49 protein-coding genes (2 of these 49 cut by a window edge) are annotated in these 57,671 nt (G+C 34.3%); 16 read left to right on the forward strand and 33 right to left on the reverse strand.

The features are described 5' to 3' along the window. The 4 genes from A4F88_RS09625 to A4F88_RS09640 form a co-directional block, all read left to right on the forward strand. Positions 1–1,293, forward strand: the 3' portion of a protein-coding gene (locus A4F88_RS09625; protein ID WP_068842399.1) for a serine hydrolase. The gene continues 27 nt to the left of window position 1, outside the view; only the last 1,293 of its 1,320 coding nucleotides appear in the window; the start codon falls outside the window, past its left edge; its stop codon occupies positions 1,291–1,293. Between the two features lie 30 nt (positions 1,294–1,323). Then, on the forward strand, positions 1,324–2,178 hold the full coding sequence (locus A4F88_RS09630) for a DMT family transporter (RefSeq protein ID WP_068842400.1): 855 nt from the start codon (positions 1,324–1,326) through the stop codon (positions 2,176–2,178). A gap of 465 nt (positions 2,179–2,643) precedes the next feature. Further along, a complete protein-coding gene (locus A4F88_RS09635) occupies positions 2,644–3,930 on the forward strand; it encodes a Glu/Leu/Phe/Val family dehydrogenase (protein ID WP_178368486.1) in 1,287 nt (428 codons plus the stop codon). Between the two features lie 172 nt (positions 3,931–4,102). Beyond that, the gene (locus A4F88_RS09640) at positions 4,103–5,326 is read left to right on the forward strand and encodes a sterol desaturase family protein (protein WP_068842401.1); all 1,224 of its coding nucleotides are present in this window, start codon (positions 4,103–4,105) and stop codon (positions 5,324–5,326) included. Between the two features lie 106 nt (positions 5,327–5,432). Here A4F88_RS09640 and A4F88_RS09645 read toward each other — a convergent pair whose 3' ends face one another. Next, entirely contained in the window at positions 5,433–7,031 is a 1,599-nt protein-coding gene (locus A4F88_RS09645; protein ID WP_068842402.1) for a DUF6377 domain-containing protein, read from the reverse strand. A gap of 485 nt (positions 7,032–7,516) precedes the next feature. On the opposite strand from A4F88_RS09645, the gene A4F88_RS09650 reads away from it, so the two are divergent. The 6 genes from A4F88_RS09650 (at position 7,517) to A4F88_RS09675 (ending at position 17,314) form a co-directional block, all read left to right on the forward strand. Beyond that, the gene (locus A4F88_RS09650) at positions 7,517–8,041 is read left to right on the forward strand and encodes a DUF5004 domain-containing protein (protein WP_068842403.1); all 525 of its coding nucleotides are present in this window, start codon (positions 7,517–7,519) and stop codon (positions 8,039–8,041) included. 8 nt (positions 8,042–8,049) lie between these two features. Continuing rightward, on the forward strand, positions 8,050–9,132 hold the full coding sequence (locus tag A4F88_RS09655) for a hypothetical protein (RefSeq protein WP_068842404.1): 1,083 nt from the start codon (positions 8,050–8,052) through the stop codon (positions 9,130–9,132). Between the two features lie 120 nt (positions 9,133–9,252). Then, on the forward strand, positions 9,253–12,273 hold the full coding sequence (locus tag A4F88_RS09660; RefSeq protein ID WP_082815738.1) for a SusC/RagA family TonB-linked outer membrane protein: 3,021 nt from the start codon (positions 9,253–9,255) through the stop codon (positions 12,271–12,273). A gap of 25 nt (positions 12,274–12,298) precedes the next feature. Beyond that, entirely contained in the window at positions 12,299–13,801 is a 1,503-nt protein-coding gene (locus tag A4F88_RS09665) for a RagB/SusD family nutrient uptake outer membrane protein (RefSeq protein WP_068842405.1), read from the forward strand. Between the two features lie 223 nt (positions 13,802–14,024). Further along, positions 14,025–15,269: a glycoside hydrolase family 99 protein gene (locus A4F88_RS09670; protein ID WP_068842406.1), complete on the forward strand. Its 1,245-nt coding sequence runs from the start codon at positions 14,025–14,027 to the stop codon at positions 15,267–15,269. A gap of 26 nt (positions 15,270–15,295) precedes the next feature. Further along, positions 15,296–17,314, forward strand: a complete 2,019-nt coding sequence (locus tag A4F88_RS09675) for a glycoside hydrolase family 97 protein (RefSeq protein ID WP_082815739.1) — start codon at positions 15,296–15,298, stop codon at positions 17,312–17,314. Positions 17,315–17,498: 184 nt separating this feature from the next. On the opposite strand, the gene A4F88_RS09680 is transcribed toward A4F88_RS09675, so the two are convergent. Next, entirely contained in the window at positions 17,499–18,419 is a 921-nt protein-coding gene (locus A4F88_RS09680; protein WP_068842408.1) for a hypothetical protein, read from the reverse strand. A gap of 161 nt (positions 18,420–18,580) precedes the next feature. Between A4F88_RS09680 and A4F88_RS09685 the strand changes: the two genes are divergently transcribed. The 3 genes from A4F88_RS09685 (at position 18,581) to A4F88_RS09695 (ending at position 22,023) form a co-directional block, all read left to right on the forward strand. Continuing rightward, on the forward strand, positions 18,581–19,045 hold the full coding sequence (locus tag A4F88_RS09685; protein ID WP_068842409.1) for a MarR family winged helix-turn-helix transcriptional regulator: 465 nt from the start codon (positions 18,581–18,583) through the stop codon (positions 19,043–19,045). A gap of 16 nt (positions 19,046–19,061) precedes the next feature. After that, complete coding sequence (locus tag A4F88_RS09690; protein WP_068842410.1) at positions 19,062–20,480, forward strand: MATE family efflux transporter; 1,419 nt, start codon at positions 19,062–19,064, stop codon at positions 20,478–20,480. Between the two features lie 364 nt (positions 20,481–20,844). Then, positions 20,845–22,023, forward strand: coding sequence for a hypothetical protein (locus A4F88_RS09695; protein ID WP_068842411.1), 1,179 nt, complete (start codon positions 20,845–20,847; stop codon positions 22,021–22,023). Between the two features lie 121 nt (positions 22,024–22,144). Here the strand turns inward: A4F88_RS09695 and A4F88_RS09700 are convergent, their stop codons facing one another. Both A4F88_RS09700 and A4F88_RS09705 read right to left on the reverse strand, forming a co-directional pair. Next, positions 22,145–22,579, reverse strand: a complete 435-nt coding sequence (locus tag A4F88_RS09700; protein ID WP_068842412.1) for a DUF6526 family protein — start codon at positions 22,577–22,579, stop codon at positions 22,145–22,147. Between the two features lie 330 nt (positions 22,580–22,909). Beyond that, a complete protein-coding gene (locus tag A4F88_RS09705) occupies positions 22,910–23,392 on the reverse strand; it encodes a DNA-deoxyinosine glycosylase (protein ID WP_068842413.1) in 483 nt (160 codons plus the stop codon). Positions 23,393–23,610: 218 nt separating this feature from the next. Here A4F88_RS09705 and A4F88_RS09710 point away from each other — a divergent pair, with 218 nt between their 5' ends. After that, positions 23,611–24,630: a helix-turn-helix domain-containing protein gene (locus A4F88_RS09710; protein WP_068842414.1), complete on the forward strand. Its 1,020-nt coding sequence runs from the start codon at positions 23,611–23,613 to the stop codon at positions 24,628–24,630. Positions 24,631–24,904: 274 nt separating this feature from the next. Then, a complete protein-coding gene (locus A4F88_RS09715) occupies positions 24,905–25,855 on the forward strand; it encodes a bifunctional helix-turn-helix transcriptional regulator/GNAT family N-acetyltransferase (RefSeq protein ID WP_068842415.1) in 951 nt (316 codons plus the stop codon). Between the two features lie 105 nt (positions 25,856–25,960). Here the strand turns inward: A4F88_RS09715 and A4F88_RS09720 are convergent, their stop codons facing one another. The 10 genes from A4F88_RS09720 to A4F88_RS09765 form a co-directional block, all read right to left on the reverse strand. After that, complete coding sequence (locus A4F88_RS09720) at positions 25,961–27,160, reverse strand: NAD(P)/FAD-dependent oxidoreductase (protein ID WP_068842416.1); 1,200 nt, start codon at positions 27,158–27,160, stop codon at positions 25,961–25,963. After that, positions 27,157–27,645 (reverse strand): low affinity iron permease family protein, encoded by a 489-nt coding sequence (locus tag A4F88_RS09725; protein WP_068842417.1) that lies wholly within the window; start codon positions 27,643–27,645, stop codon positions 27,157–27,159. Before A4F88_RS09725 ends, A4F88_RS09720 begins: the two co-directional genes overlap by 4 nt. An 11-nt stretch (positions 27,646–27,656) precedes the next feature. Then, on the reverse strand, positions 27,657–30,470 hold the full coding sequence (locus A4F88_RS09730; RefSeq protein WP_068842418.1) for an AsmA family protein: 2,814 nt from the start codon (positions 30,468–30,470) through the stop codon (positions 27,657–27,659). An 18-nt stretch (positions 30,471–30,488) separates the two neighbouring features. Further along, a complete protein-coding gene (locus A4F88_RS09735) occupies positions 30,489–31,352 on the reverse strand; it encodes an MlaD family protein (protein WP_068842419.1) in 864 nt (287 codons plus the stop codon). 25 nt (positions 31,353–31,377) lie between these two features. Then, positions 31,378–32,157: an ABC transporter ATP-binding protein gene (locus tag A4F88_RS09740; RefSeq protein ID WP_068842420.1), complete on the reverse strand. Its 780-nt coding sequence runs from the start codon at positions 32,155–32,157 to the stop codon at positions 31,378–31,380. A 1-nt stretch (position 32,158) separates the two neighbouring features. Continuing rightward, on the reverse strand, positions 32,159–32,917 hold the full coding sequence (locus A4F88_RS09745; protein WP_068842421.1) for an MlaE family ABC transporter permease: 759 nt from the start codon (positions 32,915–32,917) through the stop codon (positions 32,159–32,161). Positions 32,918–33,216: 299 nt separating this feature from the next. Next, a complete protein-coding gene (gene fabF, locus A4F88_RS09750; RefSeq protein ID WP_068842422.1) occupies positions 33,217–34,461 on the reverse strand; it encodes a beta-ketoacyl-ACP synthase II in 1,245 nt (414 codons plus the stop codon). Further along, positions 34,458–35,018 (reverse strand): TetR/AcrR family transcriptional regulator, encoded by a 561-nt coding sequence (locus tag A4F88_RS09755; protein WP_082815740.1) that lies wholly within the window; start codon positions 35,016–35,018, stop codon positions 34,458–34,460. Before A4F88_RS09755 ends, fabF begins: the two co-directional genes overlap by 4 nt. Positions 35,019–35,222: 204 nt before the next feature. Continuing rightward, a complete protein-coding gene (locus A4F88_RS09760; RefSeq protein WP_068842424.1) occupies positions 35,223–37,496 on the reverse strand; it encodes a glycosyltransferase in 2,274 nt (757 codons plus the stop codon). After that, positions 37,477–38,556, reverse strand: coding sequence for a glycoside hydrolase family 130 protein (locus A4F88_RS09765; protein WP_068842654.1), 1,080 nt, complete (start codon positions 38,554–38,556; stop codon positions 37,477–37,479). The genes A4F88_RS09760 and A4F88_RS09765 overlap by 20 nt, the downstream gene beginning before the upstream one ends. Before the next feature lie 265 nt (positions 38,557–38,821). Between A4F88_RS09765 and A4F88_RS09770 the strand changes: the two genes are divergently transcribed. Beyond that, the gene (locus A4F88_RS09770; RefSeq protein WP_068842425.1) at positions 38,822–38,983 is read left to right on the forward strand and encodes a DUF1328 family protein; all 162 of its coding nucleotides are present in this window, start codon (positions 38,822–38,824) and stop codon (positions 38,981–38,983) included. A gap of 102 nt (positions 38,984–39,085) precedes the next feature. Here the strand turns inward: A4F88_RS09770 and A4F88_RS09775 are convergent, their stop codons facing one another. From A4F88_RS09775 to A4F88_RS09865, 19 genes are all read right to left on the reverse strand, one after another. Next, positions 39,086–39,553 carry a DUF1440 domain-containing protein gene (locus A4F88_RS09775; RefSeq protein ID WP_068842426.1) on the reverse strand — a complete coding sequence of 156 codons (468 nt, stop codon included), beginning with the start codon at positions 39,551–39,553 and terminating at the stop codon, positions 39,086–39,088. A gap of 3 nt (positions 39,554–39,556) precedes the next feature. Continuing rightward, positions 39,557–40,063, reverse strand: a complete 507-nt coding sequence (locus tag A4F88_RS09780; RefSeq protein ID WP_068842427.1) for a DinB family protein — start codon at positions 40,061–40,063, stop codon at positions 39,557–39,559. Positions 40,064–40,068: 5 nt separating this feature from the next. Further along, positions 40,069–40,464, reverse strand: coding sequence for a VOC family protein (locus A4F88_RS09785; RefSeq protein ID WP_068842428.1), 396 nt, complete (start codon positions 40,462–40,464; stop codon positions 40,069–40,071). A 77-nt stretch (positions 40,465–40,541) separates the two neighbouring features. Continuing rightward, the gene (locus A4F88_RS09790) at positions 40,542–40,751 is read right to left on the reverse strand and encodes a hypothetical protein (RefSeq protein WP_068842429.1); all 210 of its coding nucleotides are present in this window, start codon (positions 40,749–40,751) and stop codon (positions 40,542–40,544) included. Positions 40,752–40,762: 11 nt separating this feature from the next. Then, on the reverse strand, positions 40,763–41,143 hold the full coding sequence (locus A4F88_RS09795; RefSeq protein WP_068842430.1) for a DoxX family protein: 381 nt from the start codon (positions 41,141–41,143) through the stop codon (positions 40,763–40,765). Between the two features lie 596 nt (positions 41,144–41,739). Then, on the reverse strand, positions 41,740–42,477 hold the full coding sequence (locus A4F88_RS09800) for a GNAT family N-acetyltransferase (protein WP_068842431.1): 738 nt from the start codon (positions 42,475–42,477) through the stop codon (positions 41,740–41,742). A gap of 82 nt (positions 42,478–42,559) precedes the next feature. Further along, a complete protein-coding gene (locus A4F88_RS09805; protein ID WP_068842432.1) occupies positions 42,560–43,153 on the reverse strand; it encodes a Crp/Fnr family transcriptional regulator in 594 nt (197 codons plus the stop codon). A gap of 142 nt (positions 43,154–43,295) precedes the next feature. Next, complete coding sequence (locus tag A4F88_RS09810) at positions 43,296–43,751, reverse strand: hypothetical protein (protein ID WP_068842433.1); 456 nt, start codon at positions 43,749–43,751, stop codon at positions 43,296–43,298. A 349-nt stretch (positions 43,752–44,100) separates the two neighbouring features. Next, positions 44,101–45,519, reverse strand: a complete 1,419-nt coding sequence (locus tag A4F88_RS09815) for a TolC family protein (protein WP_068842655.1) — start codon at positions 45,517–45,519, stop codon at positions 44,101–44,103. A gap of 315 nt (positions 45,520–45,834) precedes the next feature. Then, entirely contained in the window at positions 45,835–48,999 is a 3,165-nt protein-coding gene (locus A4F88_RS09820) for an efflux RND transporter permease subunit (RefSeq protein ID WP_068842434.1), read from the reverse strand. Between the two features lie 12 nt (positions 49,000–49,011). Then, positions 49,012–50,229, reverse strand: a complete 1,218-nt coding sequence (locus tag A4F88_RS09825) for an efflux RND transporter periplasmic adaptor subunit (RefSeq protein ID WP_068842435.1) — start codon at positions 50,227–50,229, stop codon at positions 49,012–49,014. Between the two features lie 246 nt (positions 50,230–50,475). Then, entirely contained in the window at positions 50,476–51,069 is a 594-nt protein-coding gene (locus tag A4F88_RS09830; RefSeq protein ID WP_068842436.1) for a TetR/AcrR family transcriptional regulator, read from the reverse strand. A gap of 383 nt (positions 51,070–51,452) precedes the next feature. Then, entirely contained in the window at positions 51,453–52,382 is a 930-nt protein-coding gene (locus tag A4F88_RS09835) for an alpha/beta hydrolase (RefSeq protein ID WP_068842437.1), read from the reverse strand. 32 nt (positions 52,383–52,414) lie between these two features. Next, positions 52,415–52,843 carry a GNAT family N-acetyltransferase gene (locus tag A4F88_RS09840; protein ID WP_068842438.1) on the reverse strand — a complete coding sequence of 143 codons (429 nt, stop codon included), beginning with the start codon at positions 52,841–52,843 and terminating at the stop codon, positions 52,415–52,417. Positions 52,844–53,109: 266 nt separating this feature from the next. Beyond that, complete coding sequence (locus A4F88_RS09845; RefSeq protein WP_068842439.1) at positions 53,110–53,697, reverse strand: hypothetical protein; 588 nt, start codon at positions 53,695–53,697, stop codon at positions 53,110–53,112. A 375-nt stretch (positions 53,698–54,072) separates the two neighbouring features. Then, positions 54,073–54,417 (reverse strand): dimethylsulfonioproprionate lyase family protein, encoded by a 345-nt coding sequence (locus A4F88_RS09850; RefSeq protein ID WP_068842440.1) that lies wholly within the window; start codon positions 54,415–54,417, stop codon positions 54,073–54,075. Between the two features lie 12 nt (positions 54,418–54,429). Continuing rightward, positions 54,430–54,861, reverse strand: coding sequence for a DoxX family protein (locus A4F88_RS09855; RefSeq protein WP_068842441.1), 432 nt, complete (start codon positions 54,859–54,861; stop codon positions 54,430–54,432). A 223-nt stretch (positions 54,862–55,084) separates the two neighbouring features. Further along, positions 55,085–55,879, reverse strand: a complete 795-nt coding sequence (locus A4F88_RS09860; RefSeq protein ID WP_068842442.1) for an AraC family transcriptional regulator — start codon at positions 55,877–55,879, stop codon at positions 55,085–55,087. Between the two features lie 223 nt (positions 55,880–56,102). After that, a protein-coding gene (locus tag A4F88_RS09865; RefSeq protein ID WP_068842443.1) for an efflux RND transporter permease subunit crosses the window boundary here: on the reverse strand, positions 56,103–57,671 show its 3' portion. It continues 1,536 nt past the right edge of the window; 1,569 of the gene's 3,105 nt are visible here — the last part of the coding sequence; the start codon falls outside the window, past its right edge; the stop codon is at positions 56,103–56,105.

A 57,671-nucleotide genomic window follows, 5' to 3' on the forward strand; every position in this document is an offset into this window, starting at 1 on the left:
TTGTTGGTATTTGCTTTTGGATATTCGCAAAAAGAACTGAACAGTAAATTAGAACAATACATGGATGCACAATTTGCCATTAATGATTTTAGTGGTACAGTTTTGATTTCCAAAAATGATTCGATACTGCTCAAAAAAGCATATGGTTTTGCTGATTACGAATGGAAAGTAAAAAACACCATAGATTCAAAATTCAGTTTGGCTTCGGTTTCAAAGCAATTTACTGCTGTTGCTATTTTGCAATTAGCAGAAAACGGAAAGCTTTCATTAGATGATTCTTTAAATAAATACTTTAGTGATTTTCCAAAAGGAGAAAAGATAAGCTTAAAGATGATGCTGTCGCATAATGCCGGACTGCAAATGGATTTTGATGAATTGTATTTGACTAAAACTGATCTCGACAAAGATTCGGTATATGCTTATATAGCTAAAATGCCTTTGTTGTTTGAGCCTGGCACAAATACAGCTTACAGTAATATTGGTTATTATTTACTTGGCAGGATCATAGAAAAAGTATCCGGACAAACTTATTCAGCTTATCTGAAAGAGCATTTATTTGATAAAGCAAAAATGTACAATTCCGGCGTTACGACAAATGATGCAATAGTAGATAAAATGACTAAATTGTATTATGTTGACAATAACAAATTAATGAAAAATCCATATATCAACTGGAATTTTAATTTAGGACACGATGGTATTTATTCGACAGTCGAAGATTTAAATTTATGGAATAAGGCACTTTTCAATAGTCAAATCTTATTGTCGGAAGAATTTAAGAAAAAAATGTTCACATCATATAATGATCAAAATTTTGGTTTTGGAGTTATGATTAATCCGTTCTATAATCAAAATCATGAGTTAATTGCACACGATGGTGGTTTCTTTGGTGCGATGACTTCGTTTAATAAATTTACAAAGGATAATATTTTGATTACAGTTTTGTCGAATAATCAATCAAAATCATACTACATCGCTTATGGACTTGCCGGAATTTGTTTTGGAAAAGCAGTTGAACTTCCGTACAAACACATTCAGATAGCAATAGATCCTAAAATTTACGATCAATACATAGGAGAGTATGAAAATATCCAAATTTTGAAGAAAGACAACAAGTTGTATTACATGGATTATAATATTGAATTGTTGCCAGAATCTCAGGCAAAATTTTTCCGCTCCGACAATAATAATACTACATTGGAATTTATCAAAAATAAAAAAGGAAAAATTATACAGTTAGAAATAAAAAAGGCTGGAATAAAAGAAATAAAAAATAAAACTAAAGGAGTTTAAACACTATTTTTGTGATCAAAATTTAGTCCTATGTTATTTCTTGTTTTAAGTATTTTATGCAGCGTAATTGTGGGTGTTATTTTCAAAATAACCCGTAAATATAATGGCAATCCCACGCAAATAATAGCTTTTAATTACATTATTGCCTTAATACTTTGTTATTTTACTTTTAATCCTGATTTGACCGAAGTAGATGCAAATGCACCCTGGAATATTTATATTGCTATTGGAGTTTTATTGCCGGTTGTTTTTCTGTTCTTAGTCGCTTCGATCAGACATACAGGAATTGTCAAAACTGATGCAGCACAGCGTTTGTCTTTATTTATTCCCATACTTGCCGCATGGTTTATTTTTAAAGAAGAATTTAATTCTTATAAAGTTATAGGGCTTGTAGTTGGGTTTCTGGCACTTTTATTTATTTTAAGAAAAGAATCTGATAACACAGAGAACAAATGGTTTTTTCCGGCTACTGTTTTAATTGGTTTCGGAATCATTGATATTCTTTTTAAGCAAATAGCGCTTTATACTACTTTGCCTTATCCAACTTCTTTATTCGTTGTATTTTGTATTGCATTGGGTATTGCAATCCTGATCTCAGTTTACGAAATCGGAATTAAAAATGTGAAACTCGAACCTAAAAACATCCTTTTTGGAGCTTTGGTTGGGATTTTTAATTTCGGAAATATTCTGTTTTACTTAAAAGCACATAAGGCTTTCGCCGAAAATCCTTCGACCGTTTTTGCCGGAATGAACATGGGAGTTATCATTTTAGGAAGTCTCGTTGGCTTGTTTTTTTTCAGGGAAAAATTATCCAAAATTAATTTTATTGGAATCTTTTTAGCCTTAATTTCGATCGTTTTGATCGTTATTTCTCAATTTAAATAAAATATTTTTATCTCGTAAGTGTTTATTTTACAGTGATTTTTAAATAAAGTTGTATCATATTTAAAATAAACTCTACTAATTCTATAGAATTTATAAATATAATTTATAAATTTGTCTCAACAATGAAAAACTATATCCTATATATCATCACGTTTGTATGCAGCTTCACGATGTGCTGCATGATGAACCATGTGCTGAAATGGCGTTAATAGAGAAAGTACTTGTTAGTTATTTTTTTTTTTTAGCCTTTCATGCACCATGAAAGGCTTTTTTTAGAATTATTAAAAAACAGATAAAATGAGATCAAATCGAAATACCAACATAATGATGCAATGTTGTCGGATTAAAATTCCATGTTGCAGTTGTCAAAACGATTTACAGCAGATAAAAGTTGTCTGTAAATCTTTAAAATAGAATGAATTAAATATAGTAAATCAAATACCCAAATTTAAAAAGATATATATCATGAGTACAGAATTAATAAAACAGAATCCTTTTCAATCAATGATTGATCGCTTTAATATCGCTGCTGATATTCTAAATTTAGAGGAATCGATCAGGCAGAAATTGCAACGACCTGAAAAACAAATTGTCGTAAACTTTTCAATCACCTTAGACAACGGAACAGAACAAAATTTCGAAGGTTACCGTGTCATTCACAATACAGCTTTAGGGCCGTCAAAAGGAGGGATTCGTTATGATAACGCCGTAAATCTGGACGAAGTAAAAGCACTGGCTGCCTGGATGACCTGGAAATCTGCCGTAACTGGAATTCCGTTTGGAGGAGCAAAAGGCGGTATTATTTGTGATCCGGCAACACTTTCGAAAACCGAATTAGAAAAAATTACAAGAGCTTATACCAAAGCATTATCTGATATTTTTGGACCTGAAAAAGATGTTCCTGCACCGGATATGGGAACAGGTCCGGACGAAATGGGCTGGCTGATGGATGAATTTTCATTGGTTCATGGTAAAACCATTCATGCCGTGGTAACCGGAAAACATTTGCATTCCGGAGGTTCATTAGGCAGAGTAGAGGCAACAGGACGCGGTGTGAGCATTATTACCTTACTGGCACTTCAAAAATTAAAATTAAGACCTGCAAGATCAAGTGTGGCTATTCAGGGCTTTGGTAATGTAGGATTACATTCGGCTTTATTTTTATATGAAAAAGGACTAAAAGTAGTTGCCGTTAGCGATGTACATGAAGCTTTTTATAACCCTGAAGGGCTTAATATTCCGGAGCTAATCCTCTATTACAATCTGAATAATAAAAGCATTAAAGGCTATCCAAATTCGGTTGCCATTAAACATGAAGAATTACTATTGCTGGATGTTGATGTATTGATTCCTGCAGCAAAAGAAGATGTTATTACACAAAAGAATGCCAGAGATATTCGTGCTAAAATCATTGTAGAAGGAGCAAACGGCCCGGTTTCGTCTGATGCTGATCAAATATTGCATGACAACAATGTTTTAGTTGTTCCGGATATTTTAGCAAATGCAGGAGGTGTAACCGTTTCGTATTTTGAATGGCTTCAGAATTCACTTTTGGAATCCTGGAGAATTCATCAGATTAATACACGTTTAGAAGATATTCTGGAAAAAGGTTTTGAAACTGTTTTTAGAATTGCAGCCAAACACAATGTTACACCTCGTATTGCAGCTTATATTATCGCCCTGCAAAAAGTTGCCGACACACAATCAGTAAAAGAAGTAGCATTGGCTGAGCCAAAGTTTAAGCAGAATTAAAAGATAGATTTTTAGCATACAAAGACTGTTTTCATTGATTAATATTATTTTCAAAAGAGAAGGTATTAATCGATGAAAATATCTTTGTTTTAAGTTAATAGTAATCTGTTAGAAATAATTACGCTCAACAGATTTAAGTGTTTTTTTATAAATCAAAAAAGTAATTTTTAAAATGAAACATATTAATTTTCTAGCTTTTGCAATGCCTGCTTTTTTCTTGTTCTTGTTTTTAGAATATAAACTGGCACAACGCAAGAAGAGACCGGAAATTTTTAATTACGAAAGCTCAGTGTCTAATATTAGTATTGGTATTGCTGAACGACTGATCAATTTATTTATAGCAGCAAGTTTCTATCAATTGTATTATCTGATTTATGACAATTATAGAATTTTAGATATTCCGAGTAATGTTTTTGTATGGTTTGCCCTTATTTTGGCTACCGATTTTGTTTGGTATTGGTACCACAGACTGGGGCATGAAGTCAATTTTTTCTGGGCTGCACATATTGTACATCATCATAGCGAAGAGTTTAATTTTACGGCTGCGGCCAGAATTACCACTTTTCAGGCTATTATTCGAACAGGATTTTGGTGTGTACTCCCTTTTATAGGTTTCCATCCATCAATGGTAATCACCATGTTAATCGTACACGGAGCTTATTCTTTTTTTACCCATACTCAGCTTATCGGAAGAATAAAATGGCTGGAATATGTTTTTGTAACGCCATCTGTTCATGGCGTTCATCATGCATCTGACGAGAAATATCTGGATAAAAATTACGGAGATATGTTTACTTTTTGGGACCGTCTTTTTGGAACCTTTCAGGAAGAAGAAGAAAAACCAAAATACGGATTAACACATCCATTAAAAAGCTATAGTTTTTTATGGCAGCATTTTCATTACTATTTTGAGATTTACGAATTATGGAAACGATCCAAAGGTTTTAAAGCCAGATGGAAGGCTGTTTTTGGAAGTCCCGCCCATATGGATCAGGATATTCGTCCAACGTTGGAAAAACGTTTTTTGCAGGATAAAGCCAATCCGCATCAGAGATTAAGATTTAAGAATTATCTTTACATTCAATTGGGTTTTTGCACGTTGTTTTTAACCGTTTTTACCTATTATTTTGAATTTTTAAATATTGCTGATAAAGTTTTTGTGCTTTCTGTTATTCTAATCACCTTAATCAACTGCGGTGCTTTGCTTGAACAGCGAAAATGGATGTATTACCTCGAATATGCACGTATTTTTATGGTAACGACTTACTTTTTATATGTAGAAAATTTAATCTCCTTTTTCTTTATTCCGCTTGCCGTTATGATTTTTGCCGAGCAATTATTTTCACTCAGCACACGGTATCAAAATGTGGTACTTCAATTAGAGCCTTCGGAGTAATTTTTTTACCATGGACTAGACAATTTTCACGAATTATTTTTTATTAATTTACAGTATAAAAAATTAGTGAAAATTGTGTAGTTCGTGGCAGATTTTTTAATTCTTTTTAAATCGTTTTTATCGCCATAATCTTCTCTTCAAAAGTATCTTTAAAATCTGATTTACTTTTAATTCTGGTTTTATATGTATAAATCGTAGCCACAGAAAGTTCCAGAAATTCTGCCATTTGATTGCTGTCCTGAATTCCTAATCGGTACAAAGCAAAAATGCGGAGTTCTGTGTTTAAAAGTTCCCCTTTTTTAACCACGCATTTATGATCATTTGGGAATAGATTATTAAAATCAGTTACAAAAGTGGGGAATAATTTCAGGAAGATTTCATCAAACTGATGAAAGAGATTTTCGCGTTCTTCCTTGACATTATAACGTTTTAAACTCGCAATAACTTCATCTGTTTTCTTGGTGATGATTTTATGCAGTGTACTTTTTTGAATATGATCTATTTTATTAATGAAAGCAGATGTTGCCTTAATAAAATACGTAATATATTCTTCTTTAATGGCATTGGCTTCACTTAAACTAATATTCATTTCCTGAAGCTGAGCATAGGACGAAGCCATAATTTTTCGGGCTTTATTTCTCTCTTTTAATTGTTTAAAAATAATAATAGAGAACAAAATAATAATCACAGTAAGAATTGTAAGTAAAATAATGATTCGCTCCAGCTTGTCATTTTTATCTTTTACATTATTCAGTTGCGCTTTTTCTATAATAGGCAAAATCGACGAAATCTCAATTTTACGATGTCTAGCATTATAAAAAGTCGCATCATCCATAGCAATGTTAATATATTCATTTGCCTTGTCTAAATATCCCATTTTAAAGAGTTCGTTGGCTAGATTTCTCAGTGCAACGGTTTCCTTTGTAGCATTTTTAACATCAGCAATAGCAGCAAGTGCCAGATACTGAATTGCCTTTTTGGTGTATCCTCTTTCAGAATAGATATAACCTAAACTCGAGGTAGCAATGCCATAATAATCCGGTGGCAGTTTATAGTTATTGATCCAGTAGCTAAAAGCAAATTCGGCACCACGCCAATCCTGTTGTTTTAATCTTTTCAGACTTTCTGCTGCCCAATATTCATTTGAGTTTGTACCAATAAGTTCTAAAGCTTTCTTTAGAAAATGATTGCCCTGTTGTACATAATGAATATTAAAGCGCTGATCACGGTTATAATCAGCCAGATCATAATAGGCTCGCGCTTTTATAGAATAATACTCGAACTTGTTTTTAAGATCCAGTTTTTTATCATCAATAACATTAAGTGTATCAATGGCTTCTTTAAACAATCCGGACGAAAGCAGCACGAAACCTTCTTTGATCCGGCTTTTGGCTAAGTATTTTGGTTCTTTTAAAACAATTGCCTTGATCTTGGCCTGTTCTAAATAATAATACGCAGAGTCGTATTTGAAGGATTTATACTCTTCAAACAACAACATATAAGTATCGTACAGTTTTTCGTTGTTCTGACTTAAAGTAAACTTGGAGACGTTTTTTTTAAGAATGTCTATTTTACGAAACTTTTGCTTTAAGTAAATATCCTTTTTCAGGAGTACTTTATCTAATTCTTCTAAAACAGGATTTGTCTCTTTCGCAGCTAGAGAAAAACCTGCAATGAAAAAATATAGAAATAATATTCTTCGCATGTTTTTTTGGTTTGGTTTAGGGGTAAAAAAATGTTTTTGGTCTGTTTGAGTTAATTCGTTTTTTAATTCAAAATTAGTTTAAGAGCTGATGATTAGCAACTTTTATAAACAGGAATGCCTTGTTTAATATACAACTAAAAAAAGCAGGATTATAGTGAGAAAGTGGTTTCTGATTGTTAAAAGTAGTCTAATAACTTGCAATTATACAATAAAAACCAATTAAATATATGTATAGTGAAAAAATAATATGTTTTAATTTAGATATTGTCATTTTTACCATATTTTATTTGCGTTTTTAGTCTAAACAACGTCTTGATTTTTGTAAATATAAAATTTATTTAAAATATTGATTTTTAATTAGTTGTGTTTTAAAATGTCTAAAAAATATCTTGATTTTTCAAAGATATTTTTTTTTAGATTTATTTAAGATCTAGTTTCGTGCTGTCCTTTTTAAAGGATGAAAAACTAACAAAAACCAAAATTTTATGAGATGTAAAAGTATTTACTGGTTAGCTGTTTTAATGTGTCTTTTTGCAATTAGTTGCGATAACACAGAAGATGGAAGCTACGTTGAACCAATAACCATTTATGAGAAAGTGAGTGGAAATTGGGGATTAACAAATTTAAAAATGGTCGATGAATTTGCCAAAGCAAATAAGATCGATCCAAACGAACAAAACTTGAGTACTTATTTTAACTACGAGGATTTTAAAATTAAATTCAGTGTAGATGAAAAGAACAATCCAACAAGTTATGAAGTTACCGGCAATGTGCCTCCTTTATTTGCCCCAAAAGGATTTTGGCAGCTAAGCTCAGATTTTCAGCCAACAACTCCGGGCAGTACCATCAAAATTTACTTGTATAGTGATGCACAAAAAACTCAAAAAACAGACGAGCTAAGATTATCATCAATTCCGGGAAAAAGCGGAGAGATGGAAATTCAATTGGCACGTACCTCTGGAGGAACTGATTTTGTGTCTTACGTGTTTAAATTAACTGCTATTAATTAAAAAGTAATATGAAAAAATTTATATATACAATTTTACTTGCCCTTTTGATGGCTCCTAATTTTATGAAGGCACAAGATGCCGCTGGAGCTGTAGGTGCAATGTCATCATTTCCGGTAGTCTACAAATATGATGAACAGGTTACCTGGTTTTTTGATCTTTCAGGAACCACATTTGCAGAGAATGAAGATCTTTATATGTGGATCTGGTCACCATCAGAACCAGATGCCGGGCATTGGGACAACTCATCAGATTTTGCGAAATTAACGCATGTTAAAGATAAAATCTGGAGCTTTACTTTAACTCCAACTCAATATTTTTCTAAAACTCCGGCAGAGATTGCAGCCAGTGCAGGATTTTGGTTTCGTTTGAAAAACAAAACCGGATCAAAACAAACCGAAGTGGCAAACATGCCTTATACCGATTTTACCTCATTTTACACGGCTAATGAGCTGATCAGAGCTTATCCAACCAAACCAACAATTGATAAAGGAGTAAGTATCCTGTTTAATGCCAATTTAGCTCCAGGATTTGCTGGTGCTACAAGTGTACACATGCACAGCGGATTGAACGACTGGGATATTAAGCAGGAATACCAGTCATGGTTGCCGGATATTTCGGCTAAAACAAAATTGAAAGATTTAGGAAATGGCTTTTATAAAATGGATTTAGTTCCAAAAGATTATTATAATGCTCCGGACGGTTATGAGATGAAAAATTTAGTTTTTCTGATGGTAAAAGATGATTGGGCAGGAACAACTCCGGATCAGATTTTATATGCCGGGGCTTATGTACCGCCACCAGCGCCGGTTTTTGCTTTTTTTCCTTTGCAGATCAGTCAGAAAGATTTTCTGGGAATGTCCAGAAAAAATAACGAATCGGGTGTAAACAAATTAATCTATACGATTACTGCCGGAAGCAAAGTGATCTCGGGTGAATTTACCGGAGGAACGGCTGAAATAAAAGGATTTGTCAACTTGGTTTCAGAACTAAATGGTATTCCAAATTTGAATCAGATACATGTTTTGGTAAAAGACAATAAAGACAAAACGATTTCAGATACTACCATTCCTCTTAAAACTTTAGACAAATAATTCACGATCAAATTAAAACATCAATTCTAATGAAATGAGCATACCCCATAAATTGGCAGAACAGCTAATAGTGGATATGCAAATTACATATGACCGATAAAAAACAATAAATAACTACATATGAATAGTAAAAATAAAAAAATAGTCCTGCATCAAATGTGGACTACTAAAAATGTGGTATTCATGATTTTCATGCTTTTTCTTTCGGCAGGAATGTTTGCGCAGGAAAAAAAGCAGGTATCAGGTACCGTTTATGATAATGCAGGAAGTGTATTACCGGGAGCTACGGTAATTGAAGTAGGAACCAGAAATGCAACTACAACAGATTTTGACGGAAAATTTGTATTGACGGTAGCCGTAGGAGGTTCAATTGAAGTATCGTTTATAGGATCAACAACACAAAAAGTACAGATTACAGCAGCAACAAAACCAAACATAGACGTTCGTTTGCAAAATGACGGTTATATGCTTGCCGAAGTTCAGGTGGTTTCTGTTGGATACGGAACACAGAAAAAATCAGATTTAACAGGCGCTATTTCGAGTGTTAAGGCTGATGATCTTGTAAAAGGGACAATCTCTTCTACAGAGCAGGTTTTACAAGGAAAAGTGGCTGGTTTAAATATCATTCGTCCTTCAGGAGATCCTGCAGCAGGCTCTACAATACGTTTACGTGGAGGAACATCTTTAACTGCAAGCAACAGTCCGCTAATTGTAGTAGATGGAATTGCAGGAGTAGACATTAATGTGGTTCAGCCATCAGATATTAAATCAGTAGATGTTTTAAAAGATGCTTCGGCTACAGCCATTTACGGATCAAGAGGAGCAAACGGAGTAATCATTATTACGACAAAATCCGGTACAAAAGGAGTTTCTGTAACTTATAGCGGTTTATCCAGTGTAGGTTATGTAACAGACAATTTAGATCTTTTATCAGCAAACCAATGGAGAAATTATGTTCGTTCTACAGGAAACAAAGATGCTGTTGATTATGGGGGAAACACAAACTGGCAAAAGGCGATTGAGCAAACCGCTATTTCACAATCACATACTTTAAGTATCAATTCCGGTAAAGCCGACAGTGGTTTTAGAACATCACTTTCTTACCTGAATAACGAAGGTGTTATCAAAAAAACAGGTTTAGAAAGATTAAGCGGAAATGTAAGTGCTTATCAATATCTTGGAGATAATAAAGAAGTAAAATTTGATATGGGTTTATTTGCCAATGTTGACAAATGGCATCCTGTAGATTATAGAATTTTTGAACGTGCTTATAATCTAAACCCAACAATTCCGGTATATGATTCTAACGGAAAATTTTCAAATGTAATCAATACATTATACGAAAACCCGGTTGAAATTTTAACAGACAGAACAACAAATAATGAAAGACACAGATTATTAGGATATTTTAAAACCGAAGTAAAGTTTTTAAAAGATTTCCTTGCTGTAGCTAATATTTCGTACGAGCACAATGCTGTTCAGGCAAACATATACAAACCAAGTTATGCTGTTCTGGAAGGTGCAACAGAAGGTGGTTATGCCCAAAAAACATATTCAGAATTTGCGAATGCACAAGGAGAGTTATATGTAAATTACAACAAAGTAATTGGCAAACACACGATTGGTGCTCTTGGAGGATACTCTTATCTTGAAAATATATACGAAGGTTTTGGAGCACAACGTAGTGGTTTTGTAACAGATGCTTTTAGCTACAACAATTTGGGTGCAGGTTACAAATACCGTTTGGGAGATGTTTTTTCTTATAAAGGAAAATCAAACTTAGTTTCGTTTTATGCACGTGCAAATTATTCGTATGACGGAAAATATTTGCTAACCGGTACTGTAAGAAGAGATGGTTCAAGCCGTTTTGGAGAAAACAACAAATGGGGAACATTTCCATCAGCTTCTGCAGCCTGGAAAATTTCAAACGAAGAATTTATGAGCTCAACAAAAGGATGGTTAGACAATCTTAAAGTGAGAGTAGGTTATGGTGTTACAGGAAATCAGGACGGAATTGGAGAGTATAAATCGCTTTCGATCTTAGGAGTTGGAAATGATAGTTATTACGATCCTGTTACAGGAACCTGGAGTTTAGCATATTCTCCGCAACAAAACCCAAATCCTGATTTGAAATGGGAATCAACAAAACAATTAAACATCGGATTAGATTTTAGCCTTTTTAACAGAATCACTGGATCATTCGAGTATTATTCAAAAAATACAAACGACTTATTATATACTTACGAAGTGCCTCAGCCTCCTTATTTAGTAGGAACGATGTTGGCAAACGTAGGAGAAATGTCAAACAAAGGAGTGGAGCTTACTTTGAATGCTGATATCGTAAAAGGGGATAAGTTTACATGGAATGCGAATTTGACTTTAGGACATAACGTTCAAAAAATTGAAAAACTATCAAATCCAACGTATAAAACAGATGTGATTTACAGTGGATCTTTACACGGTTTATCAGGTATGTCTGGACAATATTCTCAAATTATTGCTGAAGGTTATGCAGTTGGAACATTCTGGGGATTTGAAAGTGCAGGACTTGGAGCCGACGGAAAAATGTTATACTATAATGCTGCCGGAGACAAAGTTTTGGGCGATGCTTTGGTAGATGCTGATAAAAAAGCTTTAGGAGATGTTCAGCCAGATCTTACTATGGGACTTGGAATGAATTTTACTTACGGAAATTTTGATCTTGGTATTTCCGGATACGGAATGTTTGGACAAAAAGCATTAAATGCAACCAACATGATGTTAAACGACCCAAACAGATTGCCAACGTTTAATGTTCCTGATGATTTCCTGACCAGCGGTATTACATCGTCTCCAAAATATTCAAGTTATTGGATCGAAGATGCTTCATTCTTCAGACTTCAGACACTTTCTGTTGGATATACTTTGCCTTTAAAATACAAAAGTTCAAAACTTAGAATTTATCTAATGGGTGAAAATCTTGCTGTATTTACAAGTTATAAAGGAGTAGATCCTGAGATTGGTTTAAATGCGCAGGACGGAATTAATCAAACCGGAGTAATGGATCAAACTGGTTTGGCGGCTCCCGGAATTGACAGATATAATAATTATCCCCGACCAACAACGATTTCTGTTGGATTAAACTTTACGCTAAACAATTAAGCGAATTAACTCAAAAATATAGAAAATGAAAATCAAAATAACAGCAGCGTTATTAGTAAGCATGCTTTTTACGATATCATGTACGAATTTAAATGAAGATTTATATGATAAAGTAGAAGACGGAAAGTTTGGAAATACTCCAAAAGAAGTTGATGCATTAGTTGGTGGAGCATATTCTTCTTTAAGAGGTTTTAAAGATGACATATCAAACAATTTTCCAACCAGTGAGTATGTGTTTTTCCTGAATGAAACCGTTTCAGATGAAGCTACTATTCCAACAAGAGGAACAAACTGGTACGATGGAGGACAATATCAGGATGCACAAAAACATACCTGGAAAGCAGACAACCGTATGATTCTTTCGGCCTGGCGTTACAACTATACCGGAATTGCAAAAATCAACGCAATCATTTATCAAATCGATAAATCATCTTTGAGCGATACGGCAAAAGCACCAATTTATGCAGAATTAAAAGCACTAAGAGCATATTACTACTACAATCTTTTAGATTTATTTGGAAATGTGCCTATTGTAGTCAATTTTGAAGATACATCATTACCATCAAATTCTACCAGAAAACAAGTATATGATTTTGTTGAAAAAGAATTACTGGATGCTATTCCGCATTTAACCTCGAATATAGTATACTCTAAATTAACAAAAAACGTAGCTTATTCTATATTGGCAAGATTGTATCTAAACTCTGAAGCTTTTGTTGGTGTGGCACGTTGGCAGGACTGTATTAACATGTGTCAGAAAGTTACAGGATATTCTTTAACGCCTGATTTCTTTGCCAATTTTGCAACACAAAACGAAAAGTCACCAGAAATTATTTTTGCAATTCCTTACGATTCAAAAGCAGGTACAGTAGGAAATTACATGAACTCAATGTCTTGTCACTACCTGCACAAATTAACCATTTCTGCCATAGGAGATTATCCTTGGAGCGCAAACGGAATGTGTGCACAACCAGGAGTTTACTCAGCTTTTGCAGATACTGATAAAAGAAAAAAATGTATGATTGCGGGTGACCAGATTAATCTGGCAACAGGACAGGTTATTGTTATGGATAACGGAGAACCTTTAACCTATACAGAAGAAGTAACGAGTGTTGCCGATGCGAAAGATAATCAGGGAGTTCGTTTAGGAAAATACGAAATGAAAGCCGGTGAACAATGGGAACGCGATCATGACTTTGTTTTGATTCGTTATGCCGAAATCTTAATGATGCAAGCCGAATGTTATGTTCGTTTAGGATCTCCTGATTTAGCAAAACCATTCGTTCAGCAAATTACAACACGTGCCGGAGAAGAAATGCCAACAACAATTGATCTTGCCTTTATTGACAAAGAATTGCTTAAGGAATTTACTTTTGAAGGAAGAAGAAGAACAGATAACATTCGTTTTGGAACATTCTTCCTGCCTTGGTGGGAAAAAGGAGCAACTCCAAAATACAGAGCGATCTTTCCAATTCCAAGTACTGTTTTAACTACAAATAAAAACCTGTTACAAAATCCTGGGTATTAGGTTATGAGATGTCAGTCTTCCATGTTGGTTAGTCGTGGAAGGCTGACATATTTTTAACAGATAGAAACATATTTAAATTAAAAATTGACAATTAAAAATCTGCTGTATTTACGCAAAAAAATGCTCAGAATATCATGATTCCTAAAACATTTTTAATTTTTAATTCTGAATTTTTAATTGTTTTTATCTGTAGCAAAAAAAATAAAACAAACAACACATCAATATGAAAAGATCTATCACATTATTGTTTTTTGGGATCCTGAATATTTTAGTCGCCGCCGGTTGTAGCAGCGATGATAAAAATTCAGATAAACCTACAGAACCAGAAACATTTGAACCTGTTGCGATTGAAAAAACAAATAGCACCAAAATTTATGTTCATTATATGCCTTGGTTTGAAACCAACGAAAGTAGTGCCGATAAAAAATGGGGATATCACTGGACAATGGCCAACAAAAATCCAAACAACATTGGCGCAAACAATCGCAGAGAAATTGCGTCGTATTATTATCCACTAATTGGTCCTTATCATTCCGGCGATAAAAATGTGATCGAAAATCATTTATTATTGATGAAATATTCCGGAATCGATGGAGTCCTGATCGATTGGTATGGCACATTTGATGTAAACGATTACCGAATGGTAAAAGAAAACACAGAACAGCTTATCGCCATGTTAAACAAAGTAGGCTTAGAATATGCGATTGTATATGAAGACAGAGTAACAAAAAACGCAGTTGATGCCGGAAAAGCCATTTCGGTAACCAGTGCAGCAAAAACCGATTTAGCTTACATGCAAACCAATTATTTTGGAGATAAAAACTACATTAAAATAAATGGAAAACCATTGTTGCTTAATTTCGGGCCAATTGTATTGCAAACACCTGCTGAGTGGACAAATGTTTTTAATACTTTAACCACAAAACCTACTTTTTTAACCCTGTGGGATCAATCATTCGAAGCAGGCGATAATGCTTCCGGCGAATATGCCTGGGTATATAAAAACAGCAGTTATCTGACGAATTTTTATACCAATGCAAAACCAAAATTGGGTGTAGCAATAGGAAGTGCTTATCCCGGTTTTAAAGATTTTTATGCCGAAGGTGGCGGCGGAGCAGCTATTGGCTGGACCATTGACCATAATAACGGAGCAACTCTTGACGAAACACTTACGCTGGCTAAAAATGCAAATGTAAATTACCTGCAGCTCATTACCTGGAATGACTTTGGAGAAGGAACAATGTTCGAACCAACAGTAGAATTTGGTTACTCATATATCGAAAAAGTAAAAGCATTTGCGGGTGTAAAAAACACCGAAACTGTTTTTCCTGACATCAGTAAAATGTACAATCTGCGAATAGAAAAGAAAGGCAATGCCGATGCCCAGAAAAAATTAGACCAGGCATTTAATTATTTTGTTTCCATGCAGCCAGCAAAAGCAAAACAAGTAATAAACGAAATTAAATAAGAGTTGTAATTAATACAATCCACATAATGAAAAACATAAACTATAGATACTGTTTAATCGCCTTTGCATCCATATTGCTCTTTGCCTGCAGTACCAAAAAAACATACAAAATAAGTTCTCCGGGAAAAAATACCGAATTAGTTTTTGAATTGACTCCTTCAGGTCAGCCACAATACAGTTTTACCTCAAACGGAAAATCAGTAATAGAACCTTCCTTATTAGGATTTGAGTTTCAGGGAATCCAAAAAATGACCGATGGTTTTGAAGTGGTTTCTACCGAAGAAAAATCAGCAGATGAAACCTGGGAACAACCTTGGGGAGAATTTAAAAAAGTAAGAGATCATCACAACGAATTAATTGTTCATCTAAAAGAATCAAAAGGAGAAGAACGTTTGGTTGATATTATTTTCAGGGTTTTTGATGATGGAGTAGGTTTTCGATATGAATTTCCAAAACAACCTCATTTAGACAAAATAAAAATCTCAAATGAGATTACCCAATTTACTTTTAAATCAGATAATGATGTTTGGTGGATTCCTGTACATCGCGAAAACAGCTATTACGAAAGCACATATCGCAAAACACCTGTGAGTAAAACAGATACCATCAATACTCCGGCGACTTTAGAAACCAAAGAAAAATTATTTGTGGCTATTCACGAAGCCAACTTAACCGATTTTGCCTCAATGACGTTATTAAAAACAAATGATAAACAATACAAAAGCGAATTAGTGCCTTGGGCAGATGGTGTAAAAGTATATGCCGAAACTCCGTTTAAAACGCCTTGGAGAACCATAGTAGTAGGGAAAACTCCCGGCGATGTGGCGACTTCGACAATTATGTTAAATCTAAATGAACCTTCAAAAATTGAAGACCTTTCCTGGATCAGACCTTCAAAATATATTGGAATCTGGTGGGGAATGCATTTAGAAAAATACACCTGGGGACAAGGTCCTAAACATGGGGCGACGACTAAGAATACAAAAGAATATATTGATTTTGCTGCGAAAAACAATTTTGACGGCGTTCTGGTAGAAGGCTGGAACGAGGGCTGGGACGGCGACTGGACTGCTGATGGATCTTCATTTAGTTTTGTAAAAGCCTATCCCGATTTTAATTTAGAAGAAATTACTAAATATGCTGCTATTAAAAATGTTCGTTTAATAGGACATCATGAAACGGCAGGAGCAACCAAACATTACGAAAGCCAGTTAGAAGATGCCTTTAAACTGTATCAGAAAATGGGTGTAAATACCGTAAAAACAGGTTACGTAAATAAATATTTGGATAAAAAAGAATGGCATGACAGCCAGTATGGAGCACGTCATTACAGAAAAGTGATGGAAACGGCAGCGAAATATCATATCATGATCGACAATCACGAACCAATAAAAGGTACAGGGTTACAACGTACCTATCCGAACTTTATGTCACAAGAAGGCGGAAGAGGACAGGAATACAACGCCTGGTCTGTTGATGGCGGAAACACTCCGGAACATTTAACAACTTTGCCGTTTACCAGAATGCTTTCAGGACCTTTTGATTACACACCCGGAAATTTCAATTTTGATTATAAAACACCTTCGGGAGCGAGAGTACAAACCACTTTGGCAAACCAGCTGGCGTTGTATGTGATTATTTTCAGTCCGTTGCAAATGGCTTCAGATTTACCGGAGAATTATGTTGGAAAACCGGAATTTCAGTTTATAAAAGACGTGCCTTGTACCTGGTCAGATACAAAAGTTTTAGATTCAAAAATTGGAGAATACACTACAATTGTCCGTAAAGACTGGGAAGAAAAAAACTGGTATTTGGGCACTATTACCAACAGTAAAAGCAGAGACCTTAAAGTAGACTTATCCTTCCTGGATAAAGGAAAAGAATACGAAGCTGAAATTTATGCAGACGGAGCCGGAGCAAATTATAAAACAAATCCATATCCGGTGACGATTTCAAAACAAACAGTAAACAGTAAAAGTACTTTGGATCTTAAGTTGGCAGCTGGAGGAGGAACAGCTATAAAATTCACCCCAATCGAAAAATAAGTTTGTTTAGTTTATTTTGAGTTAAGTTGAGTTTGAGCAAATAAACCCGATAACTACAAAAGTTATCGGGTTTATTATTTTTGTTTCAGACTTCAAGTAAGAAGTTATGAGTTATAAGTTATAAGTTTTAGAATTAAAAAACTTAGAACCTTAGTACCTCAGTATCTCAGCACCTTTAAAAAAACTAATGTTTATAAAGCTTAACATGATGACCAAAAGCATAAGCCGCTGTAATAGTTGGTCCGTTGTAGCCCCATTTCAGATCTCCGTTTAGTCTTTCTTTTAAGGCATCTACTTTAAAATTCAGTCCGGTATATCCTGCCGTAAGACTAAAGTTTTGATGCACATTATAAGAAATAGCTAAATTATAACTAACAATCCGTCCATCTATATTGTCAATTTTTATGGCAAAATAATTGGCATTTACATACAATCCCCAGCGTTTTGCCAGTACAAATTCACCCCAAACACCAATATCCGGTAACGGAGCAGTAAAATTAAAGCTGTCTCTATACTCCAAACTAGCCTGATTTGCATCTACACGTAAGGCAAGATCTGCAAAAAGTACATGGGTACCAATTAATAAACCTGCTTCGTATTTTGGTTTGGATAAAAAAGCATAGCCATAAGCAATTCTGGCAATCTGAACATCAAAGAGAGCTGTTACCCTCGTGTTTATATTATAAGTATGTTCACCAAAATTAATTTCTTTTTCTAAGGTTTTAGTCGAACTTCTGTCAAGAGCAAAAAATTCAAAACCCAATCTCGATCTTCTCGAAATACGCCAGTCAAAAGTTCCCATAAAAGACGTGCTTGATTTTGAAAATCCTAAATCGTCTTCCAGATCTATTTCTGTACCGTGATTCCCGTTATTGGTACCAACCTGAATCTGAGTATTGTTAACAGGAAAAAATGCGCCTGCTGTAACTTTAAAACGTCGTGCATGCCATGGTAAATCTTCATCATAATTTTGTGGTGAAGAGGGAGCATTTAAATCATTTTGTAAAACCGCTGCTGTATTTTCCAGAGGAATTTCGGCAGTGTTTTGAGCCTGAATTGAAAAGAAGGGAAGAAGAACTATCAAAAAACAAAATAACTTTTTCATGGGATTTATTTTTAGATTTTATTGATATTTTTTTAACATTTAAAGTTAACGAAAAAAATCATTCATTTTTTATTTTTAGCTGTTTATTATTTTGACTATCAGGTTGTTATAGGATTTGTTAAAATTGGTTGACATGTCACTCTTTTTTGTAATTTTGTTTCATGGAAAAAAATAATACAGATTTTGATGCTTTTAAAGAAGAAATTTCGAATAGTTTTTTCTTTCAGATTCACCGTATGAAACGAACCATTTTTCGTCATACCAATGCCCTTATGACCGAAGCCGGAATTTATTTGCAATTGGAGCAGCTTCCGCTAATTATGATTTTGCAGCGCAAAAACTTGTCGCAAAGAGAACTTTCAGACATGACAATGCGGGACAAATCATCTATTTTGAGAAGTATAAATGCATTAGAAAAAAAAGCATTGGTAGAAGTCCAGAAAGATGAAGTTGATAAGCGTAAAAACATAGTAAGCCTTACAGAAGAAGGAATTACGCTGGCTAAAAATATCAGGCTTTTAATGAAAAAGGCAGAAGATGAGGTGATGGCAGTTTTTTCGGCACAAGAGAGGGCACAAGCACTTGAAACGATTAGAGGTTACGCAGATAAATTAGATACACTTTAACAGAACAACAAACAAAATGAACAAAAACGAATTATTAGAAGGTCCTATACTTTCTTCTTTATTAAAATTGGCAGTGCCTATTATGATTGCTAATTTGCTGCAAGCCGCTTACCAGCTGGTAGATGCTTTTTGGGTGGGACGTTTGGGTGGAGATGCTGTTGCAGCTGTATCTGTAAGTACACCCGTAATTTTCCTTACGATTGCTTTAGGAACCGGATTGGCTATTGCAGGTTCTATACTTATTGCACAATATTTTGGCGCAGGACAACAGCAAATGGTCAATCATGTTGCCGCACAAACGTTATTAATGGTGGTTACGGTTTCGATCGTTTTATCTATTATTGGATATTTCCTGAGTCCATATTTTTTGCAGGTGCTAAAAGTTACGCCTACCGTTTATAAAGATGCTTTGGGATTTATGCAGATAGCCTTTATTGGACTCGTTTTCAGTTTTAGTTTTATGATTTTTCAATCGGTGATGCGTGGTGTTGGGCGTGTTACTTTGCCGGTTTATATAGTATTAGGAACTGTAATTCTCAATTTTGCCTTAGATCCGTTGTTTATTTTTGGCTGGAATTTTATTCCGCCATTGGGAGTAAAAGGAGCGGCCCTGGCAACATTATCAACACAAAGTTTGGCGATTATTATTGGTTTTGCCATTTTGTTTAGAGGAAAACACGGAATTCATTTAAAATTAAAGGACTTCAGACCGGATTACAAACACATCAAAAAAGCATTCAAAATTGGTTTTCCGTCTTCGATAGAACAATCCATGCGTGCTATTGGTTTAACAGCGATTACTTTTCTAATAGTACATTTTGGTACAACTACCGTAGCTTCTTATGGAGCTGGTTCTAACCTGATTCAGTTAATTATGATTCCGGCTTTGGGACTTTCAATGGCAATTGCCACTCTTGTTGGACAGAATATTGGTGCGGGAAATATGCTTCGTGCCGGAAAAATTGCAAAACTGGGGGCTTATCTGGGCTTTGGATTATTAACCGTAATTGGATTAATTGCTTTTGCTCTGGCACCCTATTTAATTGCTTTTTTTGTGCCAAACGAGCCTTCGGTTATTGCAGGCGGAACCGTATTTTTGAGAATTACATGCCTTTCCTGGGGATTTTTAGGACTTCAGATGTGTTTGCTGGGTGTTTTTAGAGCGGTTGGTAATACAACACTTCCTATGATTCTGACTTTGGTTTCGCAATGGGTTTTACAATTTCCGCTGGCTTATATTTTATCGCATAATACTTCACTGAAACAAATCGGGATTTGGTGGGCTTTTCCAATTTCGACTGTTATTACCGCTATTATCACGATGCTTATTTATGCCAAAGGCGACTGGAAAAAAGAACGATTAACCGGAAAAACAAATAAACTGATTGACAAAGTAGAGAAGGAAATTGTTAATGAAGGTTTTGAGGTTAAATAAAGTTGCTGAGGTTATAATCTTCTGGAGTTTAGGTTCAGCGTTTCAAAGGTTTTTATACAGACGTACAATGGTTATTGTGCGTCTTTTTTTGTTTTAGAATACTATAATCTTATCATTTTGATCAGGGAGAAATTTGGAGATTTAATAATGGGTTCTTTTGAATATGAGGGTTGCGTGAGGGATAGGAGCAGTCCGCCGCAGCGGAGCGGATAGCCCGACAGCATTTAAAAAAAGGACCAATGAACGCAATATTGTTAGGGCCTTTTTTTAAATGGTGGCACGCCCAATAAATAATTCGATTCAATTTATAATTGTTATTAAAAAATGTATTCTCTATATTTGAAAGTAAATTCTCAATATAATTATGGATAAGAAATTAAAACAATTCTTTGTAAAGTCGTTTATAGTATTGCTGGTGATACATTTAGGGTATTTTTTATATGGCTATTTTAAGTTTGAAGGTGTTGGGAAAATCGATATCTATACTGAATTTTACCGATTTAAATTTTACGACGATGTATCGATCTCGCACTTTTTTGTAAGCGGATTGTTTTTGTTTTTCTTTCTTATTTTCCTGATCAGAAATCATTTTAAACAGCATTTTTCGTTTGGAAATTTGCTGAAAATTGGGGGCTTGTTGCTGTTGATTTCTTTTTTCACTTTCTCGTTTTTTATTAGCTATAGTTTTGGTGTGAATGCTAAACTGAAATCTGAATTGTCTGAAAAGAATTTTAATGAAGACAAAACATTGCTTAATGTTTTAAATCCGTTTTTATACAATTATACCTCTTACAGTTCTCAGAAACTGTTTAATCCGGTTAATATTTTATATCCAAAACCTTATCCGGTTATTGAGGTTGTTGACAGTACTTTAGTTACGGATCAGTATTATAGCGTCGAATATAATTACTATAGTATTGATACTTTGAAAGTTCTTACGGCTGATTTTAATAAGGCCTCAAATATAACAAATACGATTTTAGAGCGCATAGGTTTTGACAAAGAAGAAATAGCTAAAAGAATAATCAAAAAGAATGTTATAAAAGACAGTACACAAATTATCTACAAAGGCAGAGAAGTAAGTCCGCAATACGATAATGATATTTGTATCTTTTTAGAAAACAATACCTTGTTGGTTCCTGTAAAAGATGTTCCGGTTGAAAAGCAACAACTTCAGGCAGCTGTAAGGCGTCATAAATTATTATATAAGTTCAAACAGGATTCGTTGCTTCATGATTTTCAGAAGCTGGATACCTTGCTTAAAAAATACAAGATCGAAACTCATATTGTTCCTAAAGATCTGACCAAAGATGTTTTATTCTATAAAGAACATCATGATGAACCGCTAAATGCTATTAGAAATAATTTTGACAGAAAAGCCCTGGCAGAAAAACTGAATACCTTAAATAAGTTATTTTACCAGCCTAATTATCTGCATCCGTCGATTGTACCTATATTTTTTTCTGTGATTGCTGTAGTATGGTTCATTCTCTTTTTGATATGTGTATTATTTAACTTAAGAAAAAGAAAACACAACACTTAAACCAAATTTAGACAACCATTAATATTTGCAATTGTATTTACATTGATTATTGATATTGCCATTTATATTGATTATTGTCATTGATTTTTGCCATTGCATTGCCATTGATTTTTGCCATTGATTAAACCCTGTTATAATCGGCTTTCCAGTGTACAATTGCTTTTTTTATGGCATCGCCACTTAAGCCGTTTTTGAGTGTATCTTCTATAAGCGGAAGAATTTCATTATCAGGAGCAAATCTTAAAGCAAATATCTGATCGTCTGTCAATTTATATTCGAACTCTTCGAGTCGTTTTCCGGTTAAGGTAAAATAACGGTAACGAAGTTCTAATCGCACAATTCGGTTTTGGAGAATTAGGGCATAATGCTGTCTGAGCATATACGCCAGCCAAAAAAGAAATACAAAACCAACACTAATAAAAGACCAGATCAAAGCATCGTTTGTTGTAAAGGCAAAGTAAATGCTGCATCCCAAAAAGATCATTAAAACCGGATAATAAATAAAATGATGCGGTGTATAAAATCGTATATGATTGTAATAGGTCTGGATTTTCATAATAATCTGTTTTTGGGTTGAGGATAAAAAAACAAAGCTATCCTAAAAAAATAGAATAGCTTTCTTTTCCAAAAATAAACTAACATAACCAATGTTCCCTTTATAATTAAACTTATTTAAAGTTCTCTTAGTAATATCTATATTTTAAAAAAGCCTTACTTTGCATGATTATTCTTCTCATGGCTTTAATTTCCTGAGGTAAAATTAACATGATTGTAAGAACCTTTTGTTATACTTTAAAACGGAAATGTTACATTATTTCAACTAGCAGTTATTTTAAGTTATATTTTTTTGGTCTGATTGATGAATTTGCAGCAGTTATTTTATAGTTTACAACGTATTGATAATCTGCCATTCATCCAGTTTTGACTGAAAGCTTTGAGATGCATTTGCCGGACTTGTTGATGGCAAAGTAATAAGCTGGTACGTTTTCTTTAAATGCACGTATTTTTTAAAAAATGCGGCAGCCTTTTGACCATTAAATAAAATAGAGGTAATGTTAGGATGCTCTTCCAGAAACGTTTCAAAATCATTCGCAATTTCATTTTTTATAGCACTGTCTAAACTTCCAACGCGATCACAAAACTGTAAAACATCCCAAAGCGCTACGTTATTTTTTTGTAAAAGTGTTTTTCTGGTTTCATAATCAGTGGAGAAATCTTCCTTGAAAATGGTAAACATAAATTTCCAGAAATTATTCTGGTTATGTCCGTAATACTGATTGAGTTCCAGCGATTTTATACCCGGCATTGTACCTAAAATCAAAATGTTAGCATTAGAATTGGATATGGGTGCAAAGGAAAAACTTTTCATGAATTATTGTATTTGTGCTATAGTAAGGTACAGATTTTAAAACTTAAAAGAATCATCCAGAAGTAATTATAAAACAATTAGGAAAAATTATATAACATTTTTCCTGCATCCTTAACCGAACTTTGAATTCTAGATTTTTTAGAAATCCAATACTACAAAAACGGACTTTTTCTTTTAAAAATCTATATAAAAATAAGTAGAATTTAAATCCCTGCAAAATGAAAATAGTTACTATAAATACAGAAAAAATACAAAACATCTTTGACGAGTTAAATACAAACTTTGGTGGTAAGGTAACTTTTGATTTAAACGAATATATGCTCGAAACAAATAATAGTTTTGCAAAAGGATTCATTACCGGAGCTTCTTTTAATGATAATATTTCATACGTTCAGTTTGATATGACTTTCTCGGCTGATGTGAGAATGGATATTACCAATGTCAAAGCATCACCCATATTTTTTGCCTATTGTTCAAAAGGAAAATTATCACATAGTTTTGGTGTAACGGGGCAGGAAAGAACATTCAAAACGTTCCAGACAGCTATTGTAACTTCAAAAACAAAACAGGATAACATTTTGTTTTTCGAAAAAGATCAGCAAACAAAATTCACCTTAATAATTGTGGGAATGCAAACCGAGAATCAAATGCATTCTTTGAATCAGCAGGTAAAAGAAACTTTTTTTGAGAATAATCAGGCTCAGGATTTCTTTTATGTAGGTTCGTACAATCTTAAAATTGCCGAAAAAATAGAACAACTCAACGCCATTACTCAAACAGGAATTGTTAGAAATCTCCTGAAAGAGGGAATTTTAAGAATTATTCTGGCAATGGAAATCCAACAACATACTGACGATTTATGTGCTTTATCTAAAGATGCAAATTGCCTGACTTTGAGAGAAATGGAAGAAATAAAAGAGCTGTCAGAAGCTATAAAAGCCAATCCCGAAGAAGCTTTTACCATTAAATCGTTAAGCAAAAAATCAGGATTGTCTCCAAACAAACTGCAGGAAGGTTTTAAAATGATTCATAACCGAACCGTAAACGACTATATTACTCATATGAGAGTTTTAAAAGCCGAAATTCTGATTCGTACTTCTGATTTGAATATTTCAGAAATCGTGTATTGTATCGGCTTCACCAGCAGAAGTTACTTCTCGAAAATCTTCAAAGAAAAATTCAACTGCAGTCCAAAAGAGTATAAGTTTAATTTGAATCCGTTGGCTATAACAGCTTGATAAAAGTTGCAAAGTTATTAAGGTTTTTGAGTTGCTAAACTTTATACTTACAGATATTTATAGTAAGACGTACATCGAGTACGTCTTTTTTATGTTGTAATTTTTTGGAGCTTTTTACTTCGTCAGTTTGCTGTCAGGTCTAAGGCTCTCATTTTTATAAGATATTTTTTTAATTTAAGGATTTTAAGAAAAAAACTTAGATTCTTAGCAACTTAGAACTTTAGTATCTAAAAAATAATTACATTTACATAACTGGTTATGTAATTAATTATATATGGAATTTTTTAATAAAGTAGGTAAGGTGGCTTTAGGAAGTCGGTTACGTTTAATGACAGCAATTATAACAGATGATGCTGCCAGAATATATGAATCGTATGGTATGAATTTTTTGCCAAAATGGTTTCCGGTGTTTTATACATTAATGGAAGAAAAAGAAATGACGATTACAGAAATTGCCAACGAAATTGGGCATTCGCAACCGTCTGTAAGCAAAATTGTTCAGGAAATGATCGCAGCCGGATTGGTCGAAGAAAGCCTGAAAAGCAATGACAAACGAAGAAATATTGTCGATTTAACTCCTCAGGGACATGAATTTTCCAAAGAATTAAAACTACAGCTAAAAGATGTCGAAGCTGCCGTTGATGGCTTAATAACAGAATCAAGTCATAATCTTTGGGCTGCACTCGAAGAATGGGAGTTTCTCTTAGAACAAAAGTCATTGTTTAAACGAGTAAACGAACAAAAGAAAAAGCGCGAAAGCCTGGATGTAAAAATTATACCCTTTGAACCACAATATCTCGAAGCTTTTAAAGCCCTGAATATCGAATGGATTTCTACTTATTTCGAAATGGAAGAAGCAGATTATAAAGCTCTGGACAATCCGCAGGAATATATCCTGGACAAAGGCGGTAAAATTTTCGTGGCTTTATACCAGAACGAACCTGTTGGCGTTTGTGCCCTTATCAAAATGAAAGATTCAGATTATGATTTCGAAATGGCAAAAATGGCGGTTTCGCCCAAAGCACAAGGAAAAAATATTGGCTTTTTGTTAGGTCAGGCCATTGTAAACTGTGCCAGAGAAGAAGGTGCAAAAAAAATCTATCTGGAAAGTAATACCATCTTAAAACCCGCAATCAATTTGTATTATAAACTGGGTTTCCAAAAAGTCTTTGGTCTGGCAACACCTTATAAACGCTGTAATATTCAGATCGAGTTAGTGCTTTAGGGGCAAGAGGCTCAGAGGTTCAAAGTAGCAAAGGCTCAAAGGTTTTAAAACTTTGTTGCTCTGAACCTTTGCCACTCTGAACCTTAAAAAAAGCAAAAGCTTTTTTTAACGCCCAAATCGATAATACTCTAAATCCTGATTTTTTTTATTATGAATCGAGTCTAAAATCGAATTCATTCCTATAACGCTAAAAGTGATTCCGTTTCCTCCAAAACCCAGAACATAATGCTCGTTTTTATGAGGATCAGGTTTGCCAAAATAAGGCAATGCGTCTTGTGTTTCTCCAAAAGTTCCAGCCCAGGAATAGTCTAGTTTAAAATCGATTTTGGGGAATTTTTTATGAAAATGGCGTAATAAAAATTGCTCTTTTTTTGGTAATAATTTATCACGTTTTTTAGGATCTTTAAATTCTTCATCACCGCCACCGGCAATAATTCTGTTATCAGTAGTTGCCCTGAAATACAAGTACGGAGATGATGTATCCCAGAAAATAGCATTTTTAAAAGCACTTGGTAATGCAGGTAAACTTTCAGAAGTGATAACGTAAGTACTTTTTAAATCGACTACTTTTTCTGCAAGAGTTTCGGTACTCTCGTATCCTGTACAATGAATAATATGATCTGCTGTAATGGTAAATTTATTTTCAGTATATGCAATACATTTTCCTTTTTGATTTTGAATCGAAGTAATATTGGTACGATCCAGAATTTGCATACCCTTTTTTTGACAGTAAATCAGTAAATCATTCGCTAATTTAAACGGATCCATAACAGCAGCAGTAGTAGATTCGATTGCAGCAACAGCATTTAAACCCATTTCTTCCAAATCCCATCTTTCGAGCCAGTTTACATCAAATCCGTGTTCTTTTCTGCATTTGTATTCGTTTCTTAAAAACGGAATATCTTTTTTAACGGATGTAAAATAGATACTTTTTTTGAACTCGAACTTACAGTCACTTTTTATGGTATCAATGATAAGACGCAAGTCAAAAATCGCTTTTTTACCATTTTTATAACTGTCAACAGCACACTTTTCTCCTCTGAGTTTAATGAGTTCGTGCAGCGAAAGATCAATTTCATATTGTAGCAAAGCAGTACTGGCTGCGGTACTTCCGTTACAGACATCACGCCGATCAACAAGTACTGCTTTTTTTCCTTCGGTAATTAATTTATAAGCTATCAATGCACCTGTTATTCCGCCACCAATAATCAGAATCGGGGTAGTGATATCTGAATCGATAGAGGGATAACTGTTTTTCATAGCATATTTTAGGGGCCAGAAAGTTTCGGTAGAGCGTAGTTTCATTTTTTCGTGATATTTCGAGTGCGCGATTTAGTTCTGTTTTTGTCTTTGCGTTCGTGTTGTTCGTGCGCTTCGGCAACAGAATGTGAGTTTCTGATGCTTTCATCTTTTTTAGCAAGCGAACTAAGTCTTTGATAATATTTCTGAACAATCATCATTTCTTCTTCAGTCATACTTTCAATATCGACTAAGCTGTTGCTCGAATATTCATTTGAAGCGACCAATTCGTTTAATTTTAGCTGAATTGCTAATGAATCTTTATTCTGTGCTTTCTGAATTAAAAACACCATCAAAAAGGTAATAATTGTAGTTCCGGTATTGATGACCAATTGCCAGGTTTCTGAATAATCGAAAATAGGACCGGAAACTGCCCAGGCTACAACGATAATAAAAGCACCAATAAAAGCGGGTGTGCTTCCCGCAGCTTTTGAGACACTAGTAGCAAATTTTTCAAACGCACTACTTTTATTTTGTTTTTTAGTTTTCATTTAAACTTGATTTATGGTTTGCTGACTTTTTCTTCGCGGATTACTTTGTTGTGTACTTCATCGTAAATGGCGTCGTTAATTTTTTTACCGGTTTTACTAAATACTTTAATTTTTGGATCCTGATGTGTGCCGGTTATGACAATCGGGATTCCGATGATTCCAAAAGGCGGAAGTCCTAATCGCATTCTTAAATCTAATAATCCGTCAAAACTGGTTGTTCCTTTCACAGTAGGTCTAAAGGCGACTACACTAAACGTAAAAGGCTCCACATGAATTAAGTTATTATCGATATTCGATTTAATTTCGATTCCCTTCATATCCGGATTATCCAGACCTTTTTGTCCGGTTTTAGAGCTAATTCCGTCAAATAATTTTAAACCCTTAATTTGTACATCGCGCAGGTTTAGCGTTCCGCCACCTTCAAGAGATTCATAAATAGGTCCCATGTTTCCGTTTAAATCGCCTTTTATTTTATAATCGACAGAGATAATTCCGTGGGCTTTTTCGGCTACCGTAACCATATCATGAAACATTGGGATTTCCTTGTAAGCTCTTTGTACACTAAAATCTTTGGCTCTAAAGTGAGCATCAAAATGTGCCGAAGTTAGTGTTTCATCTTTGTATGAGGCGTCGATTCCTAAAATACAGTCTATGATACTAAAAGTCGCATTTTCTAAATAAAAACCAGTTTTGGCAATGCCTGCTTTTCCGGAAAGTTTATTTAAAACCAGTCCGTTGTATTCTACTTTATCCGCATTTGCATTTAGAGAAACATTTAAGTTTTTAGGTACAATAACAACACCACTCATTTTAGGGTGATCTTCTTTGGCATATTCTACCTCAATATTCCGGTCTGTATTTTCTCCTTTTTTGAGTGCCATGAATTCATCAACATTAATCAGTTTTGATTTCATGTTAAAGTTTCCGCTCAATGTTCCGTGCGATTCCAGAAAATAATTAATCGTATTGAGTAAATATCCGTTAATATCAAAATCAGATTTCCCGTAAGAAGCATTGAACTTTTCAAACCACATTTTTTCATTTTGAAAACGGAAATTTCCTTGTTTGATAAAAAAGGCTTTAGGAAAAAGTTCAGAGGTTGTTTTGATGTTTTTTAGCAAAAGTGTACCGCGATTATCCAACTTATCATATTGTCCTTTAGTCGCATAACTTTGTTTTCCTTTTAGCGAAAGATCAGCTTTTGCATAACCAGTAACATCAAGTCCTTTTTGAGAGAAAACCTGATAAATTCTGCCTACATTCAGTTCCCCTTTAATTTTAGCATTGTAAGCCAAATCACTAAAGTCTGAAAGTGTTGCATTTACATACATTGGATTTCCTTCAAAAACAAATGATGCCGGAGCAACAGCAACAATTAAATCCTGATAAGTTCCGGCTTTATTGAGCACATTCGCAACAAAGGTAATATTGGTAATTGGGTTAGGATAGGAGTCTGTTTTAAGCCATCCATCGCGAAGAGAAATTCCGCCAATCGTTTTTGGGAATAACTTTTTCGAAGTGCTAAAAACTCCTTTTGCCTGAATATTGGTTTTTAAAATTCCTTTAAGATCAATGGTATTTAATCCTAAAGCAGCATCGACTGTAGCAAGGTCCAAAGCGCCTTTTACGCTGGCATCGACAGTCATTTCGTTAAAACCTTTACTGCGTAAATAAGCCGTAAAATAATCCTTTTCGCCTACTTTGAATTTAAAGGTTTCAAGGTTTACCAAAAGCTTTTCAATATCAAGCGAAGGTAAAACAGCATTAAGATTCATTTGAAAATCAGTTAACGGAGCAGGTGCATTTTGATAATTTATGGCACCTTTATCAATCTTTAAATTGAAGGCTAAATCCGGTTTTTGGTTTTTAGAAACATTATAATTTCCTCTAAAAGTAAAAAGCAAATCACTTTTACCTGATATTTCGGTTTCATCCATCCAGGTTAAATATTCCGGAGGCATAACTGAAAATAAATCTTTTAAAGTAGTATTTTCTGATGCTGCCTTGATATTGATTTTATACCCCTCTCTTAGTATGGTAAACAAACCGGTAAATTTTAAAGGCAGTTTGTTAATCCTTAATTCGTTTTTCTGAAGAATAAACGAAAGGGCGTGTGTGTTGATTCTGGTAATTAAATCAGCTCGTACTTCTTTTTTTCGCAGATAGGCTGTTCTGTCATAATAAAAATCAACATTATCTATTCGGGCATCAGTATTTAAATCAAAAATGTCTTCGCTTAAATTTCCTTTTCCAATATAATTAAATCCTTTGGCGTCGACCAGAATTTTGGCAGACCGGTCATTGTATTTTACATGGCAATCTTCGAGATCAATTCGTTCCAGTCTAATGGCAGTTCCTTCTTCCGGAGCATTGGGATCGTTTGGTTTTTTATCTCGATCTTCAGGTGCAACATAAATATTGTAATTGGCTTGCCCTTTTTGGTTCACCATAATGTTGATTAAAGCTTTAGAAACATATAATTTATTAATCTTTACTTCATTATCAAAAATCAGTCTTTTTAAATTGATTCCAAAAGCAACCTGATCTGCTTTTAGCAAGGTATCATTACGAAATGGTGCTGAACCGGTAAGGGAAATATCATCCAGGGAAACAGTGAGCGAAGGAAAATGAGTAAAAAATGATAATCTTGACTTTGAGAAATCCAATTTTGTATCTAAACGTTCATTTGCAATTTTTTTAACTTCGGAGGCGACAGTTCCCGGAAAAAGTAACGGAATCAAAAATAGTAACAGCAAAATACTTGCTATTACTATTCCTGTTACTTTCAGGATTTTAAGGCTTATATTTTTATATGAAGTTTTCATATCCCTGGCTTTTATCTGTTATTGTTTTGCTTTCTCAGTCTGAGCTTTTTTAGCATCTTCTTCTTTTTGTTTGTCCTGTTTTTGTTTCTCTTTTTCTTCTTTAGCTTTTTCCTGCTTTTCTTTCTCTTCTTTGGCTTTTGCCTCTTTCTCTTTGGCAGCTTTTTCCTGTTGTTCTTCTTTTTTCTCTTTTAGCTCTTCTTTCTGTTTCGCTTTTTCTTTCTCTTTTTTCTTAAAGTAACCTCTAAACAAAAAATTACTTTTTGCAGCTTCCATATTATCGCTAAAACCTTTGGTTCCGGATTCTAAATTTGAAAGTGTATTCGAAACGCTGTTGGCCATTTTGTCATCGCGCACTAATCTTGCAAGCGCACCATTTCCGTTGTTCATGCTGTGGCTAAAAATGGCAAGTTCATCAGAGATTACACTAACATTATCCACACTTTTTTTGACACTTTTCATGATGTCATTCATTTCAATTCCGTCAATAGAAGCTATTTTGCCATTGTTTTCGATTTCTTTTGTTGATTTTACGCCCGGAGAAATCGTTAATACTTTATCGCCCATTAATCCGTCAGAACCAATACTGGCGCGTGCATCTGTTTTGATAAATTTTCGTACTTCATCTTTTATAACCATTGAAACCACTACAGAAGAATCGTTTATAAGTCTGATTTCTTCTACTGTTCCGATATTAATTCCTGAAAAACGAACATTATTACCCACTTCTAACCCGCTAACGGTTTTAAATTGCGATGTGATGTTGAATGTTGAACCAAAAAGGTTTTTTTGTTTTCCGATAAAGTAAATTGCCATTATAAAAAGCAACAAACCTATTGTTACAAACATTCCTAATTTCCAAGTATATCCAGATTGCTTATCCATGATTTCTAATTATTTGTTTTTAGTATTATTCAAAAAAAGAACGAACCCATTCGTCTTCATCTTTTTCCAGTTCTTCGTATGTTCCTTCTGCGTGAATTACTCCGTCTTTTAAAACCATGATTCGGTCAGCAGTAAGCTTTGCACAAGCCATATCGTGTGTAATAATGATCGAAGTTGTTTTGCGTTTATGTTTAATATCCAGAATTAATTCGCTTATTTCTCTTGATGTTATGGTGTCTAATCCTGTTGTGGGTTCATCATATAAAATAATCTCCGGTTTTAAGATTAAAGTTCTGGCTAAGCCAATTCTCTTTTGCATTCCGCCTGATAATTCAGATGGCATTTTGTCGATAGCATCGCTTAGTCCAACATTGTCAAGAGCTTCAATTACTTCTTTTTCAACTTCATCAGCAGTTAAATCCCGTTTGTGTTTTTTTAAGGTAAAAGCCAGATTTTCTCTAACAGACATAGAATCGTATAAAGCACCACTCTGAAATAAAAATCCAATTCGGACTCTAATTTCGTTAAGCTCACTTTTTTTAAGATTCAGTACATTTTCATTAAAAACTTTAATTTCGCCTTTGTCCGGTTCAATTAATCCCACAATACATTTTATAGTAACTGATTTTCCTGATCCGGAACGGCCTAAAATCACTAAATCTTCGCCTTTGTTTACGGTAAGATTTACGCCTTTTAAAATCTCATTGTCTTTGCCAAATGTTTTGTGCAAATCCCTGATCTCTATTATGGGAGTTTTATCTGCGGCTTTTTGTTTGGTGTCTTTATGTTGTTTTTCCTTAATCATCTTAAAAAAATAAATCGGTTATTTGAACAGCGACCATATCGATAATAAAAATGCTAAGTGATGCCGTTACTACTGCTGAGTTTGCAGCTCTACCCACACTTTCAGTTCCGTTTGAGGCATTAAAGCCTTTATAACATCCAATCATTCCGATAAAAAATCCAAAAAAGAATGTTTTTATTGTAGCGGGAATTAAATCCAGAAATTCAAGAGATTGCAATATTTGGGTTAGATATCTATAAAAATTGACATCTCCGTGAATGTTAATTCCAACATAACCACCAATAATCCCGATGGCATCAGCAAAAAATACCAATAACGGCACCATTAAAGTACAAGCCAAAATTCGGGTTACCACCAAATAGTTATAAGGATTAATAGCCGAAACTTCCATAGCATCTATTTGCTCTGTTACTTTCATTGAACCCAGTTCAGCACCAATTCCGGATGAAATTTTTCCTGCACAAATCAAAGCGGTAATTACCGGAGCAATTTCTCTGATTAGTGAGAGTGCCACCATTCCCGGTAACCAGGATTCGGCACCAAATTTTACCAGAGTTGGTCTTGACTGAAGCGTAAGAACCAATCCCATAATAAAACCGGTTATAGCAACCAAAGGCAAGGATTTATAGCCAATAACATAACATTGTTTCAAAAACTCTTTTGCCTCATAAGGCGGTACAAAAAACTCCTTAAAAAACTGTTTTGCAAACAGGGTTGCATTTCCTATTTCTGTGAATGTATTTTTTAAAGTAAGAATCAAAATACTAGGTTTTAAGTTAAATCTAATCCTTGAAAACCAACTCATTAATGATGTTCTGATCTCCTCGATTACTGATGATTAAATTTACTTTAGAACTGAAGAAAAAATCTTACACAACTTTTTTTGAAGTTTATATAATTAACATAATGAAGCACAATAATTAGAATAAAGCGTCGTTATGCGCAAATTGTTAAAAACAAAAAAAATCCCTTCCGGAGAAGGGATCTTAAAAATTAGGTATTATTTTTAGCTTTCATTACTCAATGTTTTTCTTAACATTTCGTTTGATTGTAGCTAAATTAATCTGTAAATTTTTTAAAGATGGAGCTTGCAATATGTCCGCCAAAGCCAAATGTATTACTCATGGCATAATTAACTGTTCTGGATTGTGCTTTTTCCAAAGTCAAATTAAACTTGTCTGCAAAGTCTTGTTCTATAATTTGTGTGTTTATAGTAGGAGGTACAATGTTTTCCTGAATTGCTTTTATACAGGCGATTGCCTCAATTGCTCCGGCGCCACCAAGTAAATGTCCTGTCATTGATTTTGTTGCACTAATATTTGCATTGGGATTAATGCCAAAAACTTTTTCTATAGCTTTAAGTTCACTTAAATCTCCTGTTGGAGTAGAAGTGGCATGAGCATTAATGTAATCAATTTTGTCCGGTGTAATTTCAGCTTCTTCAAGAGCAAGCTCCATTCCTAAAACTGCACCTACACCATCAGGATGTGTTGCTGTTAAGTGATAAGCATCTCCGGCTAATCCGCCTCCAACAATTTCAGCAAGAATCACGGCATTTCTTTTTATGGCGTGTTCATAGCTTTCTAATATCAGGGTACCCGCTCCTTCACCTAAAACAAATCCGTCTCTTGCAGCATCAAACGGACGTGACGCTTTGGTATAATCATCATTTAATGTAGACAATGCTTTTGAGGCATTAAAACCACCTATAGAAGATGCTGTAATCGAAGCTTCAGAGCCTCCGCTTATCATCATATCCGCTTTTCCCCAACGAATGTAGTTAAAAGCGTCTATGATTGCGGTATTACTGGCAGAACAGGCAGAAACTGTAGTATAATTAATTCCGCGAAGTCCATATTTAATTGAGATCGCTCCAGAAGCAATATTGATAATTCTTTTTGGAATGAAAAACGGACTAAATCGGGGAATTCCGTTGCCTGATTTATATTCTCCTATTTGTTCCTCGAAGGTAGAAACACCACCATCTCCGGAACCCCATATAACTCCAATTCTGTTTTTGTTTAAGGAATCAAAATCAATATTAGCATTTTTTATAGCCTCGTCTGTTGCATACAAAGCATATTGAGTAAACAAATCGTATTTTCTAATTTCGTTTTTTTCGAAGATATTTTGAGGATCAAAATTTTTAACCTCGCAGGCAAATTTGGTTTTGAATTGTGTGGTATCAAATCTTGTTATTTGAGATGCGCCGCTAACTCCATTAATCAACGAATGCCAGTATTCCTGAACATTGTTTCCAATAGGAGTTACAGCTCCTAATCCTGTTATTACTACTCTTTTCATTGTTTTTTAGGTCTTAATTCTGTTAATATGGTTTCTTTTACAATTTCAAAATCATTTCTGTCTGTAAGTCTCGACAGTTGTACAATAGCCACCATATTTGTTATGATCATTAATGCTTTTGTTCTTGGTGAGGTTTCAAAATCAAATATTTTTAGTTCCAGTCCTTCGGTTAGTATTTCAGTTATCCAGGTAATAACCAGCTGAGCAAATATTTTTAATTCCTCTTTTATGGATTCATCCAGTGTATTTAAATCTGTTGCGAGTGAGCCCACAATACAAACTTTATTTTCATATTCAATTTGTGTATGAACAGCTAAAAAGGATTCAAGTTTTGTTAACGGAGATTCATTGGCAACTTTTGCCTTTAAATCTTCATATCGGGCAATATGTTCTTTAATTGTAGCTACACCAAGATCTGATTTTGTTGGAAAATGATAGTGTATCGAAGCAGTTTTAATTCCAATGTCATTAGAAATGTCTTTAAAGCTAAAAGCGTTATAGCCTTTGTTTCTTATAAATTGATCTGCTTTATCTATAATTACTTCTCGTGTTGTCATCGCAATAAATTTTTAACAAATATACTACCTATTAGTAGATAGGCAAATTGTTTGCTATTTATTTTTATTGTAATTATTAAATAAAGGATTTAAAATGCTTTGCAATTTGATAGTTGTAGTAAAAATGAAAAACAAAAAATCCCTTTGTTAAAAGGGATTTTCTGGGTTTAATAGCATTTTGGTCAGTATTAATCGTGTGGTTTATTAAGAGTTGATAGCAACTCCGGTTCTGGATTTTATTAACGGAATTACTTTGGTTTCGGATAATTTCAGGTTTTCCATAATCAATCGGGCAGTTAAATAACATACCGTCGATTCGGCACCCTGATTTAAGTTAACGTTTTCTTTTTCAAGTCCGTCATAACCACCGCCGCTTACCGGATTGTACATAATCTGATTTAGATGATTTTTGCCTAAAAACCAGTTAAAAGCAGTTTTCATTTTATGTTTGTATTCCGGCATGTTAAACGCTTTATAAAAAGAGTTTAGGGTTTGAATGGTGTATGCTACATCAATAGGCTGTTCTCCGTATTCATGTGGTTCTGAATCTCTGTGCAGCCAGCCATTGTTCGAAATAACTTTGAAGCTGTTTTTATCAGTAAACATTTTCGACATTAAAAAGTCGAGCGAGTCTAAAGCTACTTTTTTGTAAATAGGTTTGTTGGTAACCAGATAGGCATAAAGCATAGATTCCGGTAAAACCCCATTTCCGTAAGTCATATAATTTTCAAACCATTTCCAGTCGTTTGAAGCATGAATTTCATAATTAGAAAGCAATTTGGCATTCAGTTTATTGATAATGGCAGCCACATACAAATTGGGAACAGCAGTATGATATAAATAAAGTCCTTTTGTTGCAAAACCTATAGAACGTGGGGATTGTATGTTTTCTGCCCATTTAAGAGAATGTAACAGGCATTTTGATGCTTTTTTAGAAATAGTGTCCGGTAAGATATTGGCAATTGAAACCACAGTTCCTAAAGCCCAAATAGCTCTCGCGTTTGAATCTTCCAGATTAACCTCGGCATTTTGTTCGATATGTTCTCTGTTTTCCTGATCGACATAATTGATAAAATCGCCTTTTGGTTTTTGACAACGTTCGATAAAATCCAGGTAAATTAAAATATAGGGTAAATCATCTTTGTCCTGAGTTAGTTTGTAATGCATGCAAAATGCAATCAAAGCACGAGCATTATCATCTAAGGTATAACCGGATTCTAAATCAGGAATCGAAATTTTACTAAATTGAATAATTCCTAAATCTGTAGTAAGTCTTTTGATATGTCTTAACTGAATGTCCGGATAGCTGAATTTTATTTCACCCGGATTATCAAGTAGGTTTTTATAGGTGTTCATGTGCGTAATGGCAACATTTTCCCAGGATGATGCACGTGTTTTGGTAAAAGAGTTAATGCCCATTTCACGTCTCAAATTATCATCAGAAAGTAGTTTGATGGTCGCTTCGGCAAACTGATCTACATTTCCAATATCGACCAATATTCCTGAATCCGGAGTTAATACTTCTCGTGTATGTGGAATTTTTGATGCTACGATTGGACAGGCGCAACTCATTGCATACGAAAAAGTGCCGCTTACTGCCTGATTAGGATCTTTTGAAGTAAATAAATAAATATCGGTAGCTTTTAAATAATCTAAAAGTTCATCAGTATCGAGATATTTATTGATAAAACGTACATTGTTTTGAAGATTTAATTCTTCAACAATAGCTTCTAATGTATCTCTGTAAGCATCAACGCCGTCAACAATTAAATTGGGGTGTGTTTTGCCAATGATCAGGTATAATACATTAGGATCTTTTTCGATAATTTTTGGCAATGCTCTCAAACCGGTTTCAATATTTTTACCTTCACCCAAAAGCCCAAATGTTGAAAGTACTTTTCTGTCCTGAATATCAAATTTTTGTTTTGCCTGATCCGGGGTTTCGTAAATGACAATATGCGTTCCGTGTGGTACACAAGTAATAATTTCCTCTTTGATATCGTAATCATTGATCAAAATTTCTTTGGATTGATTTGTCATTACAAATACCGAATTACTATAAGAAAGCAATAGTTTTACGAATGTTTTAAGTTCCTGATTCGGATTTGGAATCACGCTGTGAAACGTATAAGTCAAAGGTTTTTTGATCACATTTAAAAAATCTAACAGGTAATCTCCATAATTTCCTCCAAATAACCCAAATTCATGCTGAATATGAACTAGTTTAACTGACTTATCATTGTTGATTTCTTCGGCTACTTTTGTGTATTCTTCTTTATTTCTTGTGTTTAAAGTAAATGCCTGTGTTGGTTTTTCTTTTGGTTTGTCGACCAATTCGCAAATTTCACAAGTAATAGATTTACCAAAAACATCTGTAATTCCTTTTATGGTATCCTGTGTATAAGTAGCTATTCCGCATTGAGTTGGAGGAAATGTAGATAGAAAAACTATTTTTGATTTATTTGATATCGTTTTCATGGGGATTCTGTTTAAGTTCAGTTAATAAGTCGTTTAGGTTCAATGAAGCTACCGCAATTTTGTCATCGGCAGCACCGTAATAAATATATAGTTGGTCTTTAAATATGGCTGTTCCTGTTGGAAAAACTACATAATTAACATAACCGTGTCTTTCGTAATATTCTGCTGGTGTAATAATTGGTTTTGGTAATCTGGCTAATACCTTTTGCGGATTTTCCAGATCCAGTAAAACTGCCGAAGCATGATAAACCAATCCTTTTTCGCGTCGTTCTGCAGAATGGTAAATCAATAACCAGCCTTCTTTAGTTTCAATGGGCGGAGCACCCGGGCCAATATGGCTTGTTTCATGCTCGTATTTGGGTTCCATAACCATGTGGTCAGGAAGGTTTTTCATATACTCTTTCCAGTACTCCACTGTTAAATCTGTCTTTTTCTCAAAAGTGAAAATCTGAATAGAAGGAAACAAACGATGTAAACCCACAAATTTTCCGTTTATTTTTTTTGGAAAAAGAACTACATTTTTATCCCATACATACAAACTGTCTTTTAGTGTTTCAGTAAGCGGATAATGTCTTTCTATATTAAAAGCCAAAATTTTGGCAATGGATGGATTCTGTAAATGTTTTCTAATCAAATTAGTAAATTCATTCAGAATAAATTTTGGCGTGATAATTCCTTTCTTTTTAAAAGCTTTTAAATCTTTTGAGGTTGCAATGGCGCCACACGCATTCAAACCGTCATAAGTAACATAAGTCATATAAAACGTATCATCAATTTTTGTAATACGCGGATCTTCGACACCATGGATCTCATAAATATATTCCGGTACAAAAATGGGCTCAGTATGACGTTCGACTAATGTTAAGGGACCTTCAAAACGACAATAGCCTATTGTCGAAAAGTTACCTCTTTTTGCAGCCCTGTAAAACATATGTACCGTATTTCCGTCCTGATATATTGCCGGATTTAAAACTCCTAATTCTTCAAATGAACGTTCTGATTTTTCCAGAATCACACCATGTTTTGTAGCTAGTATATTTTGCGTTACGGCTAATTGCATATCTCTGAAATTTTTATCTAAAATTAGTTTAAGGACCAGGGGAGGATTAATCCAATCAATCAAAAAATTAACTCAAAAGCATTCGTATGGGAATTCTGTAAATGAAAAGAGGGAATTATAAAAGTACGGCAAAAAGTTGATTTGTAGTGTATTGCATTAAAAGTTTAACTTTTTGAGTTAAAATATTCTTTATGTTTTAAGGAACTTTGAGTAACAAACAAAAAGACTTTAAAAAGTCATATTTACAAACTTAAAGAACAAGATTATGTTACGATGGACAGTTACATTTATAATTCTGGCTATAATAGCAGGAATTTTTGGTTTTGGAGGTATTGCTGCCGGAGCCGCCAGTATTGCAAAAGTTTTATTCTTTATATTTATCGTTCTCTTTATTATTTCATTAATAACCGGAAGAACAAAAGTTTAGCAATAAATTCGTATAAATAAAAAAGCAGCCTCTGATTATAAATCAGAGGCTGCTTTTTTTGTTTCAGTTTTTAAGATTCAGGTTGTAAACGTTAAGTTAAAACTATTTTGGATTAGCATAATAATTTCTGGTAATAAAGGCAATAGGAAGCCCGATGCAGAACATTAAAATCAGCATGGATAAGAATAGCGGAAAATCTAAATGTTTTTCAGGTAAAACCGGAAATGCAATTGGTAATACAATCAGGTTCATGATAACCCAGACAAAAATTCCATATAAGAAACCAGAAATTATGGCATTTTTTTTAAGAAAGGGCAAGTAAGGATAAATGATAAAATAAAACCAGGCAAAACTAAGCGCAATTAGATAATGAAAAACCAAACCGCAAAAAGCCATTGGTAAACCGCCATCGTAGGCATCTTTTTTAAAAATAGCACTTGCTATTGATTGTAGAATTTTTATTCCGGTAGTTTTTTGCAGAATTACTGCGTAAACGACAATTGCAGCAGTAACATCAAATGTTCCGGCAACAAGTCCGGAGCGTAAAATAGTTTTAGTTTTAGATCTCATCTTTTAATTTCTTATTGCTTTATAAATATTTTGTAATTGATAAATATGTCTCTTTGTATGCACCACAGAAAAACTAATGAGTTCATAAATGGTTAAATAGCCAAAACCGGGCATTTCAAATTCCATGCAGGTTAATGCTAAATCATAATTTTCGGCTATATCAAGCAGTTCATTTTCGATTTGTTTTATTGTTGCCAAAAGAGCTTCCTTGTCATAATCTTTTGCTTCAGGGTAAATAAACTCAGGTGAATTCATTTTTGTACTAAAGTCCAGAAAAATTTTGATGATTGCCGGAACTTTTTCCTGAGGATTTCCAGCCAGTTTTTTAGTGTTAGAATCACAAATTTGTTTTAAACCAGACGTAGCCTTGATAATGTGTCTGGCAACCTGTCCGGAAGTCCAGCTTCCTTCAAACGGAATCGCATTAATTTCACTTTCAGTAAAAAGTGAAAGAGTTTGATATAATTTATCAAACGTATTTTTGATTTCTATCTTAAGCTCATTTCTCATAGTGGTTAATTTAAATTACTATTGGATTGGTTGACAGAAGTTATCCACCAGACATTACCAAACGGATCTGTAACACCGCATGTTCTGCCGTATTCCTGATTGCTTAATCCCATTAAAGAAACTGCTCCGTTTTCTAATGCTTTTAAATACGTTTTGTCTGCATTAGGAACATAAACAAACAAGTTGGCGGTTTGCTTTGACCAGTCCTGAGTCACATCAGTAACCATTATGGTACTTCCGTTTAAAGTAATTTCGGCATGAATTATCGTCCCGTCTTCCCGCAGGGCTTTTGAATGAGTTTGCGAGGCTCCAAAAACATTTTTTGTAAAATCGATGAATTGCGACGCGCCCTGAAGAATTAAATAAGGCATTATAGTCTGATGTTCTGCTGGTAAATTCATTTTTGAGGTTTTTTGAAGTTAGTATCTCAAAATTACAACATTTATTATAATGTTTTGTAAACCAGTTAAATGTAGTTTTACGGAAGTGCTTCGCAATGAAATCCATGTGAGTTCAGGATTTCTATAATTTTATAATTCGAAATCGAAGCAGCATGAATGCGCAAAATTTTGTCGCAATCTTCAAGATCAAAATTGATAGCACTGTTTGGGAAATGTTCAAGAAGCTTTCCCACAATCATGATAGACTGATCGACTTCCTGAACATTTGTTTTAAAAACCTCTATCATCTTTAAAAAGTTTACAAAGCGATATTTTTGTATCGCTCTATTTTATGATAATAGATATAAGAAATAGCCAGGATCACTAAAAAGATTAATGGAAAGAATCCCTGAAAGTTAATTCCGTCAACCGAAAAATGACTTATTGAAGCAAAGATAAAATCAAAACCAAAACCGGCATAAGCCCATTCTTTTACATTTTTAGGAACCTGCGGAATAACTAATGCCAGAACACCTAAGATTTTGAAAATAACCAGGGCAACCCCAAAATATTCCGGATAGCCTAAATGTTTGATTCCTTCTTTAGCAAGTTCTGTCTGAGAAGTTAAAGCCGGCATAACACCTTCAAACAGGAAAATAATAATAGTTGTAATCCAAAAAATAATTTTTGCTTTTTTCATGTGGTTTGTTTTTAAATAGTTATCAGTTAATGTATTACAAATGTACTATTCTTTACTTTTCATAAAACACATATTTCCGACTATTTTAGGGGCATTTCCGACAAGTTTGTTAGATGTTAGTTGTTAGATGTTAAATGTTAAATGTTAGTTGTTGGTTGTTTGTTGTTTGTTGTTTGTTGTTTGTTGTTCGTTTGGAACTTAAGATACAGTTTGTCTTCCCGAGGAACGAGGGATCTTCGTTAGGAGCTCCACAAAGATTATCGATGCTGATTACAGAGTTTATTGCGAAGATCCCTCGTTCCTCGGGATGACAAGATTGTGTTGAATGCTTCGACTTCTCTCAGCAGCACAAAAATGAGGTTAATTTATTATGTAGAAGTTATAGTTGTCAGTCTGAGCGGAGTCGAAGACCTTTTAACACGAAGCCGTTTCGACTTCGCTCAGCAGAACAAAATGAGGTTAATTCATTGTATAGAAGTTACAATTGTCAGTCTGAGCGGAGTCGAAGACCTTTTACCACGAAGCCGTTTCGACTTCGCTCGTCAGCACAAAAAATAAGATAAAAATCCGTTATAATCCGTGTTATCTGTGTCCTATTATTCAGCGCTCAAAACATAATTCTTAATCACAAACAAATCCTGAAAACCTAATCTCGTGTATATGTCTTTTCCCATTGCAGAAGCTTGTAATTGTGCATATTCAGCATTTAAATCTATAGAAAGATTAAGAGCAAACTTCATGATTTCCTCGGCAAAACCTTTTCTGCGCATTTCCGGAATTACACCAACGCCGTGAATTCCGATTGTTTTTCCGGTTTGGAAAAGCATAAACGTTCCAATTGGCTTTTCGTCTAAAGACACCAAATAAAAATGAACATTATTATGATTGTGAATCAGGATTTCTTTACTGATTACATATCCAAAAGCATTTGGGTATAAATTAGCCCATATTGTAGCGTCTTCATGATTCAAAACACGTTTGAAGGTCAGATTGTTTTGCAAAGCAAATTTTTGATCCAGTTTCAAAACCATTGCCACTTGTTCTGTTTTTAATGCAAAACCATATGCATCCAGTATTTCATAAGCTTTTGATTCGAAGATATCAAAGTAAGGTAAAACCAAATCCGGATTGGTTTGCATGGTTCTGACAACATTTAGCAGATGATTTTTTGTAATATCTTCCCGTAGCCACAATTTATTTGGCCAGCCAGAATTTTCTATTTTGCAGTATTCAAAAGTATTAGTAGTATGATAGGATAGGAAAGGAGTACCAACGGTTTTCCACAAACCGGTAAGATTATCAATATTATCTTTGATGAGGTTTATATTTTTCATTTTAATAAAGACTTTAATATACAGACAAAGATAAACCGACTGTTTCAGGAAAACCTTTACATATGTTGATTTAGAAATCTTTTTACAGATTTTTTCTGATTCGGCTTAATTGTGTTGGTGTAATACCCAAGTGTGACGCGATATGCAATAACGGAATACGTTCTGCAATATCCGGATGTGTTTCGAGAAGTTTTATATATCTTTCGGTTGCGTTTTGCATGACTAATGCAATCTCTCTTTGTTCTTTTTCGATCACCCAGTTTTTCTCTAAATAAGCGATATAGAAATTTTTTAAATCGTCATTTTGAAAAATCAGCTCTCGATACTTTTTATAATTCATTTTTAGAAGAATTGAATCTTCCAGAACTTCAATCGAAAATTCTGATGGCGTTTGCTGTAAAGATGATGCGGTTGAACCTGCAAAATTTCCTTCGAGAAAAATATTCTTGTTGTAAATATTTCCGGCTTTATCTGTAATAAAAGCACGTAAAGCACCTTTAGCAATAAAATAAATTTCTTTGGCAACTTTTCCATTCTGCAAAAGCAATTCTCCTTTTTGAACAGATTCAAACACTACAATATTCTCCATTAATTTCCAGGATTGCTCAGAAACAGGAGCGTAGCTGTTAAACTTTGATTTTAAATCCTGAAGATATGTATCGGAATCGATTGCCATTTTGGAATAATTAGATACTATCAAAAGTATTTAATTACGACGAAATTATCATTAAAAAAACCGCTAAAAACTTAAAAGCTTTTAGCGGTTTGATTGAAAGAGGTTCTATATTTTAGTATAATTTCTTATTTCATTTTAGAACTTAATCGGCATAATGATAAATACTTCTTTTAATGGTATTATTTATCTTTTCCAGCGTTACCTCGGTTACTCCGCCTTCATAATTCATAGTCATAGCCACTTTATCTTTAGTGATTTGATAATCAATTGAGATTAATCCGTTTTTATTTACTTCAACAGATTTGCTTTCACCCGGAATTGCAGTTAAAAAATATTCTGATTCTTCGACTTCTTTATTTTTTATGATATTTTGGTAAACCTTATCAAGATCTGTATTTTTTAGAATACATTCTCTTCCGGATCCCATTTCTACCTCAATATCTTTACAATCTTCTTTTTCGTCTGCCTTTTTTTCTTCTTTTACAGCAGCAATTGTATCCGCTGGTTTTGTTACTGATTTTAATTCTTGATCTGAATTATTTTTTTTGCAGTTTGTAAAAAGTAAAGCTAAAAGCGCAATACATGCAATTTTCTTCATGGGTTTTGATTTATTAATTAAAAGAGATTCAAAAGTAAGGAAATATGTGCAGATTTTTTACCGAAACACAGAAACAAAGCAATTTTTAAAGATTTATTTCACGCAGATTTTACAGATTTTAGCAGATTTTTTTAAAGCATAATGAATTTGCACAAATCTGCTTAAATCTTTTTTTTAAATCTGCGTGAAAACTCAACTTTGCGACTTAGCGTCTTTGCGAGAAATAACTTTGAGATAGATAAGAAAACTTAGTGCCTTCGTGGCAAAAAAATAAAAAACGCCATGAAACCTAAGTCTCACAGCGTTCTTCTCTCAAAAAATAAATAATTAACGGGTAATGTAACAGGTATTATTTCCAGCCTCCGCCCAGAGCGCGGTACAAATCGGTATTAGCTGTAAGTTGTTGTCTTTTGATATCGGCAAGTTCTAATTCGCTTTGTAATAAATTTGCCTGCGCTGTTAAAACTTCAAGATATTCTGCCATACCGTTTTTGAATAAAAGGTTGGCATTTTTAATGGCTTGCTGTAATGTTTTTACTTTCTCTTTCAAGAAAGTTTCCTGTTGCTGTAATTTCTCCACTTTAACTAAAGCATCAGAAACTTCGCTTACGGCAACTAAAACTTGTTGTCTAAAACTTAAAACCGCTTTTTCTCTTTCTGCGACAGCAATATTATATTGCGTTCTCACTTTTTTGCTGTTCAAAAGAGGTTGAGTTAAACCTCCTGCAACAGTTCCGAATAATGAAGCCGGAATGTTAAACCAATTACTGGTTTCGAAAGAGTTTACGCCGCCTTGAGCCGTAATTCTGAGAGCTGGGTATAAATCCGCTTTCGTGATACCGACATTGGCATTAGCTGCTTTAAGAGCTAATTCGGCACTTTTTACATCAGGTCTTCTGCTTACTAATGAAGACGGAATTCCGATAGCAGTATTCTGTTTTACTTCAATCGCACTTAAACGAATCGATCTTTCTTTTGAATTTGGGAAAGAACCCGTTAAAACACTCAAAGCATTTTCCTGAATCGCAATGTTTTGTTCCAATAAAGGAATCAATTGCGCTGAGTTTAATTTTTGAGCTTCAGATTGTTGAATCGCTAAAGTGGTTACCTGACCAGCATCGTATTTTAGTTTGATAATATTCGTTGTACTATCGTTTAATTTTAGATTTTGTCGGGCAATTTCTAATTGTGCATCCAGCATTAAAAGATTATAATATCCTCTTGAAACATTAGCCACAATATTGGTCTGTAATGCTTTCTTAACTTCTGCAGATTGTAAATATCCGGCATAAGCCCCTTTTTTCTGATTTCTGATTTTTCCCCAAATGTCAGCTTCCCACGAAAGTGAAGCTCCGGCTGAATAATCGTCAATATGTTTTGCACCAATGGCCTGATTTAGGTTCAATCCCGTAAAACTATTGTCAGACGGATTGTTAGTGCTGGCATTTACAAATAAATTAACCTGAGGCACATTTCCCCATTTTGACTGTGTAAAACGGTATTGTGCAATTTCGATGTTCTTTTCGGCAATCTGCAAATCGTTGTTTCTCGCAACGGCACTGTCGATCAGTTTGATAATATCTTTTTCAGTAAAGAAGTTTTTCCACTCCACATCAGCAATACTCGTTGTATCGCTTGAAACCGATGCATTCCTGAAATTTTCAGGAAATGCATCTTTTGGAGTTTCAATATCCTTCGAAACTTTACAGGATATTAAGGTCGTGATCAGAATGGCGAAGACCACGATTTTGGTTATATGATTTTTCATTCGTCTTTTTATTAATTTTTTTATCCGTTGGGTGTATTTTTTTAAACACATAGAAACATAGTTTTTTGAGGTTTAAAAAAAGGTGTTTCACTTATTTTAAATACACTTCTATGTGTTGAAACTAGTTTCTTTTATTTTCTTTTTTTCGAAACAAAATCTATGTTGCTATGTGTTAAAGTATTTTCCCCAAAAGGGTTAAATTTCTGTACAAGTATCTTTTTTTCTGGTTTCAAGATCTTTTGAGATTCTGTACGATATATAGCCGATGCCAAATACGATGGCTACCAAAGCTGTTGTTATATAATTTTCCATTTATTATTTTTCTTCGTTATGAATTACGGCAACTGGTTTCCCAGAAACCTTTTCCTGTAAATGCTGGAAGATGATGAATAAAACCGGAATGATAAACAATCCTAGAATTACTCCTGAAATCATACCTCCCGCAGCACCAATACTAATGGAGTGATTTCCCTGAGCTGATGGTCCTTTGGCACTCATCATTGGTACTAAACCAACAATAAAGGCAAGAGACGTCATGATAATTGGTCGTAAACGCAATTTAGCAGCATCGATTGAAGCCCTGATTAACGCTTGTCCCGATTTTCTTTTCTGCGAAGCAAACTCTACAATCAGAATGGCATTTTTGGCAAGAAGTCCAATCAGCATGACAAGGGCAACCTGTACATAAATGTTGTTTTCAATTCCTGTTAAACCAATCGCTACGAATACTCCAAAAATACCTGCAGGGATTGACAAGATTACAGCCAAAGGCAAAATGTAACTTTCGTACTGTGCAGCAAGTAAGAAATAAACGAATATCAAACACAGTAAGAATATTGTTGCCGATTGCCCTCCGGAAGAAATCTCCTCACGGGTTTGGCCCGAGAATTCAAACCCGTAACCTGCAGGTAATTGTTGTGCTGCTACTTCTTCAATTGCTTTAATGGCATCTCCGGAACTAAATCCTGGTTTTGGAATGGCATTAATAGAAATTGAGTTAAATAAATTGTATCGTGAAGCGGTTTCAGAACCATAAATACGGGTTAGTTTTACTAAAGTATTTATTGGCACCATTTCGCCTGTTTTGTTTTTTACAAAAACTCTGTCAATTGCTGTAGGATCAGCTCTGTCATCAATATCAGCCTGAACAACCACACGGTAATATTTACCAAATCTGTTGAAATCAGATGCCTGTGCACTACCAAAGTAAGCCTGCATGGTTTGTAAAATGTCTTTTACATTTACACCCAACTGATTTGCTTTTTCGTCATTAACCTCCAATTGTAATTGAGGATAATCTGCTTTGAAAGAGGTAAACGCTACTGCAATTTCCGGACGTTTCATCAACGCTCCAATAAATTCCTGAGAGATTCCGCTAAACTTATCCAGTTTTCCTCCCGTTTTATCCTGAAGAACTAAATCTAAAGCTTCAACGTTACTAAATCCGGGAACAGTTGGGAAACTGAATACGAAGAAACTTCCGCCTGAAATCGAGCCCAGTTTACCACGAACCTGATTCATGATTTCGTCAATATTTTTTACTTCTCCACGATCTTCATTTGGTTTAAGCAATACGAAAACTACTGCAGAAGACGGACTTGTAGAGTTGGTCAATAAATTGAAACCTGAAATTGCGGTTACGAATCTTGAAGCATCTAAACCTCTTAAAGTATTTTCGGCTTCGGTCATTACTTTTTGTGTTCCGTCTAATGATGTTCCGGATGGTGTATTTACTGCAATCGCAATAAATCCCTGATCTTCTGTTGGAATAAATCCTGCAGGAGTTGTTTTTACCATGATCACTGTTGCAACAGTAATTAAAGCTAATCCGCCTAAACTCAACCATTTTCTTCTGATTAAGAATTTAAGTCCGCCTACATAACGGTTTGTCAACGATTCAAAACTGCTGTTAAAAGCGGTAAAGAATTTTTCTTTAAATCCTTTTTTCTCATGGGCTCCGTCATGATTGTGTGCTCCGTGATTATCTTTCAGGAATAATGCAGCAAGCGCCGGACTCAATGTTAAGGCATTAACAGCCGAAATTACAATTGCAATCGCCATCGTAAAGGCAAACTGACGATAGAAAACTCCTGTTGAGCCTTCCATAAAACCAACCGGCAGGAATACAGCAGCCATTACCAGCGTAATCGAGATAATAGCACCCGTTATTTCGTGCATTGCTTCATGGGTTGCGATTTTTGGAGACAAACGTTTGTGCTCCATTTTCGCATGCACCGCTTCGACTACCACAATGGCATCATCGACCACAATACCAATCGCCAGAATTAATGCGAAAAGTGTTAAAAGGTTGATCGAAAATCCGAATAACTGCATGAAGAAGAACGTTCCTAAAATTGCTACAGGTACAGCAATAGCCGGGATTAATGTTGATCTAAAATCTTGCAAGAAGATAAATACCACAATAAATACCAGTATAAAAGCTTCTAATAAAGTATGCTCAACTTGTTCGATAGATTGGTCAAGAGATACTTTTGTACTATAGAAAATATTGTGTTTTATGCCTTTTGGAAAATCTTTAGAAGCCTTTTCCATCATTTTATTAATCGCAATCTGAATTTCATTAGAGTTAGACCCCGCTAACTGAATCACTCCAATTACAACTCCTTTTTTACCATTTAAACGTGTTAAACTGTTATAAGAATAAGCACCAAGTTCAACTCGCGCTACATCTTTAAGGCGAAGTACAGATCCATCTGCATTAGAACGTATCGCAATATTTTGATAGTCTTCAGGTTTGGTTAGTTTTCCTTTGTACTTAATTACATATTCAAAAACTTCTTTGCTTCGTTCTCCAAATTTCCCTGGAGCTGCTTCCAAACTTTTGTCCTGAATAGCCGCCATTACTTCACTTGGCGTTACTTTGTAAGTCGACATTTGTGTTGGGTTTAACCAAACACGCATAGAGTAATCTTTTACACCACCAAAAATACTGGCAGAACCTACACCTGGAATACGTTTTAATTCCGGAATAATATTGATCTGAGCGTAATTGGCAACAAAAGTCTGATCGTATTTTGCTTCATCATCGGTATACATACCAATCGCCATGATAAAACTGTTTTGTTGTTTCGCTGTAATAATACCTTGCTGAACAACCTCTGCAGGAAGCTGGCTCGTTGCTTGTGCTACTCTGTTTTGTACGTTTACCGCTGCCTGATCTGCATTTGTTCCTAATTTAAAGAACACAGTAATTGCTAAAGTACCATCGTTACTGGCAGTTGAGCTCATGTAAGTCATGTTCTCTACACCATTTATAGACTCTTCGATAGAAGGTGCCACAGAACGTAAAACCGTTTCTGCGTTTGCTCCCGGATAAACTGCCGTTACCAAAACCGATGGAGGCGCAATATCAGGAAACTGTTGTAAAGGCAGTTTAGTTAAACCCAATACCCCCAGAATCACCAACAAAATGGAAATTACGGTTGCCAGTACAGGTCTTTGTATAAATATTTTGAACATTTTCTTTTAGAATTATTTTTTATTAGTTACTTGGGCAACTTTAGTTGATTTTTCTGGCTGAATTGCTTGTCCGTCCTGAAGTTTGTCAATACCGCTTAATACGATTTGATCACCCGTTTTTACACCTTCTTTAATTAAATAATTGGTACCGCTTTTACCCACAACGATAATAGGCATTTTGGTTACTTTGTTGTCTTTACCTACAGTGAAAACAAATACTTTGTCCTGCATTTCAACTGTAGCTGACTGTGGTACTAAAATCGCATCATCATGCTCTAATCCTAAACGGATTTTTCCTGTGTTTCCTGAACGTAGCGTTCCGTTTGCATTAGGGAAAGTCGCTCTAATTGTGATCGCTCCGGTAGTTTTATCAAACTGACCGTCAACCATATCGATTTTTCCTGTTTGAGGATAAGCATTGTTATCAGCTAAAATCAAAGTAACAGGAGGTAATTTTTTGATTTTATCACCAAGAGAGCTTCCTGCGTATTGTGCTTTAAAGTTGATGAAATCTGTTTCACCCAAAGAGAAATAAGCAAATACTTCATGAACATCAGATAAAGTTGTTAAGGCTTCAACATCAGAAGCAGAAACTAAACTTCCTTGTTTTTTAGGTAGTCTTCCAATGTATCCGCTCACTGGAGCTGTTACATTTGTATATCCTAAATTAATCTTAGCAGAACCTACCATTGCTTTTGCCTGTTCGATATTGGCAGCAGCAATTTTTTGAGAAGCTTTAGCTGTTTTTAACTGATAATCAGAAACTACTTTGTTCTGTACTAAAGGAGTCAGTTTATCAACTTCTAAATTAGCGTTAATCAAAGCTGCTTCTGCAGCGTGAAGACTTGCCAAAGCATTGTTTAACTGCTCACGAAACGGACGTTCGTTTATTTTAAATAAAGTTTGTCCTTTGCTTACATAAGCACCTTCGTCTACAAAAATTCTGTCAAGGTTTCCACTTACTTGTGGGCGAATTTCAACATCAACAGTTCCTTGTATTGCAGCAGGATATTCAGCATCCGTTGTTGTATTGGCACTTGTGATAGCCAACACAGGTAAAACCGGAGGTGGCGGAGCAGTAGGTGCCTGATTTTTATCGGCACAGCTGCTTAATACTAAAGCCAGAATAAAACTGGTTATAATTACATTTTTCATTTTCATATTGGTTTTAATTGGTTGAACATTTTCTCGGATTAAATTCTTAGGTATTCTGGCATTCTCGGGATTCATATTTAATAAAATTAAATTATCTAACGTTGTTAAGTAAATGTGCACAAATTTTCATACTTTAAGCTTTTTCTATTTTGTTCCAAATCAGTATTAAAATATTTAACGGTGTTAAGTAAAAGTCTAAAAAAAGAGCTTTTATTACTCTATTAAATTTTCTAACAGTGTTAAGTGAAAGTTATAAAAAAAAGGATTTTACATTATCCGATTAAATTATTTTACACTGTTAAGTAAAACTTGAAAAAAAATCTATTGTATTGATTTGATGATACCACCAATGGCATCTTTCAAAATTTGGGCATTTATAGTTTCTAAAATATCACTTTTGTTAATGATATTGATGGCGATTAAACCATGAATAACAGAAAAGAAAGTGAAATACTTTTGTTTTATGATATCCTGACTCGGATTGCTGTCTTTCATTACTTCAGCAATAACCTGAGTGAATAATTTGTAAGGTCCCTCCTGAGCCGAACATCGCTGTGCGCAACAGGTCATTTGAACACCAAACATTAACTGATACATTTCAGTATTAGTAAAAGCGAAGTCCCAGTAAGTCATCCACATGGCTTCTAATTGATCTTCGGGTTTTTCAAACTTGTCGATTGCAATTTGCAGTTCTTTTGTTAGTTTGATAAAACCTTTGCCGGTTAGTTCTTCTAATATTGCTTCCTTATTCGAAAAGTATTCATAAATAATAGGAGCAGTATATTCGATTCTGTCGGCAATTTTACGCATACTCAAACCATTCCAGCCTTCTTCTTTTACGATATCATAAGCAGCGCCAAGGATGTTGTTCCTTGTCTCTTCTTTTTGTCTTAAAATTCGATCTTTGCTAGCCATTTTATTCGAGTATTAAATCGTTTAACACTGTTAGGCAAATGTATGGCGGTTTTTCTAATTATGAAATATTTTTATCATAATATTTTCTTATCGTGGCATAGAGAAGTTTGAAAAAGCTTGTTAAGCCTTTTTTTTATTGAAATTTTTATGGATGTAATTTTTTTAGGGAGCAGCTAATTTTGGTATTTTAAGGACATTTGTCCTGCTCTGTACTCTATCTTTTGTGGTGAACCCCACCACAAAAGGATGCCGTTTCGATCAGGGCTAGGCGAAAAGTATCATTTATTTCTATAAATATTTCGTTTCGTCGGGATTTTACGTTGAGAAGAAAATGAACGTGTTTAGTTGATATTCTGATTTATTTAAAAAATAAGAATCAAACTCTACAACTGCCCTAAAAATTTAATAATTTCGATTTTCATCGTCGATAATCCCGGTTCTTCATAAGGAGCATGACCACAATTTTCCAGAAAAATCACTTTTTTAGGACAATTTAGCTTTTCATAAAATGATTTACTGGTTTCAAATGTTGTCCAGGTATCTTTTTGCGGTTGCAAAAACAAAAGGGGAGAAGCGGTAAAGTTATCGGGTTCAATGGCAGGAATAAAGCTCATATACGTTCTTAAAAAACGCAATTTGATTTTGCTTCCTCCGGCAAGCTGATCATTCGAAAAGATTTTTGAAAAAGCAATATCATTGGTAATCCTCTCCATTTTGCAAAGCCATTTTATGGGCAATTTAAACGAATCCGAAAACAGTTTAAAAACATTCATAGCCGGCAAACCCACTCTGCTTAAAAATAAATTGCGAGCCAGATCATCTCGTACATTTTGAGCACGAGGATCTGCCAAAGTCGTCACCATAAGTGCTTTTACATTTTTATTCTTTGCAGCAACCTGATACGCCAACATCCCGCCCATGCTCAGTCCGAATAAAACAATGGGTCTATTGTCTTTTAAAAGTTCCTTGTCGATCAGATCGGAAACACAGTCAACCCAAACCGAATAATCGATATTCTTGTTTTTAAGATTTTGGGTTAGTCCGTAACCTATTAAATCAGGGGCAATATATTCGTAACCCTGATCGTGCAAAAAATTACCAAAGAAGCCAATAACCCTTCCGTTTCCTCCGGCACCATGAAGTACTATTACTTTTATGGGAGATTTTGGATTTCGCATTCGGTCCAAATGAATATTAAAATCTTTCCATTGCCAATATTCTTCTGTGGGAAGTTTATCTTCTTTGTATTGTAAGTCTTCCGGCAAAAAAGTATTGTATTTTTTCCAATACGATAACTGGCTGTAATATTTCATTTGGTTAAAAAACGATATAAAAATTTTGGTTGTTATTTTATAAAATCCATTTCGACATGCTCAATTCCGGCATCCAGAAAATAATTATCGGTTTGTTTAAATCCGTTTTTAATGTAAAAAGCGCTGGCATTTACCTGAGCATAAAGGTAAACTTTCTCTTCTGTTTTTAAGTCTTCGAGTATTTTTTGTAAAATAGCTTCGCCAATTCGTTTTCCTCTAAAGGTATTGAGAACCGCAATTCGTTCAATTTTTGCTCCTTTTTCCATTTTTCTGTATCGCGCTGCTCCGGCAGGCAAGCCGTTTACAATGGCAAGATAATGTACAGCTTCTTCATCATCCATCGATTCACGTTCAGGCGATACATTTTGTTCTTCAACAAATACTTGTTTTCTAATCGAGAATGCTGTTTCTATTTGTTTTTGATCGTCAACTCTTTCTACTATAATGGTATTATTGTTCATTTTGTTTCAGTATTTAATGTACTTCTGGTGGTATAAAATTAATTTGCGTACAAATTTACGTAGTTAACTACATATATTCAAAACGAAATTCAAAATTTAAGTTTTTATTATAATGGATGGTGGGTATTTTGGAATGGATTATTAGAAAAAGACATGAAAAATACAGACACAAATTTCATTACTTATAGAATTCAGTGTATTGATTATTAATAGTTTAATGTGGTTGACTGTTAAGGATAATTTGAATTAGAATTAATTTCTTAACTCTAAACTCTTTTCGGTTTGATCAATCCTTGTATCTGATTTTTTATTACATAATATATTCCAACGAAAAGCAAAAACAGGATTATTTTCATTAATAAGGAAAGTAAAAAGTTTGATGGATAAATATTTAGATCACTGTACATTGTCCAGGAGCTAGGTAAATAATCGCGATGAAAAGTAACGGTCAATATTATAATTTTTTCAATTGAAAGAATGAATAGAAAGCTGAACAGTATTCTCAATAGAACATTTTTTCTTATTCTTCTAAATCGTAGTGATTGTGTGATGACAAACCACAGAATATATTGTGACCAAAATCCAATCCAATATTTTCCAAACATTCTGTTGATCATACTGATTTTTTCTTCTGGATTATTTTCTGCGTAAAAAACAAATATTCCAATTATCCAGATGGTAAAATAAATTATACCAACCAAAGAAATGAACTTGACAGCTTCGTCATCTATTTTTGCCAGTAGTGGTTTCTTTAAAAAAATAGAAACAATTAGAAATAGTATTGAATATAAACCAAAGGCAGTAAAAAAGTCTACAGTTATTATTTGAAGAAGTAATAGTATATTTTCTTTCATAATTTATTTTGACGCTGTTTTCTTTTGCAGGTGATACTTTTAAGCCAAGTATTAAATTATCTTTTACATTAGTAATTTTTTCAAGCAGTTCTTGCTTAAATAATCCGAAATTAATATTCAGTTTTTAATTATTTACATTCTAAAAAATAATCATAGGAAGACTAACTAAAATTATTAAAAGAATCTTTTTCATATGTTTAACAATAAGATAAATAAGATGTATGTTGCTTTTAAGCTTGCTCTCAAAAATAGGATTTTCAAATGAATTTGTTAACTTATAATTCTCAAGTTTTAGTCTTTTGAATAAATTGCTGTTTTAGTTACAGATTAATAAAAAAAGCTTGAGTCAAAGAACATTTTGACTCAAGCTTTTAATCACTTTAAAATCACAACCTCTTCCGGTACCAAAAACAACAAAGTACATCCGGTTTTAGAAAACACAGAATGTGTACTTCCCGGAGGCATATACAAATAATCGCCTGTTTTTAGTTCGTCTTTTCCGGAGCGTACTTCGCCTTCGATAACGTAGATTTCTTCTCCGGCTGGATGCACATGATTAGGATAAGAAGCACCGGGTTCAAATCGTAATAAAAAAGTGGTTGGTCTTTTGGCAATGTCATCATAACATAAAATTTTTGCAGAAATTCCGTCTGTATTTACACCTTCTTCGATCAGAGGTTTCCAATTTAGTTCGCTGGATTTTGTGATTTGTTTTTCCATTTTTATCAATATTTAATTAGTTACTTTTTTAGAAATGTATTCGTCTAAACTCCATTTGTATTCTGGCATTGTCGACAAGAGAAAAGCGGCTATAGAAAATACAAATACAGAGTAATCAAGAGGTTCTTTTACTCCAAAGGAATACGTCATGGAGAGTGCAAATACAAAAGTCAGGATTGAAGCGCCCATAGCTGCTTTTCTGGTTTGATATCCGATCAATAAAAAAACAACAAACAACGTTTCCAGAAAAGTGCTGGTTATGGCAATAAACGGAATAAAGCTTTTAGGCAAAAAAGAATTTACTTTTTCGGCGTAAGCTAAAAAACTTTCCCATCCTGAAGATTGTTCTCCCAACCCGCCTAACCGACTTAGAACGGCAGATAGAAATCCTGCTGCAAGTGCCATTCGCAATAGTAAAACGGCATAATCCTGAAATCTTTTCATATCCTTTTTATTAATAATTATTAGTGATACAAAGATCTTGTAAGCCGTCTTGCTAAAGAATAGAGGATTCTGGAAAAAGCATGTAATTAAGTTTTTTTTGTGCGTTTTTTTTAACACATAGAAACATAGAATTGTAAGCTTAAAATAAAGGCATTTTACTTTTTTAAGTAAACATGGCGATATCTATTTCTATGTGTTTAAAAGAGGTTTTGCAGGATTCCAATTAGAAACCAATCGCTTTTTCTTTAAAGGATTTTGGAGAAGTATTGGTGTGTTTTTTAAAGAAGTTCGAAAAGTAAAAAGGATCATTAAATCCTAAGGCATAGGCAACTTCTTTTACTGATAATTTCTCGTACGTAAATAATCTTTTTGCTTCAGAAATGATTAATCCGAAAATGATATTTTGGGCAGTTTTATTGCAATGTAGTTTAGAAAGCTCGTTGAGTTTGGCTTCGGTTGTTCCGGTTAAATGGGCAATTTCGTTTACAGAAAGATTCTTGTCGAAGTTTTGTATTACGGTTTCCAGAAATTGTAGAAACAAGGCATCAGGTTTGTAGATTTCGTCACCGCGGTTGATTTTGGTTCTGTTGATTTCGATTAAAATCAGTTCGATTCGGCTATGAACAGAAATCTGATACTGATAAGGTTTTTCGATGATTTCTTTTGTGATTTCTTCCAGTTCTTTTGTAATGATTTGCGGATGATCGACTTTGATCATTTCGTTCATAGCGAAATGACAGAACAATCCATTATGGAAAATAAGTTCCATATCATTATCATCTTTACAAAAGAATGCGTAGGTAAATTCGAGAATATATCCTGTGGCATTTTGCATGTTTTTGAAATAATGAACCTGTCCGGAAGTAATCGTTAAAACACAGTTTTCGGTTAGTATAAATTCATTTTCATCAACTGAAACAGTGGTTTCTCCCGAAGTACAAAATACAAGTACGTATTTTAAAACACGTCGTGGATTTTCTAAATCTGTTGCCTGATTAAATGTTTTGATATCAATCATCTGGTTTTGTTTTGAATCAAAAGTAAGAATATTTTTTGTTTCAGGTTAAACCTGATTATGTGTTTAACCGTAAGGCACGCAAAGTTTTATATTGATTCTGCTTTGCGAAGCTGGCGTTTTTTTATAGATAGTGTATTAAATTTTTTGTGTGCTTTGCGTTTAGATAAAAAAAGCACCTTTAAACAAAATGTCTAAAGGTGCTTTTCAATTTATATAAGTAAGATTAAGATTCTGTGTTGTTCACATCTTTTTTACGATAGGCGAGGTAAAATACCTGAGGCAATACCGTAAGGGATAAGATCATACAGGTTATTAATCCGCCTACGATCATGATGGCAAGTGGTTTTTGAACTTCAGACCCCATTCCTGTTGATAAGGCTGCAGGTAATAATCCTAAAGATCCCATAAGTGCAATCATAACAATAGGACGAATTCTGCTATGAATTCCTTGTGAAATAGCGTCTTTTAAGTGCATTCCGGTTCTCATATTTTCTCTGATCATTCCAATGAGGACAATACTGTCGATGGCGCTGACACCAAAGAGAATAATAAATCCAATTCCTGCCGAGATCCCAAATACGGTTCCTGTAACCCAAAGCGATAAGAATCCGCCAATAAAGGCATAAGGCATTGCCGTTACAGCAATCATGGTGTCTTTGAAATTTCCGAAATTGAAATACAACAGGCATAAAATCAAGACTAAAACAACGGGTACAATCATTGCCAACTGTTTAGAAGCTCTTTCTTTGCTTTCAAATTCTCCAGCCCATTTGATTACATTTTCTTTAGGCAGTTTTACTTCGGCAGCTACTTTTTTCTGTGCCTCTTCGATGGTGCTTCCTAAATCTCGTCCCTGAATGTTAAATCCTACGGCAATGTAACGGCTGTTTCCTTCACGGTAAATAAAGGTTGGACCTGTTTTGTATTCTACCGTTGCAATTTCTTTTAATGGCACTTTTTTGCCATTCATAGTCGGAATCAGAATATTTTCGATTTTTTCTTTAGAATCACGATATTCTTTTTCGAAACGCAGGGTAATATCAAATATCTTTTCGTCATCATAAAATTTGGTTGCCGCCTGTCCGCCAATCGTCATTCTGATTACGGCTTGCGCATCGGCGGTTGTAACGGCATAGCGTGCCATTTTTTCGTCGTTCAGCTGAATTCTTAATTCCGGTAAACCAATATTTTTATAAACATTAATATCATCAATTCCTTTTACATCTTTGATCGATTTGGCAACTTTTGCAGCCATTTCTTCTAATTCGAAGAGATCACTTCCAAAAATCTTTATCGCGAGCGGACTTTTGACTCCGGCAACATATTCCTCGACATTATCCTGAATGGGCTGACTGAAACCAAATGCAATTCCGGGATATACATCGAGTATTTTTTTAATTTCTGCAATGAGTTCTTCTTTACTGATATCGTGTTTCCATTCGTCTTTATGTTTTAATTCAATATGGAATTCGATATTAAAAAATCCCGTTGGATCTGTTCCGTCATTTGGTCTTCCGGTTTGGGTTAAGATGAATTTTACTTCTTCAAATTTCCTTATTTTGGCTTTCATTTCTTTTGTCAGTCTGACTGATTCATCAAGATTGATGCTATTGGGCAAAGTGGCTCGGACATAAATTGCACCTTCGTTCAGCTTCGGAATAAATTCTGATCCATAAAAAGCAAATCGGGCACAACAGATAGTCAATAAGGCTAAAAATGCGTATATAGTTACTTTACGATGTCTGGTGCTCCATTTGAACAGTTTAAACAGGTTTTCTCTAAAGAAACGTGA

It is taken from the genome of Flavobacterium chilense (assembly GCF_001602525.1).
GTDB lineage: Bacteria > Bacteroidota > Bacteroidia > Flavobacteriales > Flavobacteriaceae > Flavobacterium > Flavobacterium chilense.

Coding starts and splice junctions, on each gene's coding strand:
- A4F88_RS09630 (WP_068842400.1), top strand. CDS start 1,324: ATGTTATTTCTTGTTTTAAGTATTTTATGCAGCGTAATTGTGGGTGTT.
- A4F88_RS09635 (WP_178368486.1), top strand. CDS start 2,644: ATGAGTACAGAATTAATAAAACAGAATCCTTTTCAATCAATGATTGAT.
- A4F88_RS09640 (WP_068842401.1), top strand. CDS start 4,103: ATGAAACATATTAATTTTCTAGCTTTTGCAATGCCTGCTTTTTTCTTG.
- A4F88_RS09645 (WP_068842402.1), bottom strand. CDS start 7,031: ATGCGAAGAATATTATTTCTATATTTTTTCATTGCAGGTTTTTCTCTA.
- A4F88_RS09650 (WP_068842403.1), top strand. CDS start 7,517: ATGAGATGTAAAAGTATTTACTGGTTAGCTGTTTTAATGTGTCTTTTT.
- A4F88_RS09655 (WP_068842404.1), top strand. CDS start 8,050: ATGAAAAAATTTATATATACAATTTTACTTGCCCTTTTGATGGCTCCT.
- A4F88_RS09660 (WP_082815738.1), top strand. CDS start 9,253: ATGAATAGTAAAAATAAAAAAATAGTCCTGCATCAAATGTGGACTACT.
- A4F88_RS09665 (WP_068842405.1), top strand. CDS start 12,299: ATGAAAATCAAAATAACAGCAGCGTTATTAGTAAGCATGCTTTTTACG.
- A4F88_RS09670 (WP_068842406.1), top strand. CDS start 14,025: ATGAAAAGATCTATCACATTATTGTTTTTTGGGATCCTGAATATTTTA.
- A4F88_RS09675 (WP_082815739.1), top strand. CDS start 15,296: ATGAAAAACATAAACTATAGATACTGTTTAATCGCCTTTGCATCCATA.
- A4F88_RS09680 (WP_068842408.1), bottom strand. CDS start 18,419: ATGAAAAAGTTATTTTGTTTTTTGATAGTTCTTCTTCCCTTCTTTTCA.
- A4F88_RS09685 (WP_068842409.1), top strand. CDS start 18,581: ATGGAAAAAAATAATACAGATTTTGATGCTTTTAAAGAAGAAATTTCG.
- A4F88_RS09690 (WP_068842410.1), top strand. CDS start 19,062: ATGAACAAAAACGAATTATTAGAAGGTCCTATACTTTCTTCTTTATTA.
- A4F88_RS09695 (WP_068842411.1), top strand. CDS start 20,845: ATGGATAAGAAATTAAAACAATTCTTTGTAAAGTCGTTTATAGTATTG.
- A4F88_RS09700 (WP_068842412.1), bottom strand. CDS start 22,579: ATGAAAATCCAGACCTATTACAATCATATACGATTTTATACACCGCAT.
- A4F88_RS09705 (WP_068842413.1), bottom strand. CDS start 23,392: ATGAAAAGTTTTTCCTTTGCACCCATATCCAATTCTAATGCTAACATT.
- A4F88_RS09710 (WP_068842414.1), top strand. CDS start 23,611: ATGAAAATAGTTACTATAAATACAGAAAAAATACAAAACATCTTTGAC.
- A4F88_RS09715 (WP_068842415.1), top strand. CDS start 24,905: ATGGAATTTTTTAATAAAGTAGGTAAGGTGGCTTTAGGAAGTCGGTTA.
- A4F88_RS09720 (WP_068842416.1), bottom strand. CDS start 27,160: ATGAAACTACGCTCTACCGAAACTTTCTGGCCCCTAAAATATGCTATG.
- A4F88_RS09725 (WP_068842417.1), bottom strand. CDS start 27,645: ATGAAAACTAAAAAACAAAATAAAAGTAGTGCGTTTGAAAAATTTGCT.
- A4F88_RS09730 (WP_068842418.1), bottom strand. CDS start 30,470: ATGAAAACTTCATATAAAAATATAAGCCTTAAAATCCTGAAAGTAACA.
- A4F88_RS09735 (WP_068842419.1), bottom strand. CDS start 31,352: ATGGATAAGCAATCTGGATATACTTGGAAATTAGGAATGTTTGTAACA.
- A4F88_RS09740 (WP_068842420.1), bottom strand. CDS start 32,157: ATGATTAAGGAAAAACAACATAAAGACACCAAACAAAAAGCCGCAGAT.
- fabF (WP_068842422.1), bottom strand. CDS start 34,461: ATGAAAAGAGTAGTAATAACAGGATTAGGAGCTGTAACTCCTATTGGA.
- A4F88_RS09755 (WP_082815740.1), bottom strand. CDS start 35,018: ATGACAACACGAGAAGTAATTATAGATAAAGCAGATCAATTTATAAGA.
- A4F88_RS09760 (WP_068842424.1), bottom strand. CDS start 37,496: ATGAAAACGATATCAAATAAATCAAAAATAGTTTTTCTATCTACATTT.
- A4F88_RS09765 (WP_068842654.1), bottom strand. CDS start 38,556: ATGCAATTAGCCGTAACGCAAAATATACTAGCTACAAAACATGGTGTG.
- A4F88_RS09770 (WP_068842425.1), top strand. CDS start 38,822: ATGTTACGATGGACAGTTACATTTATAATTCTGGCTATAATAGCAGGA.
- A4F88_RS09775 (WP_068842426.1), bottom strand. CDS start 39,553: ATGAGATCTAAAACTAAAACTATTTTACGCTCCGGACTTGTTGCCGGA.
- A4F88_RS09780 (WP_068842427.1), bottom strand. CDS start 40,063: ATGAGAAATGAGCTTAAGATAGAAATCAAAAATACGTTTGATAAATTA.
- A4F88_RS09785 (WP_068842428.1), bottom strand. CDS start 40,464: ATGAATTTACCAGCAGAACATCAGACTATAATGCCTTATTTAATTCTT.
- A4F88_RS09790 (WP_068842429.1), bottom strand. CDS start 40,751: ATGATAGAGGTTTTTAAAACAAATGTTCAGGAAGTCGATCAGTCTATC.
- A4F88_RS09795 (WP_068842430.1), bottom strand. CDS start 41,143: ATGAAAAAAGCAAAAATTATTTTTTGGATTACAACTATTATTATTTTC.
- A4F88_RS09800 (WP_068842431.1), bottom strand. CDS start 42,477: ATGAAAAATATAAACCTCATCAAAGATAATATTGATAATCTTACCGGT.
- A4F88_RS09805 (WP_068842432.1), bottom strand. CDS start 43,153: ATGGCAATCGATTCCGATACATATCTTCAGGATTTAAAATCAAAGTTT.
- A4F88_RS09810 (WP_068842433.1), bottom strand. CDS start 43,751: ATGAAGAAAATTGCATGTATTGCGCTTTTAGCTTTACTTTTTACAAAC.
- A4F88_RS09815 (WP_068842655.1), bottom strand. CDS start 45,519: ATGAAAAATCATATAACCAAAATCGTGGTCTTCGCCATTCTGATCACG.
- A4F88_RS09820 (WP_068842434.1), bottom strand. CDS start 48,999: ATGTTCAAAATATTTATACAAAGACCTGTACTGGCAACCGTAATTTCC.
- A4F88_RS09825 (WP_068842435.1), bottom strand. CDS start 50,229: ATGAATCCCGAGAATGCCAGAATACCTAAGAATTTAATCCGAGAAAAT.
- A4F88_RS09830 (WP_068842436.1), bottom strand. CDS start 51,069: ATGGCTAGCAAAGATCGAATTTTAAGACAAAAAGAAGAGACAAGGAAC.
- A4F88_RS09835 (WP_068842437.1), bottom strand. CDS start 52,382: ATGAAATATTACAGCCAGTTATCGTATTGGAAAAAATACAATACTTTT.
- A4F88_RS09840 (WP_068842438.1), bottom strand. CDS start 52,843: ATGAACAATAATACCATTATAGTAGAAAGAGTTGACGATCAAAAACAA.
- A4F88_RS09845 (WP_068842439.1), bottom strand. CDS start 53,697: ATGAAAGAAAATATACTATTACTTCTTCAAATAATAACTGTAGACTTT.
- A4F88_RS09850 (WP_068842440.1), bottom strand. CDS start 54,417: ATGGAAAAACAAATCACAAAATCCAGCGAACTAAATTGGAAACCTCTG.
- A4F88_RS09855 (WP_068842441.1), bottom strand. CDS start 54,861: ATGAAAAGATTTCAGGATTATGCCGTTTTACTATTGCGAATGGCACTT.
- A4F88_RS09860 (WP_068842442.1), bottom strand. CDS start 55,879: ATGATTGATATCAAAACATTTAATCAGGCAACAGATTTAGAAAATCCA.